Consider the following 54,106-nt stretch of genomic DNA (forward strand, 5'->3'; position numbering starts at 1 on the left):
TGGGCAATCCGCATCTGGCGTGCGTGGATCCGGCACTGTCGGCGGCCGAGCTGGCCGCGCTGGATGTGGCCGCACCGGTCAGTTTCGACCGCGGGCAGTTCCCGAACGGGGTGAACGTCGAAGTCCTGACCGCCGCCCGTGACGGCGCGGTGTCGATGCGGGTGCATGAGCGCGGGGTCGGGGAGACCCGGTCATGCGGGACCGGCACGGTGGCCGCCGCGGTGGCCGCACTGGCCGACGCCGGCGCGTCGACCGGCACACTGCGGGTCGACATCCCGGGCGGGCAGGTCCGCGTCATCGTCACCGAGGCGACCAGTTATCTGCGCGGCCCGTCGGAGCTGGTAGCCCGCGGCGACATCGCGGCGGGGTGGTGGTCGGCGCAGTGAGTCATCCCGAGCTTCCCAGCACCGGTGAACTGGCCCTCGACGACCGCACGGCGCTGCGCCGGGTCGCGGGGTTGTCCACCGAACTCGCCGACGTCTCCGAGGTCGAATACCGCCAACTGCGCCTCGAACGGGTGGTGCTGGTCGGGGTGTGGACCGAGGGCAGTGCCGCCGAGGCCGACGCCAGCATGGTGGAGTTGGCCGCGCTGGCCGAGACCGCCGGCTCGCAGGTGCTCGAGGGCCTGATCCAGCGCCGCGACCGGCCCGACCCGTCCACCTACATCGGCTCCGGCAAGGCCGTCGAGTTGCGTGAGGTGGTCTTGGCCACCGGCGCCGACACCGTCATCTGTGACGGCGAGCTGTCCCCGGCGCAGCTGACCGCGCTGGAGAAGGCGGTCAAGGTCAAGGTGATCGACCGCACCGCGCTGATCCTGGACATCTTCGCCCAGCACGCCACCAGCGCCGAGGGCAAAGCCCAGGTGGCGCTGGCGCAGATGGCCTACATGCTGCCGCGGCTGCGCGGCTGGGGCGAGTCGATGTCACGGCAGGCCGGCGGCCGGGCCGGCGGCAGCGGCGGCGGGGTGGGCTTGCGCGGCCCCGGTGAGACCAAGATCGAAACCGACCGGCGACGCATCCGGGAGCGGATGGCCAAGTTGCGCCGCGAAATCAAGGCGATGAAGCAGGTGCGCGACACCCAGCGCAGCCGGCGCCTGCACAGCGACGTTCCCTCCGTCGCGATCGTGGGCTACACCAACGCCGGCAAGTCCAGTCTGCTCAACGCGCTGACCGGCGCCGGGGTGCTGGTGCAGGACGCATTGTTCGCCACACTCGAACCCACCACGCGCCGTGGTCTTTTCGAGGACGACAGGCCCTTCGTGCTCACCGACACCGTCGGATTCGTACGGCATCTGCCCACCCAGTTGGTGGAGGCGTTCCGGTCCACGCTGGAGGAGGTCGCCGACGCCGACCTGTTGCTGCATGTGGTCGACGGCGCCGATCCCGCGCCGCTGGCCCAGATCAGCGCGGTGCGCCAGGTGATCTCCGAGGTGATCGCCGAGCGGGACGCCAAGCCTGCGCCGGAACTGTTGGTAGTCAACAAGATCGACGCCGCCGGGGACCTGGCGCTGGCCCAGTTGCGTCGCGCGCTGCCCGACGCGGTGTTCGTCTCGGCTCACACCGGCGACGGTATCGAGTCGCTGCGCCGCCGGATGGGGCAGTTGGTGGCGCCGGCCGACACTGCTGTGGACGTCGTCATCCCTTACGAGCGTGGCGATTTGGTGGCCCGGGTGCATGAACAGGGCCGGCTCACCCAAGCCGAGCACGGCGAGGGCGGCACCCGCATCCGGGCGCGGGTACCGGCGGCGCTGGCCGCCAGCCTGCGAGAATTCGGCCAGGCGTAGCAGCCGCGCGCGGCGTGTGATCGGTCACAGAAGTTTCGGGCTGCGCGCACCGGTGCGCTAGGGTCACAACCAACGCTGGCGTCAAAGGACGCCGGTACGTCGTGGAACGCTTACACGCCACCCATATCCGGTGGACGGTGCGTCCAGCACAAGCTCTTCTCGCGGCGATCGATTTTGCCCACCGGCAATCTCGCCACTTTGCGCCGCCAGTCACCCGACCTCGTCGTCATGGCTCGAGCAGCGCAACCGATGCCGGAAAGGCACCGCACTCAATGATTAAATCTGTTGTATCCTTCGCCGACCTCGGCGTGCCCGCCCCACTGGTGGCGGCGTTGCACGACAACGAGATCACCGCGCCGTTTCCGATCCAGATCCATACCCTGCCCGACACCCTGTCGGGGCGCGACGTGCTGGGCCGCGGAAAGACGGGCAGCGGCAAGACGCTGGCGTTCTCAATTCCGTTGGTAGCTGGGCTGGCCGACGTCAAGCGGCGCCCGAACCGGCCGTCGGGCCTGGTGCTCGCGCCCACCCGGGAGTTGGCCACCCAGATCACCGCGACGGTCAAACCGCTTGCGGCGGCTTACGGCTTGAAGGTCACCACCATCTTCGGCGGGGTGGCGCAGAGCCGGCAGGAGACGGCGCTGCGCGGCGGCGTCGACATCGTGGTGGCCTGCCCGGGGCGCCTCGAAGATTTGATGAAGCAGAAGCTGATCAGCCTGGACGCCGTGCAGATCACCGTGCTCGACGAAGCCGACCACATGGCCGACCTCGGATTCCTGCCGGGCGTCACGCGGATTCTGGCCGCTACGCCGCCCACCGGCCAGCGGTTGCTGTTCTCGGCGACCCTCGACAACGGAGTGGACAAGCTGGTGCGGCGCTTCCTGCACGATCCGGTGTCGCACGAGGTCGACGACGTCGCAGCGCCGCCGCCGGCCATGACGCATCACGTGTTTCACGTCGCGGGGGCGCAGGACAAGAAGGATCTGGTGCACCGGTTGGCGTCCGGCACCGGCCGCCGAATCCTGTTCATGCGCACCAAACATCAGGCCCGCAAGCTCGCCAAGCAACTGACCGAGTCCGGCATCCCGTCAGTGGACCTGCACGGCAATCTGTCTCAGCCCGCGCGGGACCGCAACCTGGCCGCGTTCAGCACCGGGGCGGCTCGGGTGCTGGTGGCCACCGACATCGCTGCGCGCGGCGTGCACGTCGATGAGGTGCAGCTGGTGGTCCACGTCGACCCGCCGGCCGAACACAAGGCCTACCTGCACCGCTCGGGCCGCACCGCACGCGCCGGTAGCGCCGGCGACGTGGTCACCGTGGTGTTGCCCGAACAGCGCAGGGACACCCAGGTACTGCTGCGCCGGGCCGGGATCACCGTCGCCCCGCAACAGGTCGGCGTCGACTCGATGCCGGTGCAAGCGTTGGTCGGCGACGTCGCCCCGTTGCAGATGCCCGCCCCCAAGGCGGCCCCGCCGCCGCGCCCCGCTTCGCCGAAGAACCGCGGATCGGGCGGCGCCCGTCGACGTCGCGCCGCGGCGCCGGGAGCCGCCCAGCGACCGGCACGGCGGGGCGGAGCGCGCCGTACCGGGGCGGACGCGCGGTAATCCGCACCGGAGACATCCAAGTGAAGTGGCCGGCTAGCGGGCCTCTGACCTCCCAACCATCCGGTTGGTCTATTGTCGTCGGAAAGTTTCCGTCGATCTCGGAGGTCAGGCGATGAGCGCCGCAGTCAAGTACCAGCGAACCCTGTTCGAGCCCGAGCACGAGCTGTTCCGGGAGTCCTACCGGGGGTTTCTGGACCGCCACGTCGCGCCGCACCACGAGGAGTGGGAGAAGGCCAAGATCGTCGACCGCGGCGTCTGGCTCGAAGCCGGCAAGCAGGGCTTTTTGGGCATGGCGGTGCCAGAGGAGTACGGCGGCGGCGGCAACCCCGACTTCCGCTACAACACGATCATCACCGAAGAGACCACCGCCGGTCGCTACAGCGGCATCGGTTTCAGCCTGCACAACGACGTCTGTGCCCCCTACCTGCTGGAGTTGTGCAACGAGGAGCAGAAGCAGCGCTGGCTGCCCAAGTTCTGCACCGGTGAGCTGATCACGGCGATCGCGATGACCGAGCCAGGCACCGGCAGTGACCTCCAAGGCATCAAGACCCGGGCGGTCAAGCAGGGCAACCACTACGTGCTCAACGGGTCCAAGACCTTCATCACCAACGGCATCCACTCCGACCTGGTGATCGTGGTCGCCCAGACCGACCCGGAGAAGGGCGCCCAGGGCTTTTCCCTGTTGGTGGTGGAGCGCGGCATGGCGGGCTTCGAGCGCGGCCGCCACCTGGACAAGGTCGGGCTGGACGCCCAGGACACCGCCGAGCTGTCGTTCACCGACGTGCATGTGCCGGTGGAGAACCTGCTGGGCCAGGAGGGTATGGGCTTCATCTACCTGATGCAGAATCTGCCGCAGGAGCGGATCTCCATCGCGATCATGGCCGCCGCGGCGATGGAGGCCACGCTGGAGCAGACGATCACCTACACCAAGGAGCGCAAGGCGTTCGGCAAACCGATCGGCAGCTTCCAGAACAGCCGGTTCCTGCTCGCCGAGCTGGCCACCGAGTCCACCGTGGTGCGGATGATGGTCGACGAGTTCATCCGGTTGCACCTGGACAAGCAGCTGACGGTGGAACAGGCCGCGATGGCCAAGTGGTACAGCACCGAGAAGCAGGTCCACTTGATCGACCGCTGCCTGCAGTTGCATGGCGGCTACGGCTACATGCGCGAATATCCGATCGCGCGGGCCTACCTGGATGCGCGGGTGCAGACCATCTACGGCGGCACCACCGAGATCATGAAAGAGATCATCGGCCGCAGCCTGGGCGTCTGATTCTTACAGACGGGGCCCTGACCTGCGTGTTCAGCCGTGGGCGGGGCCTCGTCGTCGCTATGCGGGTCGGCAACTTTTCGGCATCGGGTGGGTATCTGTTTCCGCAATATCGATGACTTCGCTTCGCAATACGGGTCGATTGCGGGAAAGTTTATGCCGGAAACATTTGCGTCGATTGCGGTGCCTGGGAGGGCTGGTGACTAGTCGGAAAGATCGGTTCGGCAAGATGGCGGTGCGCATGGCGCTCGGCCTCGCGGCGACGGTCACCGTGCTGTTGTCGATGCAGACCGCGGCGGCAACGCCCGACAGTGAGGCTCACGACGCCATCACGGCGGCATGGCAGGCGGCCGGAGGTGACGGCTCGCCGCTGGGGCCGCCCAAGGGCGACGTGCATCCGGCCGGTGTCGGCTTCGCGCAGGACTTCGCCGGCGGCACGATCTTCTTCACACCGGAGACCGGGGCCAAGGCGCTGTTCGGCGCGATCCTCGAGAAGTACGAGTCGATGGGTGGGGCGGCGACCAGCGGCCTGGGGTTCCCCAGCAGCGATGAGGTGCCGGGGCTGGTGCCCGACAGCCGGGTGGCCATCTTGTCCGGTGCCGACAACCCGGTGATCTACTGGACGGCCGAACACGGCGCCCATGTGGTGCGCGGCCCGATGAATGCGGCCTGGGACAAGCTGGGCAGCTCCACCGGAGCGCTGGGCGTGCCGGTCGACGACGAGAACTACGACGGCGCGGTGGTGACCCAGAAGTTCAGCGCCGGTGCGCTGTCCTTCGACGGCGCGACTCGGACGTTCACCACGGTGCCGCCGGAGTTGGCGGCCCAGCTGGCCGAGCTGCAGGTTCAGCTCGATCCGACCGCGGCCATCGACCAGGCGTGGCGCGCCACGGGCGGCGCATCGGGCTCGCTCGGGGCCAAGCAGGGCGACCAGTACGTGGTCGGCAGCGACGGAGCGGGCCAGGATTTCGTCCGGGGCAAGGTCTACTTCGCCCCGGCCACCGGGGCCTACGCGTTGGACGGCGACGTCCTGGCCAAGTACGAGTCGCTGGGCGGCCCGGCCGGCAGCGATCTGGGCTTCCCGATCACCGGCACGGCTGACGGTGCCATCGCCGGGAGCAAGTTCGCGTCGTTCGCCGCCGACGACGACCCGGTGATCTTCTTCAGCCCCGACAACGGCGCCTTCGTGGTGCGCAGTGCGATGAAGGCGGCCTGGGACAAGCTCGATGGTGCTTCAGGAAAGCTCGGCGCCCCGGTGGGCGACCAGACCGTCGACGGAGACGTGGTCTCGCAGAAGTTCACCGGCGGGACGGTGTCGTGGAACCAGGCGAACAACGCCTTCAGCACCGAGCCGGCCGATCTCGCGCCGGCGCTGGCGGGCCTGCAGATCCCCGGCATGAACCTGCCGAACGGCAGCACGGCGACCACGACCGGTACCGGCACCGAGACGCACTGGAACTGGTTGTGGGTGCTGATCCCGGTCGCGGTGCTGGCGGTGCTGGGGGCGCTGGCGGGCGCGGCGATGTGGTGGCAGCGGCGCCGGCCGGCTCCGTCGTCCGCACGCCCGCCGGTCGCGGTGCCCGCGCCGGTCAGTGACGACTACGACGACGATGACGAGCAGTGGGCGCACCATGAACAGCTGGACCACGAGGGCACCGTCCGGCTGCCGAGCCGCTACGGCAGCTCGTCGTCGTTCGGTGCGGCGCCCGAGGCCGAGGCGCTCGGTCAGCCGCTACCGGAGGCGCCCTGGCTGCGCTACGGCGAGGCCGAGGCCGACAACGAGCCGGACGACGATGACGACGCCGACACCGCGCCGACGCGGGTGGTGACCGAGGAGGACCTGGGAACCGGTCGGCACGCGGTGGGGCACGGGGCGTCGGCCACCGACTCGGGCGCCTTCGGATCCTCGACGCCGTCACGTGGCTTCGGCTCCGGCCAGCGCAGCTTCGGGGCCGGGGAGTCGGCGCATCCGGTGATGCACCTGCCGCTGGACGACCCCTACCAGCAGCCGGACGGCTACCCGATCAAGGCGAACATCGGCTCGGGGCTCTACTACACGCCGCAGAATGCGCTGTACGACGACACGCTGGCCGAGATCTGGTTCGCCACCGAGGAGGCGGCCCGGCTCAACGGGTTCACCAGGGCCGGCTGATCACCGCAGCGGCAGGGGCGTGTGCTCGTCACTGTCGGTGCGGGGCCCGAAGATCCGTCGCTGATCCTCGGTGATGGCGACGTCGTCGATGCTGGACTCGCGGCGGCTCATCCGGCCGTCGTCGGCGAACTCCCACAGTTCGTTGCCGTAGCTGCGCCACCACTGGCCGGTCGCGTCACGGCTTTCGTACTGGTAGCGCACCGCGATTCGGTTGTCGTGGTGGCACCACAGCTCCTTGCGCAGCGCGTAGTCGCGTTCACGGGCCCACTTGCGCCGCAGGAACGCGACGATCTCGGCGCGCCCGGTGACGAACTCGTCTCGGTTACGCCAGACCGAGTCGTCGGTGTAGGCCTGCGCCACCCGTTCAGGGTCGCGGGTGTTCCAGGCGTCTTCGGCGGCTCGGACCTTACGGCGCGCCGACTCCGCATCGAAAGGTGGGCACGGGCCGAACATGGTGATCTCCCTCGGTGATTCGTTACGGTGTCAGCCGTGCCAGTGCCTCGGCTGCCGGAACGATGTCATGGATGCGCCGGCTGGTCTCGCCGGCGTAGAGCGCTGACCGGTCCACTGCGGCCGGGTCCATTCCGGCCAACGGCAATGCCGGGGTGTAGAGCGGCACGGCTGTCCGCTGCGCGGCCAGGATCGTCCCCAGCGCGCCCAGCGGCATCAGCCGCCCCAGCGGCGCACCGATCCGGTTGAATGCCCGCACCGCCGGCGGACCGAGTTCATCTCGCGCACACCAGCGTTCGGTGAGGACATTGGGAACGACCCGGTGGGCCAGCGGCCAGCCCACCCCGAACAACATGGTGCGGATGGTTCGTTGCGCATCCAGCACCTTCTGCTTGTAGCCGGGGTGGGCGCGCGACTCCTCGGTGAGCAGAAAGCGGGTCCCGGCGACCGCCCCCACGGCACCGGCGGCCAGCAGCGCCCGGACGTCGTCGGCATCGGCGACCCCGCCTGCTGCCAGCACCGGGGCGCCGTCGGCGGCACCGAGCACCTCAGGCAACGTCACACTGAGCGGTCGATCGGCCACCAGGTGGCCGCCGGCCTCGACGCCTTGGGCCACCAGACCGTCAGCGCCGGCAGCCAGTGCCCGGCGGGTCTGGGCGACATCACCGGCGGTGCACAGCACCGGGATTCGCGCGGCCCGCAGCGCGGCGATCCAGCGCGCGGGAGCGCCGTCGTGAAACACCACCAGGGCGGCACCGGCCGCGATGCACGCGTCGATATGGGCCCGGCGGACGAACGGCACCAGCAGATTGGCTGCCACCGGGCGCCCGCCGGCCAGCGCCACGGCGCGGCGCAGCTCGGTGGCGAAGCTGCGCGGATCGCTGAGCCCGACGGTGCCCAAGCCACCGGCCGCCGATACCGCGGCGGCCAGCTCTGCGCCGGCCACCCCGCCCCCCATTCCGGCCTGCACGACCGGGGCGCTCAGTCCCAGTGACTCCAGCAGGCTCACCGGTGACCGCGCCTTGGTGCTCGGACGGTGACACAGCACCGCCGCTCCGACGGGGTCAGCGTGGCCCGCCGCGGCGGTTCGCCGGTGCCTTCCAGCATGCCCTCGATCAGTTGCAGGTTGAGACCGCACACCGCCTCGGTGTAGCGACGCGCCAGTCGTTCGAACGGACAGTTGCGCAGCTCGATGTCGCCGGCGTCGTTGACCGCCGGCTCGTAGCCGAATTCCCGGAGGGCCTGCCAAACGCCGTGTTCGCTCGCCTCGGCCCGGCCCGCCCGGCGGGCCGCCGCCGAGACCGCCGAGCGCACCGCCCCCGCGTCGTCGTCGGCCATGGCGGTGACCAGCAGGTCGGCCAGCAGCCGGTAGTTGCGGGGCGGCACACTCACCGACAGCTCGTCCCGGGTGCGGGCATAGCGCTTGGCGGGGCGCCCGGCGCCGGGACCGGAGCGGCCGGCCGGCCGCGCGTAGCTCACCGACAGGATCCCGGCCTCGGCCAGCTTGTCGAGGTGGTAGGCGGCCAGTGTGCGGCTGATGCCGGCGGCGGTCGCGGCCTGCTCGCGGGCTACCGGCTCGTCGCACGACGCCACGTAATGATAGAGCCGCTGCCGTACCGGATCGTCCAGGCTGCTCAACCGGGTCAGCGGATCCGGGTGGCCGCGGCGGGGGTAGCTCATCGTCCCAATGTAACACCAAAAATAATTGACAAATAGGGTCTGACGCCGCCAATCTGAACGCAACGATGATCGTCGATGGAGGATTGAGATGTCGGTAGCCGTCTACGCCGAGCTGCGAGTCGCCGATCGGCCGGTGCCGGACCTCGAGGCCGCCGAGCGGGCCGCCGCGGCGCTGCTGCACGCGCTGGGCATCTCCACCGCCGGCGAAGCGCTTCGGAACACGCCACGGCGGATGGCGCGGGCCTACGCCGAGATGTTCACCCCGACGCCCTTCGAGGCCACCACCTTCCCGAACGAGGAGGGGTACGAAGAGCTGGTGCTGGTGCGTGACATCGGGTTCCGGTCGGTCTGCGAGCATCATCTGCTGCCGTTCACCGGCACCGCCTGTGTCGGCTACCTGCCCGGTGACCGGCTCCTGGGCCTGTCCAAGCTGGCTCGGGTGGTCGATTACTTTGCCTGCCGGCCGCAGGTGCAGGAACGGCTCACCAAGCAGGTTGCCGACTGGCTCACCGACCACCTGCAGCCGCGGGCCGTCGGGGTAGTGATCCGCGCCGAGCACACCTGCATGACGTTGCGCGGCGTGCACGCCGGCGGGTCCACGACCGTCACCTCGACCCTGTCGGGCACGCTGCGAAGCGACGACCGTTCCCGCCGGGAGTTCTTCTCGCTGGCCGGCATCGGCAGCACCGGGTAGCCGCCGAATTGCCCCGTCAGACTTTGCGGATGACGGTGACGACTTTGCCCAGCACCACCGCGTCGTTGCCCGGAATCGGGTCGAAAACCGGGTTGTGCGGCATCAGCCATACCTGACCGCCGGTGCGCTTGAAGGTCTTGACGGTGGCCTCGCCGTCGATCATCGCGGCGACGATGTCGCCGTTGTCGGCGACGTTCTGCTGGCGAACCACCACCCAGTCGCCGTCGCAGATCGCGGCGTCCACCATCGACTCACCGACCACCTTGAGCAGGAACAGCTCGCCTTCGCCCACCAACTCGCGGGGGAGTGGGAAGACGTCCTCGACCGCCTCCTCGGCCAGGATCGGGCCACCGGCCGCGATCCGGCCGAGCACCGGAACGAAGGTGGGTTCGGGCAGCGCATCCGAGCCGGCGACATCGCTGCGCGGCGCCGCGTCGGAGCCGGTCGACTCCTCCGGGCCGCGGACGTCGACGGCACGGGGCCGATTGGGGTCACGGCGCAGATAGCCCTTGCGCTCGAGCGTGCGCAGCTGGTGGGCGACCGACGACGTCGACGTCAGGCCGACGGCATCGCCGATCTCGCGGATGCTCGGCGGGTAGCCCCGCTCGCTCACCGAGGCGCGGATGACGCTCAGAATGGTGCGCTGCCGCGCGGTAAGCGTCGAGTCGGGCGCTGGCGCTGTCTTGCTGCTGTCGCTCATAGGGGCGAATCTAGTCGCCTTGCCGACATTAATCAAACATGTGTTCGAGGTGTGTCGGGCGCACGTTCGAACCGCCGGTCGGCTGTCGGACCCTTTCGCTAATGTTTTCGACAACGAATCGATCACATGTTCGGAAATCGAACATACAATCGATTACTATTCGAACAGTCGAGCGAACAGGGTCGCCGACGCCGAGTGAGGGAGAACCGCACATGATGCTCATCGACACGTTCGCTCCGACGTTCGACCCGGCCGAGCGCGCGCCGGTGGGGCCCCGGCGGCGCCCCGTCACGTCAGGGCGGGCGCACGCGGTTCACACCCGCCCCGCGCGAGTGGTGCGGTCGCGGCCGGACGGTGCGCCGCTGTCGCATCGCGGTACCGGTGTGCTGATGTCGCGCACGGCGCATCGGCCCCGCCCCACCAAACCGATCACGCCCGCGACGACCGTGGTGCTCGCCCTGATCGCCGCGGGAATCACGGTGTGGCTCGGTCTCATCGCCCAGTTCGGTGCGACAATGGCCGACGGCGGGTCCGCGGTGCCCGGCGAGCTGGGCGTGGTGCGGGTCCAGAGCGGCGAGACCCTGCAGCACCTGGCGGCCCGGGTCGCACCCGACGCGCCGACGAGCCAGGTCGTCGACCGGATCCGCGAGCTCAACAGTCTCGAGTCGGCGGCGCTGGGTGCCGGCCAGACGCTGATCGCGCCGATCGGCTGAGCGGCCGTCGATGTCCGGCCGGTCGCGGCATGCGGGCAGCACGGCGCGCCGCCCGGCACCCGCGCAGGTACGCTCACAGTTGTCCCAGTGGCCGGGTTTGCCGCAACGCGTGCAGGTGTCCGGCTCTCGGCACGGCGAAGGAGCGGCCATGCATTGCCCGTTTTGTCGCCATCCAGACTCCCGGGTGGTGGATTCCCGCGAAACCGACGAAGGCCAGGCCATCCGCCGCCGTCGGTCCTGCCCGGAATGCGGGCGGCGCTTTTCCACCGTGGAGACCGCGGTACTGGCGGTGGTCAAGCGCAGCGGTGTCACCGAGCCGTTCAGCCGCGAAAAGGTCATCAGCGGGGTGCGCCGGGCGTGTCAGGGCCGCCAGGTCGACGACGATGCGCTGAATCTGCTGGCCCAACAGGTAGAGGACGCGGTGCGGGCGGCGGGCTCACCGGAGATCCCCAGCCACGAGGTGGGATTGGCGATTCTGGGTCCGCTGCGCGAACTCGACGAGGTCGCCTACCTGCGTTTCGCCTCGGTGTACCGCTCGTTCTCGTCGGCGGCCGACTTCGAGCGGGAGATCGAAGCGCTGCGTGAGCACCGCCAGGTGCCCACCACCGGTTGAGGCTCGCGGCGCCGCGGCACGCACTACGCTGGCCCAATGGCACCAGAGCTGCACCCGAACCTTGTGGAGCTGGCACCGCTGCTGGGCACCTGGTCGGGCCGGGGACGCGGGGTATACCCCACCATCGCCTCGTTCGACTACCTCGAAGAGGTGACCTTCTCCCATGTCGGTAAACCGTTTCTGGTCTACGGCCAGAAGACGAAGTCGGCGGCTGACGGACTGCCGCTGCACGCCGAGACCGGCTATCTCCGGGTGCCCCAACCCGGCCGGATCGAGTGGGTCCTGGCGCACCCGAGCGGCATCACCGAGATCGAGGTGGGCAGCTACAGGGTGACCGCGGACGGTATCGAACTCGAGATGTCGGCGCCGACGATCGGGCTGGCTCCCACGGCCAAGGAGGTGACGGCACTGAGCCGCCGCTACCGCCTCGCGCGTGACGAGTTGTCCTACACCCTGGACATGGGAGCCGTCGGGGAGCCGGCGCAGAACCATCTGACCGCCGCGCTGCGGCGAACGGGGTAGGCCCGCCCGTCAGGCGGTGCCGTCGTCGCCGCGGTCCTTCCTGGCCTCCTGGGCCAGGAACCGCTCGAACTCGGCACCGAGTTCGTCGGCGCTGGGCAGCTCCTCGTCGCGGGCCAGCAGCGAGCGATTCTCCTGGGCGGCGATGAAGGCGTCGTACTGGCGTTCCAGCGCCGTCACCACTTGCGCCACCTCGGCGCTCGCCTCGACCTGTTCGTCGATCTTGGCCCGGATATCGGCCGCGGCCCGGCTGAGTTCGGTCAGCGGCAGCTGCAACGAGCCGGTTTGTGCCGCCTGCCGCAACAGTGCCTCGGCGGCCTCGGGGTAGTCGGTCTGTGACACATAGTGCGGCACGTGCACGGTGAACCCGACCACCTCGTGGCCGTGCTGGGCCATCCGGTACTCCAGCAGGTTGGACGCACTGCCCGGGACCTGCACCTCGGCGATCCACGGAGTGAAGTCGGCGATCAACTCGCGGTTGTTGGAGTGCGCCGTCAGCGTCACCGGGCGGGTGTGCGGGACCGCCATCGGGATGGTGCCCAGCCCGATGGTCCGCCGCACGCCCAGCCGCTCGGCCAGCAGCCGGACCGCGGTGATGAACCGCTCCCACTTGAGGTCCGGCTCCATGCCGGCCAGCAGCAGAAACGGCGTCCCCGCACTGTCACGCAACGCGTACAGGCTCAATTCGGGTTCGGCGTAGTGGGTGAAGTGGTCGGTCTTGAACGTCATCACCGGCCGGCGGGATCGGTAGTCGAGCAAGTCGTCGATGGCAAACGACGCCACCAGTTCACTGTCGAGGGCGGTCTTGAGGTGGCTGGCCGCCAGCCGGATCGCATGGCCGGCGTCGGAGAAACCCTCCAGCGCGTGGATCAGGACCGGACCTTCGCCGTCCGGCGATGTCAGCTGCGGCGCCGGAACCTCAAGTTCGTACATGCCGCCCTGCTGGGCCTGGTAGTGCCGGTCCCGGTCGGAGCCGGTGTCCGGGTGCTCGGCCATTGCCTTCGCCTCCTCGTCGTGCGGATCCCGATGCGGATCGCGCGGTCCATTTTCCCTTACGTCAGGCCGCACCGGAAAACGGTGCGCGGATGTCATCGAAAACGCCCGGTCACCCCGGCCCCATTCCCGACGGGATCGGAGTTCGCCCAACGAGGAATTCCCGCCTCGGCGGCTGCCCACACCCCCGAGCAGCAGTCGGCTCACAGTTGCCGGTTCATCCACAATGCGGTCGCAGACGCCACGTGGGCGCGCTCCGATGACGGTGGGCGTCGTCAACGTTGCTGCCATGACGACGAAGCAACCCGAATTCACTCTGAACCGCCCGGCAGCGCTGATTGCGGCGCTGCCGGCCATCCTCGGCTTCGTGCCGGAGAAATCCTTGATCCTGGTGTCGGTCGACGGCGGCGAGTTGGGCTCGGTGCTGCGGGTCGACCTGTCCGACGGCATCGCTGACACCGTCGGCCAGCTCGCCGATGTCGCCGCGGCCGCCGCCCCGGCCGGGGCCATCGTGGTGATCGTCGACGCGGCAGGGGCGTGCTGCCCGGTCTGCAACGACGAGCACCGCCGACTGGTCGACGCGCTGTCGCAGGAGTTGTCGCGCAACGACATCGCGCTGCTCGGCGCGCACGTGGTCGACCGGGTGGCGCACGGTGGGCGCTGGCACTGCATCGATGGCTGCGGCGCGGGCGGCCCGGTCGACGACCCGGAGGCCTCTCCGCTGGCCGCTGCCGCCGTGCTGGAGGGCCGGCGGCTCTATCGGCGCCGGGCGGATCTGCAGGCGGTGATCATCCCCGACGACGCGGCGCGCCGTGCCGCGGTGGCAGCGGTGATCGACGATCATGCGGCGGACCGGGCCGCAGCGAGCCAGGCCGATGGACGTCGCCAGGCCCGCCGCGACGTCGAGCAGATGCTGGCAGCCGTCGCCGCGCTGGCCGCCGGCCGGGAGCCGAGCGAACCGGAGCTGGCCCGGCTGGGATGCTCGCTGACCGACGTGCTGGTACGGGACACGCTGTGCGCGTTGGCCATCAGCGAGCACGCCGCCGACGCGGAGACGCTGTGGTCGATATTGGCCCGCACGCTGCCCGAGCCGTGGCGGGCCGACGCGCTGGTGCTGCTGGCGTTCAGCGCCTATGCGCGCGGTGACGGACCGCTGGCAGGGGTGTCGCTGGAGGCAGCGTTGCGCTGCATGCCGGACCACCGGATGGCGGGTCTGCTCGACACCGCGCTGCAGTCGGGATTGCGGCCCGACCGGATCCGCGGGCTGGCTGACACCGGTTATCGGCTGGCCGGCCGGCTCGGTGTGGCGCTGCCGCAGCGGCAGGGTTTCGGTCGACGGGCCGGCTGAGACGAACCGGTCAGACCTTCTGGACCTTGACGGCGTGTGCCATCGCGTACGGCAGGCTGACGTCGGTGTGGCCGGGCATGACGATCGTCACGCCGTCCTCCGCGTCGGCTTCGACGGTCACCCGGGCGTTGGGCACCACACCGGCGTCCTTCAGCCGGGTGATCAAGTCGATGTCACCCTGGACGTGTTCGGTGAGCTGGCGAACCACCACGGCCACCGGCGAGCCGGCCGGCAGCTCGGTCAATCGCACCAGGTCGGTCTCTCGCGGCCCGGCGTCCGAGCCGAAGCCGAGGTCCGGCAGGCCGGGAATCGGGTTGCCGAACGGTGAGGTCGTCGGGTTGTCGAGCACCTTGACCAGGCGGCGCTCGACATCCTCGCTCATCACGTGCTCCCAACGGCAGGCCTCGGCGTGCACCTCTTCCAGCGGCAGCCCGATGATGTCGACCAGCAGTCGCTCGGCCAGCCGGTGCTTGCGCATCACCGAGACCGCCAGGGCGCGGCCCTTCTCGGTGAGTTCGAGGTGACGGTCACCGGCCACCCGCAGCAGGCCGTCGCGTTCCATGCGAGACACCGTCTGGCTGACGGTCGGGCCACTTTGCTCCAGGCGCTCGGCGATCCGAGCGCGCAGCGGCGTGACACCCTCTTCCTCAAGGTCATAGATCGTCCTGAGGTACATCTCGGTGGTATCAACCAACTCGTTCATTCGGGCCCTTCCGTCCCCGACGAGTCTACTTGGCGGCGGCTGCGTGGTCAGCCAGCGACAGCTGACCGGCCCGGGCGCTACGCGGCTGCGCCGGGCCACCGCAACGGTATGCGGTGGCCCGGCGCAGAGGTCGTGTCAGCTGGCGTACGAACGCAATCGATCGGCGCGTTCGCCGTGCCGCAGCTTGGCCATCACCTCACGCTCGATCTGGCGGACCCGCTCGCGGGAGAGGCCGAACAACTTGCCGATCTGATCCAGCGTGCGGGGCTGTCCGTCATCGAGGCCGAACCGCAGCCGGATCACCTGGTGCTCACGCTCGTCCAGGGTCGCCAGCACACTGCGGATGTCGGTGTGCAGCAGTTCGGAGATCACCGCGTTCTCCGCGGACATCGCCTCGGAGTCCTCGATGAAGTCACCCAGCGGCGCCTCCTCGTCGGAGCCCACCGGCATGTCCAGGCTGACCGGGTCGCGGCTGTGCTCCAGCAGGTCGTTGATCTTCTCCGCCGGAATGCCCGATTCGGCGGCGAGTTCCTCGTCGGTGGCCTCACGGCCGAGCTGCTGGTGCATCTCCCGCTTGATCCTGGCCAGCTTGTTGACCTGCTCGACCAGGTGCACCGGCAGCCGGATGGTGCGGCTCTGGTCGGCCATACCCCGGGTGATGGCCTGGCGAATCCACCACGTCGCGTAGGTGGAGAACTTGAATCCCTTTGCGTAGTCGAACTTCTCCATCGCGCGGATCAGCCCGAGGTTGCCTTCCTGGATCAGGTCCAGCAACGGCATGCCCCGTCCGGTGTAACGCTTGGCCAGCGAGACCACCAGGCGCAGGTTGGCTTCCAGCAGATGCCGGCGGGCGGCTTCGCCGTCGCGGACTACGGTGGCCAGCTCGCGCTTGCGCTTCTCGCCGAAGCGCTTGCGGGTCTCCAGCAGGTGCTTCGCGTACAGCCCGGCCTCGATGCGTTTGGCGAGCTCCACCTCGTCGGCGGCGTTGAGCAGTGCGGTCTTGCCGATACCGTTGAGGTACACCCGCACCAAATCCGCGGCTGGACTCTGCGCATCCAGATCGCCGTCGATCCGACTGATGGTGGCATCTGCCTTTGCCATTACGGCCTCCCGTTGATCGGCTTCAGCTGTCACACGTGTCAACGTCCGACACGGGTGCAGAGTTCCCGCCCGATCGCTTTTCCACACCACTTGACGTGCGGGAATACGCCGATGACTTTGAGAATGTGCTAAGAACCGGTACCTTGCGGCGGTTCGCCGGCCCCGTCGCCGCCGGAGGGCCCCGGCCCGAACTCAGGCTCAGAACCCGGCTCGCGACCGGCCGATTCAGGCTGCGGCGATCGCGGACGTTCCAGCTCGCGGCGCGGCGCGGTGGGGAACAGTGGCGTGCGCGTCGGGGCGGCGTCGTAGCGCCGCGGCTCATCGGCGCTGCGGGGCGGCCGGTCATTGGCGATCAGCACCGCGATCCACGGCAGCGGTATCGAGGCGATCAGGATCGCCAGGGAGATCCAGCCGTTGTGCCAGATACCGTAGGCGACCGCGGCCAAGATCAGCGCCGGAACCCGGAACGCCATCAGCGTCAGGTACTTACGTACCCGCTCACGGTGCTGCTGTTCGAAGGACGGGGCGGCCGCGGTGATGAGCACCGGCCGACCGTCGTCGTCGAAACCCAGCTCGGGGCCGTGCTTCATCACTCCACTGTCGCACACGGACCGGCCCGCAGCCACGAAGGGTTTTAAGATCCGCTGAGTTCCGGGCACAATGGGGCAATGGGCATACAGACCGACACCCTCGAACGCACCGATGCCGAGGAACGCGTCGATGACGGGACCGGCGACGACACCCCCAAACACTTCCACTACGTCAAGAAGGACAAGATCGCCGAGAGCGCGGTCATGGGCACCCACGTGGTGGCCCTGTGCGGCGAGGTCTTCCCGGTAACCAAGTCGGCGAAGCCCGGATCGCCGGTCTGCCCGGACTGCAAGCGGATCTACGCGACGCTCAAGAAGAGCTGACCGGCTCGTTCACCGGCTGGTCGCCGGGGTCGCTGCGGCCCGTCCGGGACACCAGCCAGATGCGCAGCTGACGCAGGTGGGTGGCCTCCGCCGGCCATTCCTCCTGAATGGCGGCGTTCAGTTCGGCGCCCAGCATGATGGCGAAACCGAGCAGAAACGCGAACAGCAGGAATGCGATCGGCGTCGCCAGCGCACCGTAGGTGTAGCCGGTGCTGGTGATGTAGCGCAGGTAGACCCGCAGCCCGAGGGTGGCCACGACGAACACTGTGGTGGCCAGCAACGCCCCGATCACCAGGCGGTGTGACGGCAGCGGTTTGGGCAACGAGACCCGATAGAGCACGGTCACCGCCAGCAGTAGTCCCAGCACCAGCGTCGGGTAGTAACCGAACCGCAGCAGATCTGTCCACCGCGCGGGAAGGTGCTCGGCGATCGCGTGGGGCCCCAACGCGGCGAACGGCGCCCCGGCGACTGCGATCACCAACATCGCCACATACAAGCCCAGCGCGAAGAACCGTTGCCGCACCGGATGGCGCAGCGGGGTCTGATCGTGTGCCTCGACCACCGAGTCGACGAAGGCCGAGATCGCCGAGGACCCGGCCCACAGCGAAATCACGAAGCCCAGCGACACCACCTCACCGCGCGCGTTGGAGACGATGTCGCGCACGGTGGGTTCGATGATCTCCACCACCACGTTCTGCGAGAAGAAACTGCTGGCCATCCCGATCAGCCGATCCTGGATGGTGGCCAACGTATCCGGGCCGAACAACGGCGCCACATACGAGAGGCTACCCAGCATCCCGAGCAGCAGCGGTGGCAGCGACAGCACCGACCAGAAACCGGCCTGCGCCGACTCGGCGAAGATGGAATCGTCCCAGCTCTTCACCAAGGTGCGGCGTGCGATGCGCAGCAGGTGATGCCGGGAAGGTTTGGGGATTTGGTCAGCCATGACCAGCCCAGCATTCCTGACGAATGGTGCTAGCGCCCAATTCCCTCCGTCGGGCGTGTTGCGCGCGGATCCGGGGCTGCGATCGGCTAGTCCCCGGCGGGGGCGCTGACCTGCAACACGGCGGCCAGCTCGATCAGCTTGGCTTCGTGCTCGTTGGCGTGGTGCTGGCAGAACAGCAACTCGGCTCCGGAGGGCAGCGTGGCTCGCACTCGGGCGGCGGCACCGCACCGGTCGCATCGATCAGCCCGAGTGAGTTCGGGACTGGTCAGAGTCGCGTTCATGGGCTCCTCCGTTCTCGCGGGTCTGTCAAGTGTGTCAGACGCTCGGGCGTTCGGCGTTGTTCCCCGCTTCGGCTGTGTCGTGTCTCACCCCTCGCGCGGCGCTGGGGCAGGATCAGCAGCGATGGAACACGACATTCTGGTACACCTGTGCGGCACCCGGGATTGGGCGGCGGCGCGGGCGTCCGGTGCGCTGCGCCCGGAATCGCTCGACAGCGCGGGGTTCGTGCATCTGTCGACCCCGCAGCAGGTGCATCTGCCGGCCAATCGTCTCTACCGGGGGCGCACCGATCTGGTGTTGCTGCAGGTGGACCCGGCAAAGGTGGCGTCGCCGGTGCGCTGGGAGCCGGGCGTGCCGGGTGACCCCGAGGCGATGCTGTTCCCGCATCTGTACGGACCGCTGCCCGTCGACGCGGTGATCGGCGTCACGGCGTATCGGCCCGGCCCGGACGGTGCGTTCGGGCCGGCGGATTGAGGTTGAACGGGGTGGTGGGCTTGGCCGCCGACGCCCGGGTGAGTTCGCTACGGGCGAACGTGGTCTGAGCCTTGTTGATCAGCGCGGCGGGCACCCGCGGCCAAGCGGCGGCCACGGCATTCAGCGCGGAGATCACGGCCGGATCCAGCCCGGCCTCGGCCGGAGCCCGGTGACCGTGGCGCACCGCGCGGTTGAGCAGCGCGGCGAAGGTCTGGGAGTCGCCATCGGTCGGCATGCTCGGCGATACTACCGGCGGATCGGTGACCGGGCGTCAAACCGGAGCGGCCACGATGATCGACATCGGGCTGGCGGTCGGCACCACCCGCTGCAGCCGGAATCCCGCCCGGGACAGCAACTCGGCGTATTCGCGCCGGGTGCGTTCCAAGCCGCCGGCCGCCGCCAGCATCTCCAGATCGAGCAGCAGGCCCAGGTGGGCGGGCGCGCCTTCGGGCAGCACCATCTCCAGCAGCAGCAGGGTGCCGTCCGGGGCGATGGCGCTGCGGACGTTGCGCAGAATCGCGCACGAACGCTCGTCGTCCCAGTCGTGGATGACGGTCTTGAGCAGATAGGTGTCACCGCCGGCCGGCACCGATTCGAAGAACGACCCACCGGCGACATCACACCGCGACGTCACTCCGGCGGCTGCCAGGGTGGCCTCAGCCCCGGCCACCACAGCGGGTTGGTCGAACAGCACGCCGCGGGCGCCGGGCGCGGCGCGCAGCACCGCGGCCAGCAGCGCACCGTGGCCGCCGCCCACGTCGACGATCAGTTTGCTGGCGCTGAAATCATATGCGGGAACCGCACTTTCGATCGCCACGGCGGACGCCCCGGTCATCGCATTGTTGAAGACCTGCGCCAGTTCGGGTTCGGTGTCCAAGTAGGAGAAGAACGACATCCCGCGCACTTTGTCGACCGCGGTCTCGCCGGTGCGCACCGAGTGCTCCAGGTGTGACCAGTGTTCCCGGTGCGCCGGGTCGCCGATGAACGCGATCATCGGCGCCACGCTGGCCGGATCATCGGAGACCAGGGCGCGCCCGATGCGGGTCAGTGCGAACCGGCCGTCCCGGCGCAGTTTGAGCACCGATTGACTGGCCAGCGCACGCATCAGCCGGTACGTGGCTGCGGGGTCGGTGCCGACCCGCCGCGCGGTCTCGTCGGCGGTCAGCGGGCCGGTTCGGAGCGCATCGGGGATTCCCAGCCGTACCGCGACGTGCATCGCCTGGGCCAGCCATGCCCCGAATCCCAGTTCCATGACGGCGACACCGGCGGGTACCGCCGCGTGACGCAGTCGCTGCAGGCCGCCGCGCATCGCGGTGAGGGCGGCCAGCAGCGCCGCCGGTGGGGGTTTTGCCACAGCCGGCTAGTCGAGGTAGTCGCGCAGGACCTGGGAGCGGCTCGGGTGCCGCAGCTTCGACATCGTCTTGGACTCGATCTGCCGGATCCGCTCGCGGGTGACGCCGTAGACCTGGCCGATCTCGTCGAGGGTGCGCGGCTGGCCGTCGGTGAGCCCGAACCGCAGCCGGACCACGCCGGCCTCCCGCTCGGAGAGCGTCTCGAGCACCGACTGCAGCTGATCCTGTAAGAGCGTGAACGAGACGGCGTCGACGGCTACCACCGCCTCGGAGTCCTCGATGAAGTCGCCGAGCTGAGAGTCGCCCTCGTCGCCGATGGTCTGGTCCAGCGAGATCGGTTCCCGGGCGTACTGCTGGATCTCCAGCACCTTCTCCGGGGTGATGTCCATCTCCCGGGCCAGTTCCTCCGGGGTGGGTTCGCGGCCCAGATCCTGCAGCAGCTCACGCTGGATGCGGCCGAGCTTGTTGATCACCTCGACCATGTGGACCGGGATGCGGATGGTGCGCGCCTGGTCGGCCATGGCCCGGGTGATGGCCTGGCGGATCCACCAGGTGGCGTAGGTGGAGAACTTGTAGCCCTTGGTGTAGTCGAACTTCTCCACCGCACGGATCAGGCCGAGGTTGCCCTCCTGGATCAGGTCCAAAAACGCCATGCCGCGGCCGGTGTAACGCTTGGCCAGCGAGACCACCAGCCGCAGGTTGGCCTCCAGCAGGTGGTTCTTGGCCCGGTCGCCGTCGCGGCAGATCCAGGCCATGTCGCGCCGGTAGGCGACGGCCAGCTTCTCGCCCTTCTCGGCGTGCTCGGCCATCTTCTGGGTGGCGAACAGACCGGCCTCGATCCGCTTGGCCAGCTCCACTTCCTCTTCGGCGTTGAGCAGCGCCACCTTGCCGATCTGCTTGAGGTAGGCGCGCACCGAGTCGGCAGATGCGGTGAGCTCGGCGTCCTTGCGGGCCTGGCGCAGCGCCTCGGACTCCTCTTCGTCCCAGACGAAATCACCTGAAGCCTTGTCCTTCTCGCTGGGCTCGGCGATCTCGTCGTCGTCGTCGGCAGCCTCCTCGCCGGCCTCCTCGGTCGCCGCCCCGGCGGCCGGCACGGCTTCGTCGGCGCCGGACTCCTCGGCGTCCTCGTCCAGGTCTTCCAGGTTCAGGTCGGTCTCGTCGATGTCCTCGTCGCCGGGCTCGGTGTCCAGTTCGGTGTCGGCGTCCAGCTCCTCGTTCGCGAGGTCGATCTCGGTGTTCTTGGCTGCGCCCTTGGCGCCCCGGGCGGCGGCCTTCTTCGCCGGGCCCCGGGCCGACCGGGTCTTGGGCTTGGCGTCGCCGTCGTCGGCGGTCTTGGCGGCGCTCTTGGTGGCCCCCCGCGCGGCGCTCTTGGTGGCCTTCTTGGCCGGTGCGGCCTTGGTGGCCTTCGCCGCGGTCCGCTTGGCGGGCGCGGCGGCGGTCTTGGCCGGGGCCTTCGCAGTCGACTTGGCGGCGGCCTTGGCGGGTGCCTTGGTGGCACTGCGCTTCTTGGGCTCCTCGGTCGCCGGCTTTGCCTTGCTCGCTGCCACGTCCACCCCTTCGGTCGGACTGACTTTCGGGTCGCAGCGCCGTGCGCCACCGAAAGTGTCGGGTATATCAGATGTCGGCTCTATTTCAGTTGGGTGATCAACTGGGATAGTCGCCGCTATCGGTTAGGCGGCCGCCGCGGACCATTGTAACGACAGCGTGCCGCACCAATCGCTGAGCGGGCGCTATTCAGCGGGTCACGTCGGCCGTGGCGGCCATCGCGGCCCCGACGATCCCGGCGGTGTTCTGCAATGTGGCGGCGACCACCGGAGTCCGGTTGCGCAGCAGTGGCACCCATTCGTCGGCTTTGCGGCTGATGCCGCCGCCCGCGATGATCAGGTCCGGGCACAGCGCGTCCTCGATCGCCACCAACACCTTGGTCACCTGCTTGGACCACTTCTTCATGCTCCAGTTCTTGCGCTCCTTGACCGACGCCGCGGCCCGGTGCTCGGCCTCCTTGCCGGCCACGTCGATGTGCCCGAGTTCGGTGTTGGGTAGCAGCTTTCCGTTGTGGATCACCGCCGAGCCGATCCCGGTGCCGAAGGTGAGCAACACGACGACGCCGGTGTTGTCCTTGCCCGCGCCGAACCGCTCTTCGGCCAGTCCGGCGGCGTCGGCGTCGTTGAGGATGACGACGGGCTGCCCATCGAGCGCGGCCTGGATCGCGGCTTGCGCGTTCACCCCGATCCAGGACTTGTCGACGTTGGCGGCGGTCCGCACCACGCCGTCGATCACCACACCGGGGTAGGTGACCCCCAGCGGACCGGTCCAGCCGAACTTCCGGACCACCTGGGCGACGGTCTCGGCGACTGCGGCGGGGGTCGCGGGGCTCGGTGTCGGCAGTTTGTAGCGTTCGCCGATCAGTGCACCGGTGTCGAGGTCGACCACGCCGCCTTTGATGCCGCTGCCGCCGACATCGACGCCGAAACCGCGTCGTTGCGGTCGCCCGTCGCCGGTCGCGGCAGCGGGCGCGACGGGCGGGGAATCGGTCGGGTCTGTGCCGGTCATGGATCTCCTCGGCGGGTTGTCAGCAGGTACCGGAATGGATCTTGGTCAGCAGTGCCGGGTCGGGCAGCCCGGTGGCGTCCGGACGCAAGCCCGCCAGCGCCGCCTCGATGTCGTCGCTGTGGGCCAGGCTCACGAAGTCGCTGCCGACCGCGAGGTCGACGGAGTCATCGAGGCGGTCGTCGCGGAACAACTCGGTGCACGGCGCCACCAACCAGAGGGCCGCAGCGGCGGCCTGTCCCGCCTCGCCGAAGCGGATCTGGCCGTTGCAGTCCAGCCGGCCGTTGGCGTAGACGGGGTCGTTGGCGGCGGTCGGCTGGGCGAAGCCGTCGTCGCGTAGGGCGTCGGCGACGTCGGCGGCCTGCCCGGCGCGGCCGCTGGCGTTGAGGACGCGCGCTTTGATGTCGGCGAGTTTGGCCGGCGTGGTGGTGATCATCGCGGCGCGGGGCACCTGGGTGCCCAGTCGCGGCTGGTCGGGTTCGGTGGGCGCCGGCGGTGCGTTGCACACCGCAACCTCGTGGATGTCGGCCGGTCGGGTCAACGCCACCGCCCATGCCACCGCGGTCAACAGGGCCAGGGCGGCCAGGGCGTAGGCGGCGGGGCGGTAATTGCGTCGCCGGAACGGCAGACCATGCTTGTCGAACTCGGTACCGGAAGTGATTTGCGTGACCACGTACGCACTCTAGAGGGCGCGGGCGGCCCCGACGGCCGTGGTCAGCAAGGCGATGTGACGTAAATCACACTTGATCTTGGCGTGATCCGGGCACGAATCATTTGGTGGATGCGTTCGACGCTGGTACAAAGCTCGCGCAGGGTTACCGAGGGGACTGAGGGGAGAAGACGATGGCTACCGACTACGACGCCCCGCGGCGCACCGAGACCGACGACGTTTCTGAGGACTCGCTCGAGGAGCTCAAAGCGCGGCGGAACGAGGCGCAATCCGCCGTGGTCGACGTCGATGAATCGGAATCGGCCGAGTCCTTCGAACTGCCCGGCGCCGACCTGTCCGGGGAAGAGTTATCCGTGCGCGTCGTGCCCAAGCAGGCCGACGAGTTCACCTGCTCCAGCTGTTTTCTGGTTCAGCACCGCAGCCGGCTGGCCAGCGAGAAGAACGGCGTGATGATCTGCACCGACTGCGCGGCCTGACCCGTACCGTCCCTCAACCCTGCAAGGCTGCCAACACGCGCTGCGGATGACGGCAGCTGACCAGCCAGTACGGCGTCGGGTCGTCGGGATCGTCGAGCACGATCAGCACCATGGGTCCCACCCAGCCGCGATGCACGACGTAGGCCGCCGGATCGAGTTGGCGGCCCAGCGCCGCCGACTTGGCCGACTGCGGAACCTCCGCGGAACGGGCGATCACGCCGGCCGGCAGGTGCGCCTCGCCCACCCAGAGTTCGACCTCGCCGTCGGTTTCGACGACGCGGACCTGGATGCGTCCCAGCCACAGCAGGGCGGCCACGGTGATCGCGAAGAACACCGCGAACGGCAGCCAGCCCGGCAGGCTGCGCAGCCCCAGTCGCACCTCGTAGGCCATCAGCCCGTTGCCCACGAACCCCAGCGGCCACCACCACCAGGGCACCCACAGTTGCTCGCGGTACCGCACGGTTTGCGATGCCCGGTGGTTCACACGCGATCCCGACATCCGGTTAAGAGTAGTCTTGCGCCTCGTGTCGCCCAGTCTCGCGGTTGTTCGCCTGGATCCTGATCTCCCGCTGCCGAGCCGTGCCCACGCCGGCGACGCCGGCGTCGACCTGTACAGCGCGGTCGATGTCGAACTGGCCCCGGGCCAACGTGCGCTGGTGCCCACCGGTATCGCGGTGGCGATTCCGTTCGGCATGGTCGGCCTGGTGCACCCGCGGTCGGGTCTGGCTGCGAGGGTGGGTCTTTCGATCGTCAACAGTCCGGGAACGATCGACGCGGGTTACCGCGGTGAGGTTAAGGTGGCGTTGATCAACCTGGACCCGGCGACCCCGATCGACATCCACCGGGGGGACCGGATCGCCCAGCTGGTGGTGCAGCGGGTCGAGCTAGCAGAACTGGTCGAGGTGACCTCGTTCGACGAGGCCGGCCTGGCCGGGACCACCCGGGGCGGTGACGGCCACGGCTCGTCGGGCGGGCACGCGAGTTTGTGACGGCTGGTGATGGCAGAAGTGACGAAGATGGGCGGCTGTGATGGCATTCGGTAGGGGCAAGAGCAAGGTGGGCGGCGACGAGCCGACGCGCGCCGAGCCGGCACCCGAGGAGCTGGAGGACCTCGACGAGGACGCGGGCGAGGAGCTCGAGGGCCCGTTCGACATCGAGGATTTCGACGACCCGGCGGCTGCGGCGACGGCCCGGCTCGACTTGGGTTCGGTATTGGTGCCGATGCCCGCAGGGGCCCAGGTCCAAGTCGAGCTCAGTGAGGCGGGCGTGCCCAGCGCGGTCTGGATGGTGACGCCCAATGGCCGGTTCAACATCGCCGCCTACGCCGCGCCCAAGTCGGCGGGGCTGTGGCGTGAGGTCGCCGCCGAGCTTGCCGAGGCGCTGCGACGGGACTCCGCGAGCGTCAGCGTCATCGACGGCCCGTGGGGTCGGGAGGTGGTCGGATCGGCGGCCGGCGCGGTCCGGTTCATCGGGGTCGACGGCTATCGCTGGATGGTGCGTTGCGTGGTCAACGGCCCGCACGAGTCGTTGGAGGCGCTCTCCCAGCAGGCGCGAGATGCCCTGGCGGACACCGTGGTCCGGCGTGGCGACACTCCGCTGCCGGTGCGTACCCCGTTGCCGGTGCGGCTGCCCGAGCCGATGGCCGAGCAATTGCGTGCCGCCGCGGCCGCGCAGGCCGCCAGGGGCGCGGCGCCCGGTGGTGGTCAGCAGCCCGGGGGAGTCCAGCCCGGCCCCGGCGGAGATGTGCCGCCGCCCGCGCCGACTGCTCGCCGCAGCGCGGAGGGATCCGCGATGCAGCAGTTGCGCACCATCACCGGCGGTTAGCGAGGCTCGACGCAGGAGAGCCGAAGCTGGACCGCCGAATCAAAGCCCGGCGGTTAGCGAGGCTCGACGCAGGAGAGCCGAAGCTGGACCGCCGAATCAAGCCCCGGCGGTTAGCCGCGTATCCAGCCGATCAGCCCGCCGCGGCGATCAGCGCCGTCAGGCAAGCGGCGCCCAGGGCGGCCGGGTCGGCACCGAGCTGTGCCAGCGTCACCGTGCGTAGCGCCGCCTGTGGCGCGGCGGATACCCACTCGGTGGCAGTGTGCAACGGATGGACCGGGTCGTCGACGGCCGCGGTCACGCCGAGCGGCGCCGTCAGCGTCGCCAGCTCGGCGCGGGTCGGCGCCGTATAGGCCGCAGCCTGCTCCAGCGCGTCGGGCAGCAGCGGCCACTGGGCGGTCCACGACCGGGTCAGCTCGTCGGCGAGCCATGCCGGGCTGGACGCCCGCATGCGGGCCACCACCGCCGGCAGGCCGTCCCGGCGCAGCTCCTCGGCGCTGAGGCGGGCGGCGTGCGCGGCCGGTGCGCCATCGGGGGCACCCGTCCATGCCGGCAGCGCGGCCAGCACCCCTCGCACTCGCCCGGGATGCCGCAGCGCCCAGGCGGCGGCCACCGCCGCGCCGATCGACACGCCGCCGGCGATGATCGGGACGCCTCGCGAGGCCGCGGAGTCCAACGCGGCCAGGTAGCCCTCGACGAGGCCGTCAGGTTGCGGCCGGTGGACCACCAATTCGGCGCCTACCTGCTGCAACGGTCCCGAAAACACCCGGTGGATGTAGTCGTCGTCGGATCCGGTTCCCGGCAGCAGGACTGCCGTCACACCGTGCAAATCGAATGCCACCCCTCGATGGTGCCGGGTGCTGCTCGGCGACCCGTAGGCCGGTCGTTGTGGCATTAGGTAATCAACAGGTCTACCCTAGCGTGCGCACACAACTGAGGGAGAGTGCAATGGCTGCGCCCAAAGGCTATCTGCGCCGGCTGACTCGGAGACTGACCGAAGACCCCGAGCTGCGTGATGTCGAGGAACTGTCCGACGAGGCGCTCAACACCGGCGCGCAGCGCGCCATCGACTGCGAACGCGGTCAAGAGGTCACCATGGTCGGGGTGCTGCGCAGCGTGGAGGCCAACGCCAAGGGCTGTGTGGGCGGGGTCCGCGCCGAGCTGTTCGACGGCACCGACACCGTGACACTGGTGTGGCTGGGGCAGCGCCGCATTCCCGGAATCAACTCGGGCCGCACGCTGCGGGTGCACGGCCGGCTCGGAAAGCTCGACAGCGGCTGCAAGGCCATCTACAACCCCCACTACGAAATCCAGCAGTGACGGCCGGAGACCGTCAGGCCGGCGTGACGATGACCGGCGAGTTCGGCGCCCAAGGGCCGCAGCGACTGCTGGACCAGATCGGCGGAGTGTCCGGCCTGATCTACTCGTCGCTGCCGATCGTGGTGTTCGTGCCGACCTCCAGTCTCTTCGGGCTGCGAGCCGCCGTGGTGGCGGCGCTGACGGTGGCCGCGGCAGTGCTGGCCTGGCGGCTCATCCGCCGGGAATCCACCCAGCCGGCCGTATCGGGGTTCTTCGGGGTGGCGGTCTGTGCCCTGATCGCCTACCTGATGGGCGACTCAAAAGGTTATTTCCTGCTCGGCATCTGGACGTCGCTGGCATGGGCGCTGGTCTTCGCCGGATCCATCCTGATCCGGCGACCGGCGGTCGGCTACATCTGGAGCTGGGCCAGCGGGCAGAGCCGGGCCTGGCGCGGGGTGCGGGCGGCGGTCTACGCCTACGACGTCGCGACCCTGACCTGGGTGCTGGTCTTCGGTTCCCGCTTCGCGGTGCAGCGGCTGCTCTACGACGCCGACCAGACCGGGTGGTTGGGGGTGGCCCGCATCGCCATGGGCTGGCCGCTAACCGCGCTGGCGGCGGTGGTGACCTATCTGGCGGTCAAATACGTGCAGCGGGCACTGGACGAGCAGCCGGTCTCGCACCCGGCAGACGACCGCGGGCCCCGGTCAGGGCGCCGGTAGCAGCAGCTCGCGCAGCGCGTCCTCGACGCCGGTGGACGCGACGAACAGCAACTCGTCGCCGCCTTCCAGCGGCTCGTCGTCCTGCGGCACGATCACCCGGGTGCCCCGCAGGATCGTCACCAGTGCGGCGTCGCGGGGCAGCGTCAACTTGCGCACCGGCTTGCCGCCCCAGGGGGTGTCGTCGGGCAGCGTGATCTCCAGCAGGTTGGTGTCGCTCTTGCGGAACTCCATGAGCCGCACCAGATCCCCGACCGCGACGGCCTCCTCGACCAGCGAGGCCAACATCCGCGGCGTGGAAACCGCCACGTCCACGCCCCAGGCATCGGTGAACAGCCATTCGTTGCGGGGATCGTTCACCCGGGCCACCACCCGGGGAACGGCGAATTCGGTCTTGGCCAGTAGCGACAGCACCACATTGGCCTTGTCGTCTCCGGTGGCGGCGATGACGACGTCGAAGTCCTCCAGGTGCACCGATTCCAACAGACTCAACTCGCAGGCGTCACCGAGATGCCACTGTGCCTCGGCGATGTCCTCGACGTCGATGTGCTCCGGATTGCGCTCGATCAACGTCACCTGATGCTCGCTGTCGAGCAGCTCCCGTGCGATCGACCGGCCGACAGCCCCGGCTCCGGCCACCGCGACCTTCATTTGTCCAGGTCCTCGCTCGGCGGCAGCGCCGCGATCGCGATCGCCTCGGCGACGCGGCCCGACACCGCGACGATGTACACCTGATCGCTGGCCTGAATGACGGTCTTGGGCTCGGGCAGGATGCCGGTGCCGAACCGGATCAGGAACGCCACCCGCGCACCGACGGCCGCTTCCAGGTCGGTGACCGGGCGGCCGATCCAGTCCTCGTGCAGCACCACCTCGGCCACCGCGACGGTGCCGGTCGGGTCACGCCATTTGGTCGTCTCGCTCTCCCGGGTCAGCGCGTCGAGCAGCCGGTCGGTGGTCCAGGGCACGGTGGCGATGGTCGGAATCCCAAGCCGCTCGTAGACGGCGGCCCGCTTGGCGTCGTAGATCCGGGCGACCACCCGCGCCACGCCGAACGTCTCGCGGGCCAGCCGCGCGGCGATGATGTTGGAGTTGTCACCCGACGAGACCGCCGCGAACGCGCCGGCCTCCTCGATGCCGGCGCGCAGCAGCACGTCGCGGTCGAAGCCCATGCCCAGCACCCGTTCGCCGTTGAACTCCGGGCTGAGCCGGTTGAACGCGGTGGTGTCGCGGTCGATGATGGCGACCTCATGGCCGATCCGGGACAGTCCGTCGGCAACCGAGGCGCCCACCCGGCCGCATCCCATGACAACTACCCGCACGTGCACGGTCCTTTCGGCTGGTTTCGGCTGGTTTCGACTGCAGTCGTGCCCGTATTCGGTGAACGCTACCGCCAGCGCCGGCCTGGCTTACCCTTGGCTCTCGTGTCGAAGATTTCCACCGCTGCTCGCCGGCTGGTGCTGGGCCGGCCGTTCCGCAGCGATCGGCTCAGTCACACCCTGTTGCCCAAGCGTGTCGCGTTGCCCGTGTTCGCCTCCGACGCGCTGTCCTCGGTGGCCTACGGGCCCGAAGAGGTCTTCTTGGTGCTGTCGGTGGCGGGCATCGCGGCCTACCGGATGACACCGTGGGTCGGCCTGGCGGTGGCGTTCGTGTTCATCACCGTGGTGGCCTCCTACCGTCAGAACGTGCACGCCTACCCCTCCGGCGGCGGTGACTACGAGGTGGTCACCACCAACCTGGGCGGCACCGCGGGCCTGACCGTCGCGAGTGCATTGATGGTGGATTATGTTCTGACCGTTGCTGTTTCGATCTCCTCGGGGGTCGCCAACATCGGCTCGGCGATACCCTACATCGCCGACCACAAGGTGGCGTTCGCGGTGGGTACCGTCGTCGTGGTGGCGGCGGCCAATCTGCGCGGCATCCGGGAATCGGGCACCGCGTTCGCCTTCCCGACCTATGCGTTCATGATCGGGGTCTTCGCGATGCTGGGCTGGGGGCTGTTCCAGATCTTCGTGCTGGGTCACCAGCTTCAGGCCGACTCGGCCTCGTTCAAGATCCACTCCACCCAGGGCGAGATGGTCGGGCTGGCCCTGGTGTTCCTGGTGGCGAAGTCGTTCTCGTCGGGGTGTGCGGCGCTGACCGGGGTGGAGGCGATCAGCAACGGCGTGCCGGCGTTTCGCAAGCCGAAGTCGCGCAACGCCGCCACCACCTTGCTGATGCTGGGCGTGATCGCGGTGACGCTGATGATGGGCATCATCGTGCTGGCCCGCCAGACCGGTGTGAAAATCGCCGCGCGGCCGCACGAACAGCTGATCGGGGCGCCGGCGGACTACGACCAGAAGACGCTGCTGGCGCAGTTGGCCGAGACGGTGTTTCGCGGCTTTCCGCCCGGTCTGTGGATCATCGCCGGCGTGACCGCGCTAATCCTGGCGCTGGCCGCCAACACCGCGTTCAACGGTTTCCCGGTGCTGGGATCGATCCTGGCCCAGGACCGGTATCTGCCGCGTCAGCTGCACACCCGTGGTGACCGGCTGGCCTTCTCCAACGGCATCGTGTTCCTGGCGGTCGTGGCCATCGCCTTCATCGTGGCGTTCGGGGCCGAGGTGACTGCACTGATCCAGCTCTACATCGTCGGGGTGTTCGTCTCCTTCACCTTGAGTCAGATCGGCATGGTCCGGCACTGGAACCGATTGCTGCGCACCGAAACCGATCGTGCGGCCCGCGCCAAGATGGTGCGTTCTCGGGTGGTCAACACCATCGGGTTCGTCGCCACCGGGACCGTGCTTCTCATTGTGATCGCCACCAAGTTCCTGGCCGGCGCCTGGATCGCGATCGTCGCCATGTCGGTGCTGTTCGCCATGATGAAACTGATCCGCCGCCACTACGATGCCGTCAGCGAGGAGCTGGCGGCGCAGTCCGCCGCCCTCGAAGACCAGGCGGTGTTGCCCAGCCGCAACCACGCCCTGGTCCTGGTCTCCAAGCTGCACCTGCCGACCCGCCGTGCGCTGGCCTACGCGCGGGCCACCCGCCCGGACACTCTGGAGGCGATCACCGTCAATGTCGACGACACTGAGACCCGGGCCCTGGTCCGCGAATGGGAGGACAGCGATATCACCGTGCCGCTCAAGGTGATCGCGTCGCCGTACCGGGAGGTCACCCGGCCGGTGCTCGAGTACGTCAGACGGCTCAGCAAGGAGTCGCCGCGCACCGTGGTGACCGTCTACATCCCCGAATACGTGGTGGGCCACTGGTGGGAGCAGGTGCTGCACAACCAGAGCGCGTTGCGGCTCAAGACCAGGCTGCTGTTCATGCCGCAGGTGATGGTGACCTCGGTGCCCTGGCAGCTGAACTCCTCGGAGCGCCGCAAGGAGTTGGCGCCGCATCACGCCCCCGGCGACACCCGGAGAGGCTTCACGGAGTGACCGAACTGATCCTGGACGTGGGCCCACCGGCCAACGGGGGCAGTTGTGTGGCCCGCCATGACGGTCGGGTGGTATTCGTGCGCTACGCGCTGCCCGGCGAACGGGTGCGGGCCCGCATCACCGCCGAGCGCGGCTCGTACTGGCACGCCGAATGCGTGGAGGTGCTCGAAGCGGCGGACGGGCGGATCGCCTCACTGTGTCCGATCGCCGGCGTCGACGGCGCCGGCTGCTGCGACCTGGCGTTCGCCGAGCCTGCCGCGGCGCGGGCGCTCAAAGCGGAGGTGGTCGCCAACCAGTTGGGCCGGCTCGGCGGCTACGACTGGCACGGCGAGGCCGAACCGCTGGGTGAGGACGGCCCGACCGGCTGGCGCAGCCGGGTTCGGCTGGAGGTCGGCGCCGACGGACGGGCCGGATTTCACCGATATCACAGCGACAAGCTGGTCACCGATCTGCGGTGCGGCCAATTGCCCGCCGGGATGACCAAGGGGCTGGCCGAGCAGACTTGGCGACCGGGCGATCAGCTGCACGTGGTGACCGACGACGACGGGGTCCGGCATGTGGTGAGCACCAGCCGCAACCACCGTCCGCAGGTCCTCGAGGGCGACTATCACGCCACCCAGTGGGTCGGCCGCCGACGCTGGCGGATCCCGGTGACGGCGTTCTGGCAGGCGCATCGCCGGGCGGCCGCCCTCTACAGTGCGCTGATCTCCGACTGGGCGCAGCCGGAGGCGGGCATGACCGCCTGGGACCTCTACGGCGGGGCCGGGATCTTCGCTGCGGCACTGGCTGACGGAGTGGGGACCTCCGGCGAGGTGGTCAGCATCGACACCTCACGGGCCGCGACGGCCGCCGCCCGGGCCGCACTCGTCGATCTGCCGCAGGTGTCGGTGCGCACCGACTCGGTGCGCCGGGCGCTGGCCGCACAGCCGAGGGCTGCCGACGTCGCGGTGCTGGACCCGCCGCGCGCCGGCGCCGGCCGTGAGGTGATCGAGGCGCTGGCGGCCGCGAAGGTGCCGCGGCTGGTGCACATCGGTTGCGAGGTCGCGGCGTTCGCCCGCGATATCGGGCTGTATCGCGATCACGGGTACGCCGTCGAGCAGATCCGGGTGTTCGACGCGTTCCCGCTCACCCACCATGTGGAGTGCGTGGCGCTGCTGACGCGAGCTTGAGCCGCTCCCCGCGAGCAGCTATCGGGGGGCTGCGCCCCACCGTGGGGGATGAAAATTCGTGGGTCCGTTTCGCCTGGTGGAGTGGTTGCGCTGCAGGTCGGTGGGGTGACGCTTAAGGGGTGTTTCGGTTGACCCCGTTGCGTCTGTGTTGCTGGTGAGCACGCCGAGCAGCTTGGGACTGAAGGGCACCCCGTGCTTGTGCGGGGGCCGTGGATTGTTGCCTGTGAGCACGCGAGTGAGACTCCTGTTTTTGTTTCGCTCTTCCCGGAACACGTTGGTTGCCAACAATTCTCCGGTGAAGGAGTTGATCAGCCATGGAAGTGATTCATTCGCGGTGCGCCGGCCTTGATGTCTCTAAGAAAGACGCCAAGGCCTGCATCCGTGTCCAAGGCCGGGGCCGGCGTGGCACGTCGACGACGGTGAGTAGGTGGGGTTCGACCACCAGTGAGATCTTGGCGTTGCGTGAGCATCTGATCGCCGAGCAGGTCAGCTGTGTGGTGATCGAATCCACGTCAGTTTATTGGAAGCCGTTCTACTACCTGCTCGAAGACGGGCTGGAGGTGATTTTGGTCAACGCCAAGTCGGTGCGTAACGTGCCCGGCCGCAAGACCGATGTCTCCGACGCGATGTGGCTGGCCGATCTGGGCGCGCACGGGCTGGTGCGGGCGTCGTTCGTGCCACCGGAGCCGATTCGGGTACTGCGGGATCTGACCCGCACGCGCACGGTCATTACCCGCGCTCGTACCAAGGAGATCCAGCGACTGGAGAAGCTGCTCGAAGACTCCGGGATCAAACTGTCGGCGGTGGCCTCCAACATTGTCGGGGTCTCCGGGCGGGCGATGCTCGAAGCGCTCATCGCCGGTCAACGCGACCCGGCAGTGTTGGCCGATCTGGCCAGACAACGGCTGCGGGAAAAGATCCCCACCCTCACCGAGGCGCTGCATGGCCGGTTCAGCGATCACCACGCGTTCATGGCCCGGCTGTACCTGGATCGCATCGACGCCCACAGCGCTGGCATTGACCGCCTCGATGAACGCATCGAGGAGGTGGTCAAGCCCTTTCAGTACGCCCGGGAGTTGCTGATGAGCATCCCCGGTTTTTCGCGGATCGTCGCCGATGTGTTCATCGCCGAAACCGGCGCGGACATGAGCGTGTTCCCCACCGCCGGACACCTGGCATCGTGGGCCGGTGTGGTTCCGGGCTGCAACGAATCAGCGGGTCGGGTCAAATCGACTACCACCCGGCCCGGTAACCGTCACCTCAAGGCCGCCCTGGGCGTGGCAGCCCTGTCGGCGGCCCGCAGTAAAAACACCTATTACAGTGCCCGCTACCGCCGCATCGCCGGCAGGCGACGATCACCACAAAAACGCAGGAACGCTGACCGCACCAGCGGTTCACCATCCGGCATGATCGCCCTGGTAGCCATCGAGCACAAGATGCTCACCGACGCCTACAACATGCTGCTCAACGGTGCTTTCTACCATGACCCCGGCCTCGACTACTACACCCGACACCAGCCCGCGAAGACCAAAGCCAAAGCCATCAAACAGCTCGAATCCCTCGGCTACAGCGTGACCCTGGAACCCCTCACCGACATCGCCTAACATCCGGGGGCAGCAACTCACCTGCTGGGGGTCACCTCATTTTCGAGTGAGACGCGAAAACCCCTAAATTCTGGTCATTTTGGGGGCTTTCACGTCTGTTCGCGCCGGAAGAATCAACCGAGCACGAAGTAGCGCAACCACAGGTACGGCGCCGCAAGCGCCACCGAGACCGCGGTGACCACGATGCCCTTGCGGGTGAACTCCCAGAACGTGATCGGGTTTCCGGCGCGGCGGGCGATGCCGAGCATCACCACATTGGCGCTGGCTCCGACCGCGGTCAGGTTCCCGCCGAAGTCGGCGCCGAGCGCCAGCGCCCACCACAGCGCATCCGGGTGCAGGTCGTTGGGCAGCGTGGTGCTCAGTTCGGCCACGATCGGGGTCATGGTTGCCACGTAGGGGATGTTGTCGATGATGCCGGACACCGGCGCGGACACCCCCAGGATCCCCATTGTGGTCAACAAGGCGTTGCCGCCGGTGAGCTCGGTGGCGCCCTTGGCCAGGGCGGCGATCGCCCCGGTGTCCACCAGGGCGCCCACCATCACGAACAGGCCGGCGAAGAACAGCAGGGTCTCCCACTCGACGCCGGACAGGTAGTCCGAGCGCTCCATCTTGGAGATCACAATCAGCACCCCGGCACCGAGCAGCGCCACCACGGAAGGCTCCAGGTTCAGCGCGGAGTGTCCGATGAACCCGGCGAACACCCCGGCTAGGACCACGCCGCACTTGATCAGCAGGCGGCGGTCCTGGATCGCCTCGCGCTCCTCGAGCGCCATCATGTCGGCGACTCGGTCGGGGTCAACAGTGAACGATCCCGGAAACAGCCGCGGCAGCAGCGCGATGAAGGCGACCAGGACGATGGCGACGATCGGCGCCATGTGCGCGAGAAAGGCATTGAACGACAGCCCCGCGCGGCTGGCGATGATGATGTTGGGAGGGTCGCCGACGAGGGTGGCGGCGCCGCCGATATTCGACGCGAACACCTCGGCCATCAGAAACGGCGCCGCGTTGATCTCCAGCCGGTCGCAGACCAGCAGGGTGACCGGTGCGATCAGCAACACCGTGGTGACGTTGTCCAGCAGCGCTGATGCAACGGCCGTCACCAACACCAGCAGGATCATGATGCGCAGCGGGGAACCCTGGGCCCGCTTGGCCGACCAGATCGCGACGTACTCGAAGACGCCGGTCTGGCGCAGCACGCTGACGATGATCATCATGCCCAGCAACAGGAAGATGACGTCCCAGTCGATGCCGGTTCTGCGGGAGTAGAAGATGTCATCGGAGGAGATGACCGGCAGGATGACCACCGCGGCCGCCCCGGTCAGCGCCACCAGGGTCTTGTTGACCCGGTCGGCGGCGATGAACCCATAGGCGATCACGAAGACCGCGACCGCGAGCAGCATCATCAGCGCCGCTCCTCAGCATCGCTGCGCGCTGCATCGTCGTCGTCGCGGGTCACCCGATCAGACTTTGAGGGCTGCGGCCAGCAACCGCGACGCGGTGATCACGCCGAGCAGTTTACCGTCCTTGACGACGGCGATCAGCGGGCTGCGCAGCCGGGCCATGGTGGAGGCGACTTCGATAAGGGTGTGGGTGGCGCCGGCGGTCGGCAGTTCGGGCAGGTGCTCGGGCAGCACGTCGCGCACCGCCTTGCCGCGCAGCTTCTCGGCGGCACGATCGGCCGCGCTCTCGCTGAGCACTCCGGCCAGCGACGGGTCGTCCTGGACGTAGCCCGGCACGATGAAACGCACCACCTGGGAAGCCGGCAGCACCGCGTGCGGCTGGCCGGCCGCGTCGACGACGACGATGCCGGGCAGCCGGTGCTCGGCCAGTAACCGGGCCGCGTCGACGGCGTCGGAGTCGATGGCCACCACCGGGAATTCCTCAGCGATCTCCTCGGCGCGCATAGGACGACCATACGGGGGGTGCCCGTCGCCATGCGTAGACTAGCCGGATGCTTGAAGGGATCCGCGGCCCCGCCGATCTGCAGCACCTCTCGCAGGCGCAGTTGACCGCTCTGGCGGCGGAGATCCGGGAGTTCCTGATCCATAAGGTCGCTGCGACCGGGGGACACCTGGGCCCCAATCTGGGTGTGGTGGAGCTGACGCTGGCGCTGCACCGGGTCTTCGACTCCCCGCACGACCCGATCATCTTCGACACCGGCCACCAGGCCTACGTGCACAAGATGCTCACCGGCCGCAGCCCGGACTTTCACAGCCTGCGCCGCAAGGGCGGGCTGTCGGGGTACCCGTCGCGCGCCGAGAGCGAGCACGACTGGGTGGAGTCCAGCCACGCCAGCGCGGCGCTGTCCTATGCCGACGGACTGGCCAAGGCCTTCGAGCTGACCGGCCACCGCAACCGGCACGTGGTGGCCGTCGTCGGCGACGGCGCCCTGACCGGCGGCATGTGCTGGGAGGCGTTGAACAACATCGCCGCCGGTAACCGGCCGGTGGTGATCGTGGTCAACGACAACGGCCGCAGCTACGCGCCCACTATCGGCGGTTTCGCCGACCACCTGGCCGCGTTGCGGCTGCAGCCCGCCTACGAACGGCTGCTCGAGCGCGGCCGCGCCGCGGTGCGCGGGGTGCCGGTTGTCGGCGAGATCGGCTACCAGGTGATCCACAGCTTCAAGGCGGGCCTCAAGGACGCGCTGGCCCCGCAGGCGCTCTTCACCGACCTGGGCCTGAAATACCTGGGCCCGATCGACGGGCACGACGAGGCCGCGGTGGAGTCCGCGCTGCGCCGCGCGCGGGGCTTCGGCGCGCCGGTGATCGTGCACGTGGTGACCCGCAAGGGCAAGGGCTACCGGCCGGCCGAGGATGACGAGGCCGAGCAGATGCATGCCTGCGGCGTGATCGACCCGCTGACCGGGTCTGCGACCGAGACTGCCGGCCGCGGCTGGACGGCGGTGTTCTCCGACGCGCTCATCGAGTACGGTGCCAAGCGCCGCGACGTCGTCGCGATCACCGCCGCCATGCCCGGCCCCACCGGGCTGACCCCGTTCGGCCAGCGGTTCCCGGACCGCATGTTCGACGTCGGGATCGCCGAACAGCATGCGCTCACCTCGGCGGCCGGGCTGGCGATGGGCGGCCTGCACCCGGTGGTGGCGGTCTATTCGACCTTCCTCAACCGCGCCTTCGACCAGTTGATGATGGATGTCGCGCTGCATAAGCTGCCGGTCACCGTGGTGCTCGACCGAGCCGGGATCACCGGTCCCGACGGCGCCAGCCACAACGGCATGTGGGATCTGTCGATCTTGGGCATCGTTCCGGGTATGCGGGTGGCCGCACCGCGCGACGGTGTCCGGCTGCGCGAGGAACTCGGTGAGGCGCTGGACATCCATGACGGCCCCAGCGCGGTTCGGTTCCCGAAAGGGGATGTGGGCGAAGATATCCCGGCGATCCAGCGACGGTCCGGGGTGGATCTGCTGGCGCTGCCGGCCGACGGGCTGCCCGCCGACGTGCTGCTGGTCGCGGTCGGCGCGTTCGCGCCCATGGCGCTGGCGGTGGCCGACCGGCTGCACAACCAGGGCATCGGCGTGACGGTGGTCGATCCCCGCTGGGTGCTGCCGGTTCCCGCGGTGGTCATCGAGATGGCCGGCGCCCACAAGCTGGTGGTCACCTGCGAGGACAACGGCGTCGCCGGTGGTGTCGGCTCGGCGGTGTCGGCGGCGCTGCGGCACGCCGAGATCGACGTGCCCTGCCGCGACGTCGGCCTGCCGCAACGCTTCTACGACCACGCCTCCCGCGGTGAGCTGCTGGCCGAGGTGGGCCTGACCGCCCAGGACGTGGCCCGCCAGATCACCGGTTGGGTGGCGGCGATGAGCAGTAGCAACTGCGTCGAAGAGGTCAGCGAGCGGCTGGATTAGGGCGCGCCCCGATGGGCGGCCACACCTTGTCGAACACCCAGGTGAACACGAAGGTGTAGATCAGGAAGAACACCAGCAGGCCGGCCTCCAGAGCGAACGCCTGCGGCAGCGAGACGTGCAAGATCCAGGCGACTATCGGCAACAAGAACACGACCAGTCCGCCTTCGAAACCGATGGCGTGCGCCACCCGGCGCCGCAGCGTGCGGGCCGGGGAGCGCTGCCGCCGCTCCCACGCCTCGAACACGGTGTTCCAGATGTAGTTCCACAGCACCGCGACGGTCGATGCCGTCACGGCCATGACACCGGAACTGCCGCCGCCGAATCCCAGGAGGACAAGACCCAGGGCGGTGAGCACGATGGCCACGATCTCGTAGCTGATGACGTAGCTGACCCGGCGAACAACTGGTGACACGAGGTGCTCCAAGGAAAATCGACCATGGGAAGTCCTCGACGGTTCGCGTCCATGGTGGTCGTGGCGTGAGAAGCGCTGGCCGATCAACGAATACGGCTGGCGTATCCAGCAGTCTAGCAACACGTGGACCGTGCCGGCGGGCGCAGCAAGCCGGCTGCGCTAGCCGCCGGCGACCGTAGCGCCGAGGGCTTGGGCGAGCAGCGGCACCGTCAACTGCCGCTGCCAGGGCCGGGCGCCGCCGGTGTTGAGGAACTCCTCGATCGCGACCGCGGGGTCCGGTGTCGCCGCACTCCAGTCCCAGCACAGTCGGCGCAGCAGGTCGGGGGAGAGCAGGTTCTCGGTCGGCACGCTCACCTGCTCGGACAGTTGCCCGAGCGCGCCGCGGGCCGCTTCCAGTCGCGCGGCCGCCTCGGGTTTGCGCCGCGACCAGCGCGAGGGCGGCGGTGGGCCGCTCGGGGGTTCGGCGGAGTCCGGCGGTTCCGGGTTGTCGCGAGCGGCAGCCAGCGCGGCCAGCCAGGTCGCCGCGCTGCGGCGCTGCTTGGGTCCGCCGAATACCGGCAGGGCGAGCAACTCGTCGACGGTGGTGGGATCGGCGACGGCTGCGGCGATGATCGCCGCGTCGGGCAGGATGCGCCCGGGCGCGATATCGCGGCGCTCGGCGATCCGGTCGCGCACCGTCCACAGTTCACGAACGGCGGCCAGCCCGCGCCGGTCGCGCACCTTGTGGATACCCGAGGTGCGCCGCCAGCGGTCCCGGCGCGTCGACGTGATGAAGTCGGTGCTCCGCAGATGACTGAATTCCTGTGCCGCCCAATCACTTTTACCCTGGCCGGACAGCACCTCGGCGATGGCCTCGCGCAGTTCGATGAGGACCTCGACGTCCAGCGCCGCGTAGTTGAGCCACTCGGCGGGCAGCGGACGCTTCGACCAGTCGGCGGCGCCGTGGCCCTTGGCCAGGCCCAGCCCCAACAGCCGCTGCACCATCGCCGCCAGGTTGACCCGGTCGAAGCCGGCCAGCCGCCCGGCCAGTTCGGTGTCATAGAGCGCCTTCGGCCACATACCGACCTCGGCCAGGCAGGCCAGATCCTGGTCGGCGGCGTGCAGAATCCACTCGTCGTCGTCGAGCACCTCGGCGACCGGGCGCAGCAGGGCCGCCGGATCCGAGCCCGCCCCGACCGGGTCGATCAGCACGGTGCCGGCACCGGCGCGCCGGATCTGGATCAGGTAGGCGCGGTTGGAGTAGCGGAAGCCCGACGCCCGTTCGGCGTCCACCGCGAACGGGCCGTGGCCGCCGGCCAGCTTCTCGGCGGCGGCGCCGATCTGCCGGGTGGTGACTGACACCTCCGGTACGCCGTCGGCGGGATGCGGCAGCGGCGTCGGTTCGGGCTCTTCAGTGGCCGGTTCGGTGGTCTGTCCGGTCATCTCAGACGCGGGTTCGCGAGCTCAGGTCGGTGATCCCGACCGGCGGCAGGCCTGCGGCGTGTTCGAGGACCTCGCAGAACGCCTGGACATGCGTGCCCAGCTCCGGAGTGGTGGCGGTCCAGGACGCTCGCAGCTCCAACTGGTGTCCGCGGGGCGGGCCGGAGATGTCGCCGTAGCGCACCGATGTGGTCGCGGTGACGGTCCCGCCCAGCGCGGTCATGTGTTCGGTTCGGGAGCCCAGCGCTTCGACCAGCCAACTCCAGGCGACTTCGGGCAGGAGCGGGTCGATCGCCTCCTGCGGGTCCAGATCAGCCTGGATGAACGCCACCAGGCGCATGGTGCCGTCCCAGGCGTCGGTGCCGTCCGGGTCGTAGAGCAGGATCAGCCGGCCGAACGCATCGCCGTCGGAGTCCTGTGGGACGAAATCGGCTTCGGGATGTTTGACCTCGGCACCCAGCGCATAGCTGTAGGGCGCCAGCCGCTGAGGCGGCCGGATCGGGCCTAACTCGATCTCGGACCGGACCGTTGCGGCGTGCATGGTTGCCACCGCTTCGCGGAAGGGGGCAGGCTCGGCTGATGTCACGGGTGCCGCTCCTTAACTGATCGCTCTGCCCCGCGCCGCCAGCGGCCGGCCCCCGGGTGCTGTTGCGCACCGCCGCGACGCGGGTCGCCGAATCTCACGCTAACCCCCGACGCGGGCCGGCGCAGAAAGGCGCGCCGAATCACCGGCGGTTCGGCGAGGGGAAGCCGGGACCGCCGCAACGCATGAATCACGGGCCGTTCCCGCGCCGTAACCGGTCGTGGCAGCATTGAGGCCGATGAGTGCCCGTCGAGAACTGCCCGATTCGCCCTACCTGGCCGCCGCTGCCGGTCGGCAACCCGCCCGGGTGCCGGTCTGGTTCATGCGGCAGGCCGGCCGGTCGCTGCCGGAATACCGCGTGTTGCGCGCCCAGCACCGCATGCTGGAAGCCTGCTTCGACCCTGAACTGGTCTGCGAGATCACGCTGCAGCCGGTGCGCCGCCACGGGGTGGACGCGGCGATCTTGTTCTCCGACATCGTGGTGCCGCTGCGCGGGGCCGGGGTGGATCTGGACATCGTGCCCGACGTCGGGCCGGTGATCGCCGAGCCGCTGCGCAGCGCGGCCGATGTCGCTGCCCTGCGGCCGCTGGAACCGCAGCGCGTGACGGCCGTCGCCGAGGCGGTGTCGCTGCTGGTGGACGCGCTGGGCGACGTGCCATTGATCGGTTTCGCCGGAGCGCCGTTCACGCTGGCGTCCTACCTGGTCGAGGGCGGGCCCAGCCGGACTCACGCCCGGACCAAGACGATGATGCTGGCCGAACCGGACACTTGGCATCAGCTGATGACCAGGCTCACCGACCTGACCATCGCATTCCTCACGGTGCAGCTCGACCACGGTGTGGACGCCATCCAGCTGTTCGACTCCTGGGCGGGCACGTTGAGCCTGGCCGACTACCGCAAATACGTGTTGCCGCACAGCGCCCGGGTGTTCGCCGCGCTGGCCGACGCCGGCGTGCCGATGACGCACTTCGGGGTGCAGACCGCCGAGCTGTTGGGCGCCATGGCCGAAGCCGGTGCCACCGTGGTCGGAGTCGACTGGCGGACCCGGCTGACGGATGCCGCCGCCCGGGTCGGTACCGGCGTCGCCCTGCAGGGCAATCTGGACCCGGCGGTGGTGCTGGCGGGCTGGCCGGTGGCGGAGCGGGCGGCCCGTGCCGTCGTCGCGGACGGTCGCGCCGCGGTGGCCGCCGGCGCGTCCGGGCATGTGTTCAACCTCGGGCACGGCGTGCTGCCGGAATCTGATCCCGGCGTGCTCACCGACCTGGTGGCGCTGGTCCACTCGTTGTGACCTCGACGTACTGCGTCGTCGGAGGCGGGATTTCCGGTCTGGCCGCCGCGTACCGGCTGCGCGCCACACTCGGTGCCGCACCGACCATCACCGTCTTCGACCCGGCCGACCGGCTCGGCGGGGTGCTGCGCACCGAGACCCTGGGCGGTATCGGCGTGGACGTGGGGGCCGAAGCGTTCGTGGCTCGCCGCCCCGAGGTGCCCGCCCTGCTGTCCGAGCTGGGGCTGGCCGATCGGGAGCGCACCACCACCGGGGTCCGCCCGCTGCTGTACAACCGTCGGCGGCTGCATCCGCTGCCGCCGGGCACGCTCAGCGGGATCCCGTCGTCGCCGGGGGCGATGGCCGGTCTGGTGGACGAGGAGACCATCGCCCGCATCGCCGGCGAACCCAACCGCCGGCTGACCTTCGAGCCGGGCAGCGACCCGGCACTGGGGACCCTGGTCGGCGACCGGTTCGGCGAGCAGGTGGTGGCCGCCTCGGTGGATCCGCTGATCGGCGGGGTGTATGCCGGGTCGGCGGCGACGGTCGGGCTGCGCTCGGCGGTGCCCGGCCTGGCCGCCGCGCTGGACGCCGGCGCGCCCAGCCTCACCGCGGCGGTGGCACGGGCGCTGCCGAGAGCTACCGGCACGCCGGTGTTCGGCGCCATCGCCGGTGGCTATCAGGTGCTGATCGACGCGCTGGTGCGCCGCAGCGGGCTGCGCTGGGTGCAGGCGGCGGTAACGCAGATCGACCCGGTGGCCGACGGCTGGCTGTTGCGGGATGCCGCCGGCGGCTTCCACCATGCCGACCGGGTGGTGATGGCCGTGCCGGCCAACACGCTGGCCCGGCTGGCAACCGGATTCGCGCCCCGCACCGCGGCGGCGGCCAGCGGCATCGTCAGCGCGTCGTCGGTGGTGGTGGCGCTGGCGGTGCCCGCCGGCGCGGCGTTCCCGGACAACTCCGGGGTGCTGGTCGCGACCGGGGAGCGGCTGCACGCCAAGGCGCTCACACTGACCTCACGCAAGTGGGGGAACTGGGGCTATGGCGGCAAGGTCGAACTGCTGCGGCTGTCGTTCGGCCGGTTCGGCGACGCCCGCACCCATGCCACCGAGGCTGAGTTGGTGGGGTGGGCCGTGCAGGATCTGGAGACCCTGTTCGGGGTCATGGTGGACCCGGTGGAGGTCCGGGTGCAGCGCTGGCCTGCGGCGATGCCGCAGTACCGTCCCGGGCACGCGGCCTTGGTCGGCGAACTGCGCGCCGGACTGCCGCCGACGGTGGCGGTCGCGGGCAACTATCTCGACGGGATCGGTGTGCCGGCCTGCATCGCGGCGGCCGATCGCGCGGTGGCGGCAGTGATCAGTGCCACCCCGGCCCCCTAGCGGCGGCGTGTCGTGGCAACATGTGGGGCATGGCGCACCTCGATTACGACAAGCTGAATTCCACCATCCGCTACGTGATGTTCTCGGTGTTCTCGGTTCGTTCCGGGGCCCTCGACGAGGGATCCGCCAGCCGTGACGAGGTCGCCGACCAGGCCGCCACCTTCCTGAAACAGCAGGAGGAGCGCGGCGTGGTGATCCGCGGCGTCTACGACGTGGCCGGCCTGCGCGCTGATGCGGACTTCATGATCTGGTCGCACGCCGAGCGGGTGGAGGACCTGCAGGCCACCTACGCCGGCTTCCGGCGCACCGCGCTGGGCCGGGCCTGCACGCCGGTGTGGAGCAACGTGGGGTTGCACCGGCCCGCCGAGTTCAACAAGAGTCACGTCCCGGCGTTCATCGCCGGTGAGCCGGCCGGCGCTTACATCTGCGTCTACCCGTTCGTGCGTTCGCACGAGTGGTATGTGCTGCCCGAGGAGGACCGCCGCCGGATGCTGGCGGAGCACGGCATGGCGGCACGGCCCTACAAGGACGTTCGCGCCAACACCGTGCCGGCATTCGCGCTCGGCGACTACGAGTGGATCCTGGCGTTCGAGGCGCCCGAACTCGACCTGATCGTCGACCTGATGCGCGACCTGCGCAACACCGAGGCTCGGCTGCACGCCCGCGAGGAGACCCCCTTCTTCACCGGTCCCCGGGTCGACGTCGAGCAGTTGGTGGCCGCCCTGCCGTGACCGGCGCATCCGGCCCGTCAGCCGGCGACGCCGAACGCTTCGAGGAGATCTATCGCGCCGCGGCGGGATTGCCCGCCGCCACACCGTGGGACATCGGTGGCGCCCAGCCGGTGGTGCGGCGGCTGGTCGCGCTGGGCGCGATCAAAGGTGCGGTTCTCGACCCGGGGACCGGCCCGGGCCACCATGCCGTCCACTTCGCCGAACACGGCTTCGCGGCGACCGGAGTCGACGTGTCGGAGACGGCGATCGAAGGGGCCCGCGCCAACGCCCGGCTGCGCCGCCCCGGATCCGGGAGATCGCACAGCGGCTGGCGGTCATCGAACCGCTGCTGGACGGCCAGCTGGCGCACGCCCCGTTCTGGGAAGTCCACGCCACCCGGGTGGAGCAGCTTTAGCACTCGCCGAGCCTGTCGTTAGCGCGGAAAAGTGCGAGAGGGGCTCGCGGTAACAACAGCCTCGGCGCTCAGGGGCCCGGGACCAGCCGGAGGCAGATGGAATTTATGCAGTAGCGCTGGTCGGTGGGCGTGGGGTAGCCCTCGCCTTCGAACACATGCCCCAGGTGGCTGTGGCAGGACGCGCACAACACCTCGGTGCGCCGCATCCCCAGCGAGTCATCCGAGCGCAGGATCACCGCCTCGGAATCGGCCGGATCGAAGAACGACGGCCAGCCGCAGTGCGAATGGAATTTCGCTGTGCTGCGGAACAGTTCGGCACCGCACGCCCGGCACTCGTAGACACCTTCGGTGGTGGTGTCGGTGTATTCGCCGGTGTTCGGCGGTTCGGTGCCGGCGCGACGCAGCACCGCGAACTCTTCGGGGGTCAGCTTCGCCCGCCACTCGTCGTCGGTGAGGGACACCTTGGGAGAACTCATGCCTCCACGCTAGCCCGCTGGTGCCCGTTCGCCAGCCATGCCGGATCGATCCCGTCATCCAGGCGGTCTTGTTCACGGGCGTCGAGGTAACGGTAGCACAGCACCGCGCACACCACGATCAGCAACAGTGACCAGCCGTAGGTGATCTTGAGGTAGTCCAGCGGGCGTCCGACATTCATCCACCGGAAGATCAGCCACTTGTCCAACGTCATGAACCCGTAGACCCCCAGCCACGCCGGCCAGTTGCGCAGCACCGAGTTCGGCAGCACCACCGTCATCAGGAACGGGAACAGCACGATCGAGTAGTAGCCCTGGCCCAATGACAGCACCAGGAAGGACGCGGTAAGCAGCACACCGGAGGAGGTCAGCATCCAGAACCGCGGGTCGCGGGTGCGGTAGTAGCGATACAGCAGCCACAGGCTGACCGCCGCGATCACGGTGAACAACACGCGCAGGAACAGGATCAGCCCCGGTGGCAGGCCAAAGAACACGCCATTGCCCAGGATCGAGGAGTTGAAGTAGTCGCGGGTGCCCATGATGTAGGGCACCGTCTGGGTGAAGTAGCTGGTGGGATCGCTGGACAGCGGGAACGCGACCGCGTTGAACGCCACCGGCACTGCGACGGCGCCCACGAACGGCCGCCACTGCCGGCTCAGCAGCGGCAGCAGCAGCAGCGGCGCCAGCACCGGCTTGACCACCAGGGTCAGCCCGATCGCGACACCGGCCCACCACTGCCGGCTGGGCCTGCCGTCGAGCAGCCAACGCAAGAACAGCACCTCGGCCAGCAGGATCACGCCGTTGATGTTGGTGAACACCAGTGTGCTGGAAATACTTTCGGTGAGAAACATCGCCGCCAGCAGGGCGGGGGCCGCCACCGAAGTCAGCCCGAAGCCGAACATCCGCAGCAGCAGGTAGGCGGCGATCAGGATCGCGACGGTGTTGGTGGTGATGAAGGTGTAGCGCGACAAGGTCTCCGACAGATAGCCGAACGGCGACATCAGCAGCGTGCCGCCGGGCGAGTAGAGATAGTGCGGGTCGACGTAGTCGAAGTGCTCGTTGTAGATGTCCAGGCCGTGCCGGAAGTTCAGCACCGCCCGGTACACCGGCTTGAAGTCGTCGGTGATGTTGCCGTTGAGCGGCAGCACTATCGCGCGGTGAATGAGTGACATGATGGCCACCGGCCACAGCACCGACCGCAGTACGGTCGCGGTGCTCGGCGCCGTGGTGGGTGGCCGAAACGCTGTCAGCAGGGCGGTGCGCGCCCGGTTCGTAAGGGAGTCGGCTGCCGTCACCAGCGCACCGTACACCGAAGCGGGGTCAGGCCGGGCAGTAGACGTCGGTCTCGGGCAGCTCGCCGGTGTCGAGGTAGCCGATCAACGGAGGCACGGTGCACGCCGAGTACACCGTCGCCCCGTGCCCGATGCCCTGCCACATCACCCGCTTGCTGGCCGCGCCGGCGTTGATGACGGCCGCGGCGGTGGCCGCCACGCCGTCCTCGCCGACGATCGGGTCATTCTGCACGCCCAGCAGCAGCACATCGATCTTGAGTTCCTTGGGCTGCTCGGGGGTGGTGCTGGTGGGCCAGCTCAGGCACTGCGCCATGTCGAGGGCGCCGACGGCGCCGAACTGCGGGTACTCCTTGCCCCAGGCGACGACCAGTTCGCGGACGCGGTCCGGGGTGGGCCGGTTGAGTGCGTCGGCGCAGGAATTGATGAAGTGGCCGTCGCTGCCGACGGTGCCCTGCGCCCGGTTGATCAGGTTGTTCAGCAGGTTGACGTCGCCGTCGCCGGCCGCGGCCAGCGCCCGGGCCAGTTCATTGGTGGTGTTGACGCGATCACCGGTGGGGTAGCCCAGCGCGGTCACGATGGCATGGGTCACCGCGGCCACCGAGGCGCCGCCGGGGCCGTGCCCGGACCGGGCGGAGTCCAGCACCGCGTCTACAGCGCCTTTCGGGTCCGGCGCCAGCGCGCAGCCCACCGCGACGCACTGCGCGGCGAACGCGTCGAAGGCCGCCTGCTGGCCCTTGACCCGCTGCTCGGCGGCAGCCTCGGCGGCCACACCGAGCGGGATGGGGGAGTCCAGTGCCAGCCGGGCCACCTTGCCCGGATGCGAGCCGGCGTAGGCCAGGGCGACCTGGGCGCCGTTGCCGATGCCCAGCAGTGCCAGCGCCGGCACGTCCCAGATGCTGCGCAGCCGCTCCAGGTCGGTGGCGGCATGGGTGTTGTCGTAGGAGGATTCACCCGGCGAGATGGAGTCGGTGCAGTCGGTGGTCGCCGCCATCGCCACGGTGCCCAGATTGGCCACCGGATCGTCGCCGGGGGTGAACTGAGCCAGGTTCCACATTTCGTCGCGCTGGCCGCGCTCGCGGCAGTCCACCGGGCTCGACATCCCGGTGCCGCGCCGGTCCACCGCGACGATCGGATGGCCGTTGAGCACGTCGGCGCCGCCACGTGCCAGCCAGACCGGTAGCTGCAGTGACGACGGCAGGTCCCAGCCGGTGGTGAAGACGACCGGTCCGGCATCGGCCGGGGTCTGCACCGACCGGGCGCGCACCACGCCGATGCTGATCGCCGAGGAGCCGCCGCCTAGCGGGTCGACGTCGGCGTCGTAGCTGGCGCAATCCAACCGCACGCCGGGAGTGGCGGGCACCGCAGCGTCACCGAACACCCTGGCGGTGCAGTCATGCCAGGGCAGATCGTTCTTGGGCACCTCGACAGGCGGTGGCCCGGCCTTGTCGGAGGTGGACTCGGGTTGCCCCTGCGGGCCGGCGCCGGAGTCGGTGGCGAAGCGCGGGTTGGCGGCCAGTCCGGGTGCGCAACCGGTTAGCAGGGTGGCCGTCGCGAGTGCGATCGCGATCGTGGAGTGCCGACGCATGCCGGCCAGCTTATAGGCGCGCGCTTTTGACGTAGCGGCCGTAGAGGTAGCCGGATTCGTCGACCAGCAGATGCGCACAACGCATCGGGGTCGCCACCTCGCCGGGGCCGGTGGCGATGCGGCGGGCCAGTCCTCCGACCAGGTACGGCGCGACGGTCAGGCACAGTTCGTCGAGCAGATCGCGTTCCACGAACGAACCCAGCAGGGTCGGGCCGCCCTCGGTGAGCACCCGATGGTGCCCGCGGCCGGCCAGCGCGGCCAGCACCGCGGCCTCGTCGACCCGGTCGCGGTCGCCGGCTGAGCAGTTCAGCACCTCCGCGCGGCCGTCGAGTCGCCGCCGGGTGGCCTCGGCCGCCGACGCGCTGGTCAGCACCAGCGGGGGCAGTTCGGTGTCGGTGAAGACGCGAGCGTCCCGATCCAGTTGCCCCGACCGGCTCACGATCGCCAGCCCGGGCACCTCGGACTGGCCGCGGTCGCGGCGGCGCAGGCGCTCGGTGACGTTGAGGCGGGCGCCGCCATAGTTCTCGACCCGGACGGTGCCCGCGCCGACCAGCACGACGTCGGCGAGCGCTCGCAGCAGCATGAACAGGGCCCGATCGCCCGGGCTGCCCAACCCGCCGGACTTGCCGGCCATCGTTGCGCCACCGTCGATGCTGCCGATGAAGTTGGCCCGCAGCCAGCTGCGCGGGCCGTCGTCTGACTCGGGGTAGGCGTACAGCCGGGCCAGTTCGGCGTCGTCGACGGGTTCGGTCGAGTCCAGCCGGGTGAAACCGGGTTCTGCGCTGAGGTCGGACATGGCCACGATTGCACCATGTGGCTACAGTTCCTGCGTGCCCAATCCCGACGTCGAATCGACCGATCGCCTGGTGGACCGGCATCCGGCCGTCTCACCGGAGCGGTTGATCGCGCAGCTCACGCCGCCGCCGACGTTCGCCGAGGCCAGCTTCGCCAGCTACCGGCCGGACCCGGCCGAACCGACCCAGGCGGCGGCCGTGGCGGCCTGCAGCGCGTTCTGCACGCAAGCGCTGGAGCGACGGGCCGGGCGGCGCAGGCTGCTCGGCAAGCGCGAGGTGCTGCCGGGTGTCGGGTTGTACCTCGACGGCGGGTTCGGGGTCGGCAAAACCCACCTGCTGGCGTCGGTCTATCGCCAGGTAGCCGAGAGCGCCCACGGGGCACAGCCGCATCGGACGGCATTCGCGACGTTCATGGAACTCACCCAACTTGCCGGTGTGTTCGGGTTCACCGAATGCATCGAGTTGCTCGGCGGCTACACGGTGGTCTGCATCGACGAGTTCGAACTCGACGACCCGGGCAACACCACCTTGGTGTCGCGGCTGCTGTCGGAACTGGTGGCGCGCGGGGTGTCGGTTGCCGCCACGTCGAACACGCTGCCCGAGCAACTCGGCGAGGGGCGCTTCGCCGTTCAGGATTTTCTGCGTGAAATCAACGCGTTGGCAAGTATTTTCACCTCGGTGCGGGTCGACGGTCCGGACTACCGGCATCGGGACCTGCCGCCGGCGCCTGAACCGCCGTCGGTGCAGCAGGTCGCGCAGCGCGCCGCCGCCCTACCGGGTTCGACCCTCGACGACTTCGACGCGCTGTGCGCGCACCTGGCCACCATGCACCCGTCGCGGTATCTGACGCTGATCGAAGGTGTCACGGGCGTCTTCCTCACCGGTGCGCATCCCATCGAGGATCAGAACGTGGCGCTGCGACTGGTGGCGCTGACCGACCGGCTCTATGACGCCGGTATCCCGGTGGTGGCCGCCGGGGCGAAGCTGGACGGCATCTTCAGCGCCGAGATGCTGGCCGGGGGTTACCGAAAGAAGTACTTGCGGGCCACATCTCGGCTGCTGGCGTTGAGCGCCGGCTGACTCACAGATTCCACTGCGCCAGCCGCAGGCCGGTGTTGCGGGAGAGCATCACCACATGGGTGACCAAGCCGCGGTAGACATCCCAGTAAACCCCGCCGGTGACCGTGGAGCCCTCCGGCGCGTTGGTCAGCACCGCATCCAGCGCGGTGGGGTCATCGGTGTGCTTGGACACGTAGGCGTCGCCCCCGGGGGTGACACCGCTGAAGGTGACCGAGGCCGCCATGATGTAGCTGTTGGGCACCGAGATGGGGTGAATCGTGAGGTTCGCCCGCCACGGACCGCCCTGGGCTCGCCACCGCGGCGACCCGTTCTGGCCCCAGCCGGGCGGGATCTCGCTGGGCACCACGTCGTGCAGGGTCACATCCGCGATGATCTTGCCGAAGGCCTCATCCTGGTAGTGGATACGCAGCGTGTCGCCGAGTCGGCCGATCGGCGCTTCGGGGGTCGTGGTGGGCGTGGCGTTCCCGGCCGCCGGCACCAGCAGGGCCAACGTGGTGACTAGCGAGGTGACGACGGCCAGAATCCAGCGATGCATCATGTCCTTCTTCGGTTTGCTTGTGGGCATGATGGCATATCGCGGTGGCGGGTGCAGCAGCTTGGCCAGCCGGATCTAGGCATTGGTCAGTTCGGGGCGGCGTCGTCGCCGGCGGCGGTGTTTGCGGTGATCGAGGCCAGGGCCTGCGCCAGGTCGGTCTCGAACCTTTCCGGATTCACCCCGGCACGATGCAGCGGTCCGGTGCCGTCTTCGACTTCGAACAGGGCCAGCAGCAGGTGCTCGGTGCCGATGTAGTTGTGCCCGAGTCGAAGTGCGGTGCGGAAGGTGAGCTCCAAGGCCTTGCGTGCCGTGCCGCTGAACGGGATCAACGCTGGGGGCTCGGCGTCGCCGGCGGGGAGGGTGACGGTGGCCGCGACGGCCGCCGGGTCGATGTGCTGTGCGGTGAGCAAGGCGGTGGCCAGCGCTTCGGGATCGTTCAGAACGCCCAGGATCAGATGATCGGGGGTGATCTCGGCGTTGCGGGCGCCGTGAGCGGCATTCTGGGCGGCCACCACCGCGTTGCGTGCCCGCGGTGTGAAGCGGGCGAAGCCCTGCTCGGCATCGAGGGCGGCCGCCTCAGCGCGCGGGACGAACCGCTTCTGCGCCGCCTGCTTGGTGACCCCCATGCAGTTGCCGATCTCCGTCCACGAGGCGCCGGAGCGGCGTGCCTGGTCGACGAAATGCCCGATCAGGTGGTCGGCGACCTCACCGAGATGCTCGGCTGTCAGCACCGCGTCGGTCAGCCGCTCCAGGGGGTTTTCGTGCACCCTGGCGATGGCGTTGATGAGGTCGTCGAGGCGAACTGACGGAGCGAGGCGAGTCGGATCGACCATGCCGTCAACTGTAGGTTGACGACGGCGGGTCGTCAACCATTGGTTGACGCGGGATGGCTCAGGAGACCAGCCATTCCCCGAAGTCGTCGGCGAACCCCGAGGACGGTGCGTACTTCACCTTCGCCGGGCTGACGCCGTGCGGCAGCGCGAACACCACGCAACCGGTCGCCGCGTCGCCGGGGGAGACATGGAACATGCCGGAGTCGAAGTTCGTGCATTCGCTGACGTTGTTCAGATCCGGTTCGTAGCTGTGATCGTCGGAACCGAGCACCCAGACGTTGGTGTTGGCGTTGCCGTTCATCGTCGCCGTGCCCTGGTTGGCGATCTTGAGTTCGGTCGCGATGTAGGTGACCGCCGGGTCACCCTTGCCCGGGGTGACGGTCGCAGGGTTGATGACGCGTTCCAGGGTGACCGTGATGGTGCTGCCGTCGGCGCGGGTCAGCGTCAGGGTGTCACCGGTGTGCCCCGGCTTCGATGCCGCCGTCCCAGGTGCGGTGGTGCCCGACGACATCGGCCCGCGCTCCGATTCGGCGGGACCCGAACATGCCGCCAGCACACCGGCAGACAATAGGGCGGCTGCCGACAGGGCGACGACGGGTCGATTCGTGGGGCTCATCTCTCGCTACCTTTCCACCGGCGTGTGCGTTGCCATCGATTCTGCTGCCTAGCTGCTCGTCGGTGCGGACCGGCCCACCCTTCGGGTCGGTTCCCCGCAGAATGCGGCTACGCGCGCAGGGCCGATGTGGGGCGGCCGGGCCGGGCAAGGCCATCGGCAGTGCGTCAGGGGGTCATTGCGGCGCCATCGTTGCCGCACGCGTGCCGCAACATCTCCCGGTAGATCAGCCCACCCAACGGGTTTGACATGTCGACCCGCGGATCGGCAGGCACCAACCGGTTGCCGCATTGCGCCCAACCGGAGGCAAAGCCGCCACCGGGGCCGGGCGGTGCGGGCGTCGGACCGGGATCGGCGCCGGCGGCACCAGGGGCCGCAGCACAGAGCGCGACACTTGCAGCAGCGACAACGGTGAGGAGGCGCGTCATGTGGCCACCATTGCACGGGGCACCGACAACGGCCGGCCGGATCGGCGCGGGCTCCTCACGGTGGTGCGGATCTGGTGCGGCACCGGTGTCGAGGTCAGGATGCGAGCATTGACCTGCACGAAATCTGGTGCGCGGTACTGGGATTGAACCAGCGACCTCTTCCGTGTCAGGGAAGCGCTCTCCCGCTGAGCTAACCGCGCTTAGAGCCAAGGAACGGAGGTGGAGACGGGAATCGAACCCGTGTGCACGGCTTTGCAGGCCGTTGCCTCACCACTCGGCCACTCCACCGCAAGGGGTTGATGCCACTTGACACCCTCGAGCGGATGACGGGATTCGAACCCGCGACCCTCACCTTGGCAAGGTGATGCGCTACCAACTGCGCTACATCCGCGTGCCACGAGCGAGATCGTCGCCCGTCGCGAAGCAGAACATTAGTCCACTGATGTGAGACAACACAACTTGGCCTGTCAGAACGGCGAGTCGGGCGACGATCAGGCTGCGCGTTGAGGCGGTGGGCGCCCGGCGTGCTAGTCTTCGACCTCGTTCATCCGGTCTCGTAGCTCAGGGGGAGAGCGTCCGCCTCACACGCGGAAGGTCGCTGGTTCGATCCCAGCCGGGACCACAAGAAGCCGCCCGCAAGAGCGGCGTGGCGACAGCTTGCCGCCCTTAGTGGAGACAGGCGGCGCCGTGGACCCGGTGTGCCGAAACAGAGTCAGCTGCGCAGCGGGATGTCGTCGGAGAGTTGTTAAGCGATCATCGGGTCGATCGCAGACCGTGGCACCAGCACGTGTAACGCCCCGGCCGAGGCCGGCAGCAACACGCCCTGGTCGAAGAAGAAGATCACCCCGTCGTTGACCACCGCGAAATTCTGATAGTTGGTGGGGTCGTACAGCGCGGTTTGCGCGAACGGTAACGGTGGTGGCGCCGTGCTGGTCGTGGTCGTGGCCGACTGTTCTGGTTGTGCGGGCGGCGGCGCCAGCTGCTGCTGCAGTTCAGCCTGGACGATCGGGGCGACGGTCTTCAGCGGATCGTCCACCTGCCACAACGGCGCACGTTCTTTGTCGTCCGGCGTGGCCGCGTAAGTGATCGCCTTGCGGTAGGTCTGGTCCCAGTTGAATGCCTTGTACGTCGTCTGTGGCTGCGCCCCGCCGACGTTTTGGTTCACCGTGAACACCACCGCTTGCGTGCCGCGCGGGGGGATCGACGAGGTGTATTCCGTCGGCTTGATGCTCAACTCGTAGGGTGCGCTGCGAGGCGCACCGGACTTGGCCGAGTTGAGGAACGCATCGCGCGTCTGGGCGACGTACTCGGCGACCGGCTTCTGGTCGGGGTAGTTCAGCGGGATGCTGATATCGACGCTGTACCCGGGGTCGGAGATTTGGATCTCACACGTGCGTCCGGTGTTACCGCCTTGGAGCTCGGCGCAGTAATCTTTCGGGGCCGCCACAGCCACGGCCGCGCAACCGAACACGGCGGCAACCGCGACGGCCACGGCCACGCTGACAAAGCGCATGGGTGATACCTCCTAGCAAACGCGGCAACACGCCGCGCCCAAAGATTAACGTGCAGGCCGGTAAAGCGGTCCGGCCGGAGTTACCGTGGCACCACGCGGTCGTCCGCTACGGCAGGCCAACTCAGCAGGGGTCACACCCGGGTCGCCGGGGATGGTGTGCTGGTCCAGCACTGCGGTCCGGGTCAGGTGTACGACACCCGGGCTAAACCATCTCGGGTGCGTTCAGATGCGCGATCGCCAGGTCGAACTCGGCGACCTCCAGCACATCGGCGCCGACATCGTTGATGGCTCGGGCCCAGATCGCCTGCTCGCCGGCCCGGCTGGCCACCATCGCCGCACGGTCCTCGAAGCTGATCGACGACACCGCGCGGCCCGACGAGCGGTCCACCAGCAGGGTGGTACTGCAGAACCCGTGCAGATCGGCCATCTGCGGGATCAGCGCCAGCTTGTAGGTGTCGATCAACCGCTCGCAGCTGGCCGGGTCGGTCCGCAGCCAGGTGACCCGCACGCCGGCGTGGCGCCGTGACCGGTGATCGCGGCGTACCGCGGCGATCTCCCAGCGGGTGATCTCGGCGGTGGCGTGGAAGATCTCGGTGGCGCGGTCGCAGAGCTGCTGGGCACCGGCCTCGCTGGCTCGCAGCGTGTCCTCATCGAGCCAGGACGAGGTCACGATGCACCGGCCGGCGTCGCGGTCGACGAGCATCGACATCCCCGCACAGCCGTCCATGTCGGCCAGGGTCGGCATCACCACGCCGCGGACGTGGGTGATGCCCTCGTCGAGGAAGGACGGATGGGCGTGGATGGTGGTTGCGCGCGCGAACATATCGGCCTCCGAGTAGATCGGGGCGACGCCCCGGCGGCGCCGCCGGTCCCTTCCACCATGCTCCGGCGACGGCGC

General features: G+C 69.1%; 59 protein-coding genes, 4 tRNA genes and 1 pseudogene (1 of these 64 only partly in view). 27 read left to right on the top strand and 37 right to left on the bottom strand.

The features are described 5' to 3' along the window. From dapF to G6N19_RS17810, 5 genes are all read left to right on the top strand, one after another. Positions 1-386 carry the 3' portion of a diaminopimelate epimerase gene (gene dapF, locus G6N19_RS17790; RefSeq protein ID WP_013829398.1) on the top strand. The gene continues 481 nt to the left of window position 1, outside the view, so the window shows 386 of its 867 coding nt (coding positions 482-867); the start codon falls outside the window, past its left edge; its stop codon occupies positions 384-386. Then, positions 383-1,783, top strand: a complete 1,401-nt coding sequence (gene hflX, locus G6N19_RS17795; protein WP_013829397.1) for a GTPase HflX — start codon at positions 383-385, stop codon at positions 1,781-1,783. Before dapF ends, hflX begins: the two co-directional genes overlap by 4 nt. A gap of 272 nt (positions 1,784-2,055) precedes the next feature. Then, the gene (locus G6N19_RS17800; protein ID WP_193465375.1) at positions 2,056-3,387 is read left to right on the top strand and encodes a DEAD/DEAH box helicase; all 1,332 of its coding nucleotides are present in this window, start codon (positions 2,056-2,058) and stop codon (positions 3,385-3,387) included. Positions 3,388-3,499: 112 nt separating this feature from the next. Then, complete coding sequence (locus tag G6N19_RS17805; RefSeq protein WP_193465376.1) at positions 3,500-4,660, top strand: acyl-CoA dehydrogenase family protein; 1,161 nt, start codon at positions 3,500-3,502, stop codon at positions 4,658-4,660. 196 nt (positions 4,661-4,856) lie between these two features. Further along, complete coding sequence (locus G6N19_RS17810) at positions 4,857-6,809, top strand: LGFP repeat-containing protein (protein WP_408632449.1); 1,953 nt, start codon at positions 4,857-4,859, stop codon at positions 6,807-6,809. Here G6N19_RS17810 and G6N19_RS17815 read toward each other — a convergent pair whose 3' ends face one another. From G6N19_RS17815 to G6N19_RS17825, 3 genes are read right to left on the bottom strand one after another with little or no spacing between them, the layout of a single operon-like run. Further along, a complete protein-coding gene (locus G6N19_RS17815) occupies positions 6,810-7,262 on the bottom strand; it encodes a nuclear transport factor 2 family protein (RefSeq protein ID WP_013829393.1) in 453 nt (150 codons plus the stop codon). 22 nt (positions 7,263-7,284) lie between these two features. After that, on the bottom strand, positions 7,285-8,268 hold the full coding sequence (locus G6N19_RS17820; protein WP_083037493.1) for an NAD(P)H-dependent flavin oxidoreductase: 984 nt from the start codon (positions 8,266-8,268) through the stop codon (positions 7,285-7,287). Next, positions 8,265-8,939, bottom strand: coding sequence for a helix-turn-helix transcriptional regulator (locus tag G6N19_RS17825; protein ID WP_193465377.1), 675 nt, complete (start codon positions 8,937-8,939; stop codon positions 8,265-8,267). Before G6N19_RS17825 ends, G6N19_RS17820 begins: the two co-directional genes overlap by 4 nt. An 88-nt stretch (positions 8,940-9,027) precedes the next feature. Between G6N19_RS17825 and folE the strand changes: the two genes are divergently transcribed. Further along, complete coding sequence (gene folE, locus G6N19_RS17830) at positions 9,028-9,633, top strand: GTP cyclohydrolase I FolE (RefSeq protein WP_193465378.1); 606 nt, start codon at positions 9,028-9,030, stop codon at positions 9,631-9,633. Between the two features lie 16 nt (positions 9,634-9,649). Here the strand turns inward: folE and lexA are convergent, their stop codons facing one another. Next, positions 9,650-10,333, bottom strand: a complete 684-nt coding sequence (lexA, locus tag G6N19_RS17835) for a transcriptional repressor LexA (RefSeq protein ID WP_013829389.1) — start codon at positions 10,331-10,333, stop codon at positions 9,650-9,652. 212 nt (positions 10,334-10,545) lie between these two features. Between lexA and G6N19_RS17840 the strand changes: the two genes are divergently transcribed. From G6N19_RS17840 to G6N19_RS17850, 3 genes are all read left to right on the top strand, one after another. Next, positions 10,546-11,046, top strand: a complete 501-nt coding sequence (locus tag G6N19_RS17840; RefSeq protein WP_193465379.1) for a LysM peptidoglycan-binding domain-containing protein — start codon at positions 10,546-10,548, stop codon at positions 11,044-11,046. 148 nt (positions 11,047-11,194) lie between these two features. Next, the gene (gene nrdR, locus G6N19_RS17845; RefSeq protein ID WP_041319945.1) at positions 11,195-11,659 is read left to right on the top strand and encodes a transcriptional regulator NrdR; all 465 of its coding nucleotides are present in this window, start codon (positions 11,195-11,197) and stop codon (positions 11,657-11,659) included. 36 nt (positions 11,660-11,695) lie between these two features. Beyond that, positions 11,696-12,181 carry a peroxynitrite isomerase gene (locus tag G6N19_RS17850; RefSeq protein ID WP_041318153.1) on the top strand — a complete coding sequence of 162 codons (486 nt, stop codon included), beginning with the start codon at positions 11,696-11,698 and terminating at the stop codon, positions 12,179-12,181. 9 nt (positions 12,182-12,190) lie between these two features. Here the strand turns inward: G6N19_RS17850 and G6N19_RS17855 are convergent, their stop codons facing one another. Further along, positions 12,191-13,174 carry a proteasome assembly chaperone family protein gene (locus G6N19_RS17855; protein ID WP_193465380.1) on the bottom strand — a complete coding sequence of 328 codons (984 nt, stop codon included), beginning with the start codon at positions 13,172-13,174 and terminating at the stop codon, positions 12,191-12,193. A gap of 286 nt (positions 13,175-13,460) precedes the next feature. On the opposite strand from G6N19_RS17855, the gene G6N19_RS17860 reads away from it, so the two are divergent. Then, positions 13,461-14,519, top strand: coding sequence for a DUF4192 domain-containing protein (locus G6N19_RS17860; protein WP_083037467.1), 1,059 nt, complete (start codon positions 13,461-13,463; stop codon positions 14,517-14,519). Positions 14,520-14,529: 10 nt separating this feature from the next. Here the strand turns inward: G6N19_RS17860 and G6N19_RS17865 are convergent, their stop codons facing one another. The 3 genes from G6N19_RS17865 to G6N19_RS17875 all read right to left on the bottom strand — a co-directional run bounded on the left by G6N19_RS17865 (position 14,530) and on the right by G6N19_RS17875 (position 16,913). Continuing rightward, complete coding sequence (locus G6N19_RS17865; RefSeq protein WP_013829383.1) at positions 14,530-15,222, bottom strand: metal-dependent transcriptional regulator; 693 nt, start codon at positions 15,220-15,222, stop codon at positions 14,530-14,532. Positions 15,223-15,357: 135 nt separating this feature from the next. Beyond that, complete coding sequence (locus G6N19_RS17870) at positions 15,358-16,323, bottom strand: sigma-70 family RNA polymerase sigma factor (RefSeq protein ID WP_013829382.1); 966 nt, start codon at positions 16,321-16,323, stop codon at positions 15,358-15,360. A 128-nt stretch (positions 16,324-16,451) separates the two neighbouring features. Then, complete coding sequence (locus G6N19_RS17875) at positions 16,452-16,913, bottom strand: DUF3099 domain-containing protein (protein ID WP_193465381.1); 462 nt, start codon at positions 16,911-16,913, stop codon at positions 16,452-16,454. Between the two features lie 84 nt (positions 16,914-16,997). On the opposite strand from G6N19_RS17875, the gene G6N19_RS17880 reads away from it, so the two are divergent. Continuing rightward, positions 16,998-17,237 (top strand): DUF3039 domain-containing protein, encoded by a 240-nt coding sequence (locus tag G6N19_RS17880; RefSeq protein ID WP_193466434.1) that lies wholly within the window; start codon positions 16,998-17,000, stop codon positions 17,235-17,237. Here the strand turns inward: G6N19_RS17880 and G6N19_RS17885 are convergent. Then, positions 17,224-18,183 (bottom strand): YihY/virulence factor BrkB family protein, encoded by a 960-nt coding sequence (locus tag G6N19_RS17885; protein WP_193465382.1) that lies wholly within the window; start codon positions 18,181-18,183, stop codon positions 17,224-17,226. The genes G6N19_RS17880 and G6N19_RS17885 overlap by 14 nt on opposite strands. 86 nt (positions 18,184-18,269) lie before the next feature. After that, positions 18,270-18,464 (bottom strand): DUF7455 domain-containing protein, encoded by a 195-nt coding sequence (locus G6N19_RS17890; RefSeq protein WP_041318146.1) that lies wholly within the window; start codon positions 18,462-18,464, stop codon positions 18,270-18,272. Positions 18,465-18,585: 121 nt separating this feature from the next. Between G6N19_RS17890 and G6N19_RS17895 the strand changes: the two genes are divergently transcribed. Then, entirely contained in the window at positions 18,586-18,936 is a 351-nt protein-coding gene (locus G6N19_RS17895) for a DUF952 domain-containing protein (RefSeq protein ID WP_193465383.1), read from the top strand. Here the strand turns inward: G6N19_RS17895 and G6N19_RS17900 are convergent. The 5 genes from G6N19_RS17900 to cei form a co-directional block, all read right to left on the bottom strand. Next, complete coding sequence (locus tag G6N19_RS17900) at positions 18,887-19,171, bottom strand: hypothetical protein (RefSeq protein ID WP_083037465.1); 285 nt, start codon at positions 19,169-19,171, stop codon at positions 18,887-18,889. The two genes, G6N19_RS17895 and G6N19_RS17900, sit on opposite strands and share 50 nt — an antisense overlap. A 36-nt stretch (positions 19,172-19,207) precedes the next feature. After that, a complete protein-coding gene (locus G6N19_RS17905) occupies positions 19,208-20,290 on the bottom strand; it encodes an acetylserotonin O-methyltransferase (protein WP_232062423.1) in 1,083 nt (360 codons plus the stop codon). Positions 20,291-20,296: 6 nt separating this feature from the next. Then, on the bottom strand, positions 20,297-21,835 hold the full coding sequence (locus G6N19_RS17910) for an RNA polymerase sigma factor (protein ID WP_013829374.1): 1,539 nt from the start codon (positions 21,833-21,835) through the stop codon (positions 20,297-20,299). A 187-nt stretch (positions 21,836-22,022) separates the two neighbouring features. Next, a complete protein-coding gene (ppgK, locus tag G6N19_RS17915) occupies positions 22,023-22,841 on the bottom strand; it encodes a polyphosphate--glucose phosphotransferase (RefSeq protein WP_013829373.1) in 819 nt (272 codons plus the stop codon). Between the two features lie 19 nt (positions 22,842-22,860). Then, a complete protein-coding gene (cei, locus tag G6N19_RS17920) occupies positions 22,861-23,511 on the bottom strand; it encodes an envelope integrity protein Cei (protein ID WP_013829372.1) in 651 nt (216 codons plus the stop codon). Between the two features lie 170 nt (positions 23,512-23,681). Here cei and G6N19_RS17925 point away from each other — a divergent pair, with 170 nt between their 5' ends. Continuing rightward, positions 23,682-23,984 (top strand): DUF4193 domain-containing protein, encoded by a 303-nt coding sequence (locus G6N19_RS17925; protein WP_013829371.1) that lies wholly within the window; start codon positions 23,682-23,684, stop codon positions 23,982-23,984. Positions 23,985-23,997: 13 nt separating this feature from the next. Here the strand turns inward: G6N19_RS17925 and G6N19_RS17930 are convergent, their stop codons facing one another. Then, positions 23,998-24,483, bottom strand: coding sequence for a DUF3093 domain-containing protein (locus G6N19_RS17930; protein ID WP_041318141.1), 486 nt, complete (start codon positions 24,481-24,483; stop codon positions 23,998-24,000). A gap of 25 nt (positions 24,484-24,508) precedes the next feature. On the opposite strand from G6N19_RS17930, the gene dut reads away from it, so the two are divergent. Both dut and G6N19_RS17940 read left to right on the top strand, forming a co-directional pair. Continuing rightward, complete coding sequence (dut, locus tag G6N19_RS17935) at positions 24,509-24,973, top strand: dUTP diphosphatase (protein ID WP_193465384.1); 465 nt, start codon at positions 24,509-24,511, stop codon at positions 24,971-24,973. 40 nt (positions 24,974-25,013) lie between these two features. After that, on the top strand, positions 25,014-25,808 hold the full coding sequence (locus tag G6N19_RS17940) for a DUF3710 domain-containing protein (RefSeq protein ID WP_041318138.1): 795 nt from the start codon (positions 25,014-25,016) through the stop codon (positions 25,806-25,808). A 130-nt stretch (positions 25,809-25,938) separates the two neighbouring features. Here the strand turns inward: G6N19_RS17940 and G6N19_RS17945 are convergent, their stop codons facing one another. Beyond that, entirely contained in the window at positions 25,939-26,646 is a 708-nt protein-coding gene (locus tag G6N19_RS17945) for a serine aminopeptidase domain-containing protein (protein WP_041318134.1), read from the bottom strand. Positions 26,647-26,753: 107 nt separating this feature from the next. Here G6N19_RS17945 and G6N19_RS17950 point away from each other — a divergent pair, with 107 nt between their 5' ends. Both G6N19_RS17950 and G6N19_RS17955 read left to right on the top strand, forming a co-directional pair. Beyond that, positions 26,754-27,125 carry an OB-fold nucleic acid binding domain-containing protein gene (locus G6N19_RS17950; protein ID WP_013829366.1) on the top strand — a complete coding sequence of 124 codons (372 nt, stop codon included), beginning with the start codon at positions 26,754-26,756 and terminating at the stop codon, positions 27,123-27,125. Between the two features lie 29 nt (positions 27,126-27,154). Then, positions 27,155-27,823 (top strand): DUF3159 domain-containing protein, encoded by a 669-nt coding sequence (locus G6N19_RS17955; protein WP_041319939.1) that lies wholly within the window; start codon positions 27,155-27,157, stop codon positions 27,821-27,823. Here G6N19_RS17955 and G6N19_RS17960 read toward each other — a convergent pair. Continuing rightward, a complete protein-coding gene (locus G6N19_RS17960; protein WP_013829364.1) occupies positions 27,809-28,471 on the bottom strand; it encodes a potassium channel family protein in 663 nt (220 codons plus the stop codon). The genes G6N19_RS17955 and G6N19_RS17960 overlap by 15 nt on opposite strands. Further along, positions 28,468-29,139, bottom strand: coding sequence for a potassium channel family protein (locus G6N19_RS17965; RefSeq protein WP_081465529.1), 672 nt, complete (start codon positions 29,137-29,139; stop codon positions 28,468-28,470). The genes G6N19_RS17960 and G6N19_RS17965 overlap by 4 nt, the downstream gene beginning before the upstream one ends. 102 nt (positions 29,140-29,241) lie before the next feature. Here G6N19_RS17965 and G6N19_RS17970 point away from each other — a divergent pair, with 102 nt between their 5' ends. The 3 genes from G6N19_RS17970 to G6N19_RS17980 all read left to right on the top strand — a co-directional run bounded on the left by G6N19_RS17970 (position 29,242) and on the right by G6N19_RS17980 (position 34,012). After that, a complete protein-coding gene (locus G6N19_RS17970) occupies positions 29,242-31,239 on the top strand; it encodes an APC family permease (RefSeq protein ID WP_193465385.1) in 1,998 nt (665 codons plus the stop codon). Next, the gene (locus G6N19_RS17975; protein ID WP_193465386.1) at positions 31,236-32,408 is read left to right on the top strand and encodes a class I SAM-dependent RNA methyltransferase; all 1,173 of its coding nucleotides are present in this window, start codon (positions 31,236-31,238) and stop codon (positions 32,406-32,408) included. The genes G6N19_RS17970 and G6N19_RS17975 overlap by 4 nt, the downstream gene beginning before the upstream one ends. A 314-nt stretch (positions 32,409-32,722) precedes the next feature. Then, the gene (locus tag G6N19_RS17980) at positions 32,723-34,012 is read left to right on the top strand and encodes an IS110 family RNA-guided transposase (RefSeq protein ID WP_193465387.1); all 1,290 of its coding nucleotides are present in this window, start codon (positions 32,723-32,725) and stop codon (positions 34,010-34,012) included. 113 nt (positions 34,013-34,125) lie between these two features. Here G6N19_RS17980 and G6N19_RS17985 read toward each other — a convergent pair whose 3' ends face one another. Together G6N19_RS17985 and G6N19_RS17990 are read right to left on the bottom strand one after the other, a co-directional pair. After that, a complete protein-coding gene (locus G6N19_RS17985; protein ID WP_193465388.1) occupies positions 34,126-35,415 on the bottom strand; it encodes an ArsB/NhaD family transporter in 1,290 nt (429 codons plus the stop codon). Positions 35,416-35,472: 57 nt separating this feature from the next. Beyond that, positions 35,473-35,916, bottom strand: a complete 444-nt coding sequence (locus G6N19_RS17990) for a CBS domain-containing protein (RefSeq protein WP_013829359.1) — start codon at positions 35,914-35,916, stop codon at positions 35,473-35,475. 47 nt (positions 35,917-35,963) lie between these two features. Between G6N19_RS17990 and dxs the strand changes: the two genes are divergently transcribed. After that, a complete protein-coding gene (gene dxs, locus G6N19_RS17995) occupies positions 35,964-37,877 on the top strand; it encodes a 1-deoxy-D-xylulose-5-phosphate synthase (protein WP_013829358.1) in 1,914 nt (637 codons plus the stop codon). On the opposite strand, the gene G6N19_RS18000 is transcribed toward dxs, so the two are convergent. The 3 genes from G6N19_RS18000 to G6N19_RS18010 all read right to left on the bottom strand — a co-directional run bounded on the left by G6N19_RS18000 (position 37,858) and on the right by G6N19_RS18010 (position 40,249). Beyond that, positions 37,858-38,289 carry a PACE efflux transporter gene (locus G6N19_RS18000; RefSeq protein ID WP_013829357.1) on the bottom strand — a complete coding sequence of 144 codons (432 nt, stop codon included), beginning with the start codon at positions 38,287-38,289 and terminating at the stop codon, positions 37,858-37,860. The genes dxs and G6N19_RS18000 overlap by 20 nt on opposite strands. Positions 38,290-38,448: 159 nt before the next feature. Beyond that, on the bottom strand, positions 38,449-39,711 hold the full coding sequence (locus tag G6N19_RS18005) for a ribonuclease D (RefSeq protein ID WP_013829356.1): 1,263 nt from the start codon (positions 39,709-39,711) through the stop codon (positions 38,449-38,451). Between the two features lies 1 nt (position 39,712). Beyond that, entirely contained in the window at positions 39,713-40,249 is a 537-nt protein-coding gene (locus tag G6N19_RS18010) for a DUF3000 domain-containing protein (RefSeq protein ID WP_013829355.1), read from the bottom strand. 280 nt (positions 40,250-40,529) lie between these two features. Here G6N19_RS18010 and hemE point away from each other — a divergent pair, with 280 nt between their 5' ends. The 4 genes and pseudogenes from hemE to G6N19_RS18030 form a co-directional block, all read left to right on the top strand. Then, positions 40,530-41,579: a uroporphyrinogen decarboxylase gene (hemE, locus tag G6N19_RS18015; RefSeq protein ID WP_013829354.1), complete on the top strand. Its 1,050-nt coding sequence runs from the start codon at positions 40,530-40,532 to the stop codon at positions 41,577-41,579. Next, positions 41,576-42,937, top strand: coding sequence for a protoporphyrinogen oxidase (locus G6N19_RS18020; protein ID WP_013829353.1), 1,362 nt, complete (start codon positions 41,576-41,578; stop codon positions 42,935-42,937). Before hemE ends, G6N19_RS18020 begins: the two co-directional genes overlap by 4 nt. A gap of 29 nt (positions 42,938-42,966) precedes the next feature. After that, a complete protein-coding gene (gene hemQ / locus G6N19_RS18025) occupies positions 42,967-43,668 on the top strand; it encodes a hydrogen peroxide-dependent heme synthase (RefSeq protein WP_013829352.1) in 702 nt (233 codons plus the stop codon). Beyond that, positions 43,665-43,940: pseudogene (locus G6N19_RS18030) on the top strand (class I SAM-dependent methyltransferase); the annotation flags it as partial. The gene hemQ and the pseudogene G6N19_RS18030, both read left to right, overlap by 4 nt. Positions 43,941-44,130: 190 nt before the next feature. Here the strand turns inward: G6N19_RS18030 and msrB are convergent. From msrB to G6N19_RS18050, 4 genes are read right to left on the bottom strand one after another with little or no spacing between them, the layout of a single operon-like run. Next, positions 44,131-44,538 (bottom strand): peptide-methionine (R)-S-oxide reductase MsrB, encoded by a 408-nt coding sequence (gene msrB, locus G6N19_RS18035; RefSeq protein ID WP_041318124.1) that lies wholly within the window; start codon positions 44,536-44,538, stop codon positions 44,131-44,133. Beyond that, positions 44,535-45,845 (bottom strand): arabinofuranan 3-O-arabinosyltransferase, encoded by a 1,311-nt coding sequence (gene aftC, locus G6N19_RS18040; protein ID WP_193465390.1) that lies wholly within the window; start codon positions 45,843-45,845, stop codon positions 44,535-44,537. Before aftC ends, msrB begins: the two co-directional genes overlap by 4 nt. Positions 45,846-45,855: 10 nt before the next feature. Continuing rightward, on the bottom strand, positions 45,856-47,412 hold the full coding sequence (locus G6N19_RS18045; RefSeq protein WP_013829348.1) for an alpha/beta hydrolase: 1,557 nt from the start codon (positions 47,410-47,412) through the stop codon (positions 45,856-45,858). A gap of 10 nt (positions 47,413-47,422) precedes the next feature. Continuing rightward, complete coding sequence (locus tag G6N19_RS18050; protein WP_013829347.1) at positions 47,423-48,208, bottom strand: pyrimidine reductase family protein; 786 nt, start codon at positions 48,206-48,208, stop codon at positions 47,423-47,425. On the opposite strand from G6N19_RS18050, the gene zapE reads away from it, so the two are divergent. After that, positions 48,207-49,286: a cell division protein ZapE gene (zapE, locus tag G6N19_RS18055; RefSeq protein ID WP_081465528.1), complete on the top strand. Its 1,080-nt coding sequence runs from the start codon at positions 48,207-48,209 to the stop codon at positions 49,284-49,286. The genes G6N19_RS18050 and zapE overlap by 2 nt on opposite strands. Position 49,287: 1 nt before the next feature. Here zapE and G6N19_RS18060 read toward each other — a convergent pair whose 3' ends face one another. The 7 genes from G6N19_RS18060 to G6N19_RS18090 all read right to left on the bottom strand — a co-directional run bounded on the left by G6N19_RS18060 (position 49,288) and on the right by G6N19_RS18090 (position 52,086). Then, positions 49,288-49,821, bottom strand: a complete 534-nt coding sequence (locus G6N19_RS18060; protein ID WP_013829345.1) for a hypothetical protein — start codon at positions 49,819-49,821, stop codon at positions 49,288-49,290. A gap of 86 nt (positions 49,822-49,907) precedes the next feature. Next, positions 49,908-50,654, bottom strand: coding sequence for a Clp protease N-terminal domain-containing protein (locus G6N19_RS18065; RefSeq protein WP_013829344.1), 747 nt, complete (start codon positions 50,652-50,654; stop codon positions 49,908-49,910). 58 nt (positions 50,655-50,712) lie between these two features. Then, positions 50,713-51,270 (bottom strand): DUF4352 domain-containing protein, encoded by a 558-nt coding sequence (locus G6N19_RS18070; RefSeq protein ID WP_041318118.1) that lies wholly within the window; start codon positions 51,268-51,270, stop codon positions 50,713-50,715. 164 nt (positions 51,271-51,434) lie between these two features. Further along, positions 51,435-51,695, bottom strand: a complete 261-nt coding sequence (locus G6N19_RS18075; protein WP_193465391.1) for a hypothetical protein — start codon at positions 51,693-51,695, stop codon at positions 51,435-51,437. 125 nt (positions 51,696-51,820) lie between these two features. Beyond that, positions 51,821-51,895 (bottom strand) — tRNA-Val (locus tag G6N19_RS18080). Between the two features lie 17 nt (positions 51,896-51,912). Continuing rightward, a tRNA-Cys gene (locus G6N19_RS18085) sits at positions 51,913-51,983 on the bottom strand. A gap of 30 nt (positions 51,984-52,013) precedes the next feature. Then, positions 52,014-52,086: transfer RNA gene (locus G6N19_RS18090), tRNA-Gly, on the bottom strand. Positions 52,087-52,245: 159 nt separating this feature from the next. Between G6N19_RS18090 and G6N19_RS18095 the strand changes: the two genes are divergently transcribed. Further along, positions 52,246-52,317, top strand: a tRNA-Val gene (locus G6N19_RS18095). 123 nt (positions 52,318-52,440) lie between these two features. Here G6N19_RS18095 and G6N19_RS18100 read toward each other — a convergent pair. Then, positions 52,441-53,208, bottom strand: coding sequence for an esterase (locus G6N19_RS18100; RefSeq protein ID WP_193465392.1), 768 nt, complete (start codon positions 53,206-53,208; stop codon positions 52,441-52,443). A 202-nt stretch (positions 53,209-53,410) separates the two neighbouring features. Continuing rightward, positions 53,411-54,031, bottom strand: a complete 621-nt coding sequence (locus G6N19_RS18105; protein WP_083037447.1) for an antibiotic biosynthesis monooxygenase — start codon at positions 54,029-54,031, stop codon at positions 53,411-53,413. Positions 54,032-54,106: the final 75 nt, after the last annotated feature.

This window comes from Mycobacterium novum (assembly GCF_010726505.1).
Taxonomy (GTDB): domain Bacteria; phylum Actinomycetota; class Actinomycetes; order Mycobacteriales; family Mycobacteriaceae; genus Mycobacterium; species Mycobacterium algericum.

Bases quoted from the DNA above. Each gene is read 5' to 3' on its own strand.
- G6N19_RS17800 (WP_193465375.1), top strand. From the start codon at position 2,056: ATGATTAAATCTGTTGTATCCTTCGCCGACCTCGGCGTGCCCGCCCCA.
- G6N19_RS17805 (WP_193465376.1), top strand. From the start codon at position 3,500: ATGAGCGCCGCAGTCAAGTACCAGCGAACCCTGTTCGAGCCCGAGCAC.
- G6N19_RS17815 (WP_013829393.1), bottom strand. From the start codon at position 7,262: ATGTTCGGCCCGTGCCCACCTTTCGATGCGGAGTCGGCGCGCCGTAAG.
- G6N19_RS17825 (WP_193465377.1), bottom strand. From the start codon at position 8,939: ATGAGCTACCCCCGCCGCGGCCACCCGGATCCGCTGACCCGGTTGAGC.
- folE (WP_193465378.1), top strand. From the start codon at position 9,028: ATGTCGGTAGCCGTCTACGCCGAGCTGCGAGTCGCCGATCGGCCGGTG.
- lexA (WP_013829389.1), bottom strand. From the start codon at position 10,333: ATGAGCGACAGCAGCAAGACAGCGCCAGCGCCCGACTCGACGCTTACC.
- G6N19_RS17840 (WP_193465379.1), top strand. From the start codon at position 10,546: ATGATGCTCATCGACACGTTCGCTCCGACGTTCGACCCGGCCGAGCGC.
- nrdR (WP_041319945.1), top strand. From the start codon at position 11,195: ATGCATTGCCCGTTTTGTCGCCATCCAGACTCCCGGGTGGTGGATTCC.
- G6N19_RS17850 (WP_041318153.1), top strand. From the start codon at position 11,696: ATGGCACCAGAGCTGCACCCGAACCTTGTGGAGCTGGCACCGCTGCTG.
- G6N19_RS17855 (WP_193465380.1), bottom strand. From the start codon at position 13,174: ATGGCCGAGCACCCGGACACCGGCTCCGACCGGGACCGGCACTACCAG.
- G6N19_RS17860 (WP_083037467.1), top strand. From the start codon at position 13,461: ATGACGACGAAGCAACCCGAATTCACTCTGAACCGCCCGGCAGCGCTG.
- G6N19_RS17865 (WP_013829383.1), bottom strand. From the start codon at position 15,222: ATGAACGAGTTGGTTGATACCACCGAGATGTACCTCAGGACGATCTAT.
- G6N19_RS17870 (WP_013829382.1), bottom strand. From the start codon at position 16,323: ATGGCAAAGGCAGATGCCACCATCAGTCGGATCGACGGCGATCTGGAT.
- G6N19_RS17875 (WP_193465381.1), bottom strand. From the start codon at position 16,913: ATGAAGCACGGCCCCGAGCTGGGTTTCGACGACGACGGTCGGCCGGTG.
- G6N19_RS17885 (WP_193465382.1), bottom strand. From the start codon at position 18,183: ATGGCTGACCAAATCCCCAAACCTTCCCGGCATCACCTGCTGCGCATC.
- G6N19_RS17890 (WP_041318146.1), bottom strand. From the start codon at position 18,464: ATGAACGCGACTCTGACCAGTCCCGAACTCACTCGGGCTGATCGATGC.
- G6N19_RS17895 (WP_193465383.1), top strand. From the start codon at position 18,586: ATGGAACACGACATTCTGGTACACCTGTGCGGCACCCGGGATTGGGCG.
- G6N19_RS17900 (WP_083037465.1), bottom strand. From the start codon at position 19,171: ATGCCGACCGATGGCGACTCCCAGACCTTCGCCGCGCTGCTCAACCGC.
- ppgK (WP_013829373.1), bottom strand. From the start codon at position 22,841: ATGACCGGCACAGACCCGACCGATTCCCCGCCCGTCGCGCCCGCTGCC.
- G6N19_RS17925 (WP_013829371.1), top strand. From the start codon at position 23,682: ATGGCTACCGACTACGACGCCCCGCGGCGCACCGAGACCGACGACGTT.
- G6N19_RS17930 (WP_041318141.1), bottom strand. From the start codon at position 24,483: ATGTCGGGATCGCGTGTGAACCACCGGGCATCGCAAACCGTGCGGTAC.
- G6N19_RS17940 (WP_041318138.1), top strand. From the start codon at position 25,014: ATGGCATTCGGTAGGGGCAAGAGCAAGGTGGGCGGCGACGAGCCGACG.
- G6N19_RS17950 (WP_013829366.1), top strand. From the start codon at position 26,754: ATGGCTGCGCCCAAAGGCTATCTGCGCCGGCTGACTCGGAGACTGACC.
- G6N19_RS17955 (WP_041319939.1), top strand. From the start codon at position 27,155: ATGACCGGCGAGTTCGGCGCCCAAGGGCCGCAGCGACTGCTGGACCAG.
- G6N19_RS17960 (WP_013829364.1), bottom strand. From the start codon at position 28,471: ATGAAGGTCGCGGTGGCCGGAGCCGGGGCTGTCGGCCGGTCGATCGCA.
- G6N19_RS17980 (WP_193465387.1), top strand. From the start codon at position 32,723: ATGGAAGTGATTCATTCGCGGTGCGCCGGCCTTGATGTCTCTAAGAAA.
- G6N19_RS17985 (WP_193465388.1), bottom strand. From the start codon at position 35,415: ATGATGCTGCTCGCGGTCGCGGTCTTCGTGATCGCCTATGGGTTCATC.
- G6N19_RS17990 (WP_013829359.1), bottom strand. From the start codon at position 35,916: ATGCGCGCCGAGGAGATCGCTGAGGAATTCCCGGTGGTGGCCATCGAC.
- dxs (WP_013829358.1), top strand. From the start codon at position 35,964: ATGCTTGAAGGGATCCGCGGCCCCGCCGATCTGCAGCACCTCTCGCAG.
- G6N19_RS18005 (WP_013829356.1), bottom strand. From the start codon at position 39,711: ATGACCGGACAGACCACCGAACCGGCCACTGAAGAGCCCGAACCGACG.
- G6N19_RS18010 (WP_013829355.1), bottom strand. From the start codon at position 40,249: ATGCACGCCGCAACGGTCCGGTCCGAGATCGAGTTAGGCCCGATCCGG.
- hemE (WP_013829354.1), top strand. From the start codon at position 40,530: ATGAGTGCCCGTCGAGAACTGCCCGATTCGCCCTACCTGGCCGCCGCT.
- hemQ (WP_013829352.1), top strand. From the start codon at position 42,967: ATGGCGCACCTCGATTACGACAAGCTGAATTCCACCATCCGCTACGTG.
- msrB (WP_041318124.1), bottom strand. From the start codon at position 44,538: ATGAGTTCTCCCAAGGTGTCCCTCACCGACGACGAGTGGCGGGCGAAG.
- G6N19_RS18045 (WP_013829348.1), bottom strand. From the start codon at position 47,412: ATGCGTCGGCACTCCACGATCGCGATCGCACTCGCGACGGCCACCCTG.
- zapE (WP_081465528.1), top strand. From the start codon at position 48,207: ATGGCCACGATTGCACCATGTGGCTACAGTTCCTGCGTGCCCAATCCC.
- G6N19_RS18050 (WP_013829347.1), bottom strand. From the start codon at position 48,208: ATGTCCGACCTCAGCGCAGAACCCGGTTTCACCCGGCTGGACTCGACC.
- G6N19_RS18060 (WP_013829345.1), bottom strand. From the start codon at position 49,821: ATGCATCGCTGGATTCTGGCCGTCGTCACCTCGCTAGTCACCACGTTG.
- G6N19_RS18065 (WP_013829344.1), bottom strand. From the start codon at position 50,654: ATGGTCGATCCGACTCGCCTCGCTCCGTCAGTTCGCCTCGACGACCTC.
- G6N19_RS18070 (WP_041318118.1), bottom strand. From the start codon at position 51,270: ATGAGCCCCACGAATCGACCCGTCGTCGCCCTGTCGGCAGCCGCCCTA.
- G6N19_RS18075 (WP_193465391.1), bottom strand. From the start codon at position 51,695: ATGACGCGCCTCCTCACCGTTGTCGCTGCTGCAAGTGTCGCGCTCTGT.
- G6N19_RS18100 (WP_193465392.1), bottom strand. From the start codon at position 53,208: ATGCGCTTTGTCAGCGTGGCCGTGGCCGTCGCGGTTGCCGCCGTGTTC.
- G6N19_RS18105 (WP_083037447.1), bottom strand. From the start codon at position 54,031: ATGTTCGCGCGCGCAACCACCATCCACGCCCATCCGTCCTTCCTCGAC.